The following is a 57347-nucleotide window of genomic DNA, read 5'->3' as shown; positions in this document are numbered from 1 at the left end:
AGCACATGGCCAGATAGGTGCGGTTGGACCGATCGAGGAGGACGGAGAAGTAGTACTCCTCAGCAATGTCGGCACCCTCGGCGATCATAACCTTTTCGGTGATGTGGCCCTTGATGTCGAGTCCCAGGATGTCCTTGGCGCGAGCCTCGGCCTCATCGGGGTTCTTGGCGACCTTGACGCCGCCGGCCTTTCCACGGCCGCCGATCTTGACCTGAGACTTGACGACGACAACACCGCCGCCAAGATCTTCGGCTGCCTTCTTCGCTGCTTCTGGCGTCGTCGCGACCTGGGCCTTGAGCACGGGCACTCCGTGCTTCTCGAACAGGTCACGTGCTTGATACTCGAAAAGATCCACGTGTTTTCCTTCGTTTCTGCTGCCGGGTGGTTGGCCCCTGCAGGTTCGTTGACGGATGCAACAACCAAGGACAACCATATTCCCAAACGCACCCGTCCATCCAAACCTGCACGTTAAACGGACCCTGAGAGTAAGGAATCTCTCGTCAAAAAGTATCTTTGCCTTCAAGATTCTTGATATGGACGTAAAATCGATTCATGGACGAAGTGGATCGAATAGTCGCAGCCTGGCGACGTGAGCGTCCGGATCTCGACGTCTCCCCGATGGAGATCCTCTCCCGAGTCTCGCGGCTGGCCAGGCAGTTGGACCTGGCACGGAAGTCGAGCTTCTCCGATTACGGAATCGAGGGATGGGCCTTCGACGTGCTCTCCGCCCTCCGCCGAGCCGGTGAGCCCTATCAGCTCTCCCCCTCGACCCTGCTGCAGGAGACACTCGTCACGAGCGGCACCATGACCAATCGCATCGACCGCCTCGTCGCCCGCGGGTGGGTCGAGCGTCGCCCCGATCCGGGTGACCGCCGCGGAGTGCTCGTCCACCTCACCGACAGCGGCCGCGCCACCGTCGACTCCGCATTGGCGGATCTGCTCGTGAAGGAGCGCGAGATCCTCAGCGGTCTCACCCCCGCCGGCAGCCGCAAACTCGCCGGACTGCTGCGCGAACTGTCCACTGGCTTCGACGGCAGCGAGGACTGAACCGGTCTCCTGTCACAACTGCCCCACCACGAACCCCGACGACGAGGACTCAGCCATGCACGACTACCTCACGAATTTCCGGGGCGCACAGCCGCCTCGGCGAGAGACGATCCATGGTCGGTATGTCGACCTCGAACCGCTCGATGCGGCCGATCACGGCGATAGCCTCTTCGCCGCGGTGTCGACCGCAGAGGGGATCGACGATCGGTTCCGATACCTGCCCCAGACGCCGCAGACCGAACGCGGGGATTTCGATTCCTGGATCGCCGAGGCGGCCGACTCCTCCGATCCCCTCTTCTTCGCCGTCGTGGACCGATCCACCGGTCGGGCCGAGGGCCGGCAGGCGCTGATGCGCATCGATGCGGCCAACGGCGTCATGGAGATCGGGCACATCCTCTGGGGCCCGGCACTGTCGCGGACTCGGGCGGCCACCGAGGCGCTGTACCTCTGCGCCGATCTCGCCTTCTCCTCCGGTTTCCGTCGGTTCGAGTGGAAATGCGATGACGCGAATGCTCCGTCGAAGAAGGCCGCCGAACGCTTCGGTTTCACCTTCGAAGGGGTCTTCCGTCAGCACCTCGTGTACAAGGGCCGCAACCGCGACACCGCATGGTTCTCGATCATCGACGGCGAATGGCCGGCGCTGCGCTCTGCCTACAAAGCGTGGCTTGACGAAGCGAACTTCGATGCCTCGGGAACTCAGCTCAAGGGACTGCGCGAACTCATCGCCGAGGTTCGTCAGCGTTGAGACCTTGGGCTGGGTCGCAAACTGAGCGCCCGCGCCCGCCGCTTTCGCCGCCCCGCCGCGCGTCCACCCGGGCTCGGACCATCCCGCACATTAGGCTGGACGCGATACCACCTGGACGCTGATGACACCACGAGGAACCATGCGACTTCGCCCCCTTGCCCTGCTGTCTGCCGCTGCGATTGCTGCCACGACGACGGCCTGCGTGTCGACCCCCGAAGAGACCCGCCCGCAGCCCCGCCCCTCGGTGAGCAAGGAAGAGGTCACCCCGATCGAGACCCCCGACGATGCGCCGAAGGTGTCCATCGTCGATTCCTCCCCCGGCGGCGCGAAGGACACCGACCCGCTGTGGCAGGGCCTCGCCGAGGCGGCCGAGAAGAAGACCGAGGCCTACCTCAAGGTCTACGTGCACACCGGCAATCCCGAGGTTCCCGAGTCCGGCGAGACGACCGTGACCGCCGACAGCCCGGACAGCGTCAGTGTCACCGTCGATGCGAAGAACGTCGATGACGGCGCCTCCCCGTTCCTGCTCATCCACGGCACCTTCGACGTCGAGGAGATAGGCAACTCGGCGTACACGCTCAAGACCGTCGACGACGAAGACATCCCCGAGCTCGACCCGAAGGGCCCGAACGACGAGAAGCGCTGCACCGCCGATGACGCTCAGGACCGCATCGCCCTGGCCGCCGACGACCTCGCCGAGGATCCCGGCCGCCGCGAAGAGTTCCGCCAGCAGTGGGGTGGTTCGCCGCGCGTGTGGTGGGGCATCCAGAAGACCGCCATCAGCCTCGGCGAGGAGGGCGGAGTCGCCGGCGACTTCCTCACCGAAGCCTGCGGAGAGTTCCTCCAGTAGTCACGCCGTTCCGCTTCGCGCCCGCAGCTACTCGCCAGCCGACGCCCTGCGTGCGACGATGAGCTCATGAAGATCGCTGTCATCGGAGCTGGAATCGGCGGACTCTCGGCGGCCGTGGGGCTGCAGAGGGCCGGAGCCGAGGTCACCGTGTTCGAACGTGCCCCCGAAGTAAGGGCCGGTGGTTCGGGACTGTCGATCTTCGCCAACGGTCTTGCCGCGCTGGAGACGCTGGGCCTGCGCGAGGCCTTCGACGCCGTGACTGACTCCAGTGTCGAAGGCTTCGCCGCAGGTCAGCGTCTTGCCGACGGCCGCTGGATCGCTCAGGTGCCCAATGATTCCGTCGGTGCCCTGCGCATCGTCGACCGGGCCGACCTCCACCGCATCCTGCTCGATGCTTTGGCTCCCGGGACAGTGCGCACCGGCACCGTGGCCACGGCGACCGGCACCGACGGGACGCTGACCATCAGGGCCGGGTCCGCCGACGATTCGAGCACGACGGAATCGAACGCAGAGCGTTTCGACCTCATCATCGGCGCCGACGGCCTGCACAGCCGGGTCCGCACCGTCGTCGACGGTGAACCGGTGGCGCCGCGGTACTCCGGGTATTCCGCGTGGCGGGGCATCACCTCGGTGCCGGTGGATCTGTCCGGCGAGGCCGGGGAGTCGGTCGGGCACGGACGCCGCTTCGGCATCGCTCCGCTGGCCGACGGCCGCGTCTACTGGTTCGCTGTGGCGAATATGCCGCAGAACGCGATCTTCGCCGACGAGAAAGCCACCGTCGGGAAGATGTTCACGGGCTGGCACTCCCCCATCGCCGAGCTCATCGCCGCCACCCCCGCCGAGGAGGTCCGCCGCACCGCGATCTCCGACCTCTCCCGCCGGTTGCGTCATTATCACCGCGGCCGAGTCGTCCTCCTCGGGGATGCCGCGCATGCGATGACGCCGAACCTCGGCCAAGGCGGAGGTCAGGCCCTCGAAGACGCGGCGACGCTCACCGTCCTGCTCGCCCCGCTGATCGGGAAGTCTCCGGGATCTGAGGCGGGCCCGATCGTCTCAGTACCGCCAGACCTCGCTGCGGCACTCGGCCGCTATGACTCCCTGCGCCGCCCGCGGACGCAGTCGATCGCCCAGAAGTCTCGGCTGATGGGGCAGGTGTTCCAACTCGAATCGCCGCTGCTGGCGCGGATACGCAACGCCGTCTTCTCAGCGATTCCGTCGCGACTCATCGCCGCTCAGGCCACGAGCGTCCAGAAATGGTTACCGCCGACGGTGTGATGCGGCCAGGTTCCGGCTGCGCTGCGAGCTCACCGCCGCTGACTGTGCGGCGGGCCCGATGCTGTTGGTCGCACCTCTGTGACGCGAGTTAAGTGTGCGCACATTGCCCATCAGACGCCGGTTTTTGGCAATCTGCCCACACTTAACTCGTGCTGACCGACACCCAGCGGCTCGAAGTCGAAAGAACTGAGGTCGCTATCGGATACTCTGCGCAGAATTCAGGTCGCAATCGGATACTTTTCTCGCTCGAAAGTATCCGATTGCGACCTATAGCCGGGCGAGTGACCGTCTCGACCACTCAAGCCCGTCAATCAGTCAGGGCGCGGTTGTAGGCGTCGACGACGGCGGGCAGGAAGAAGCCCAAGAGCACGGCGATGGCGGTGACCAGGCACGCCAGCCCCAGCCACAGGGAACCGCCGATGACGCTGAAGGCGAAGACGATGACGAGCAGCTCGAAGGCGATCGCCGCCGGACGCGCCCACCGGTGCAGACGCCAGGCGCCCCGGGCCGCGGCGCCGACACCGGCCGCGAAGATGAGGAACATGACAGCCAGACCGATGAGCGAAGTCGCCAAGGGTCCGGCGGTGATCGCGGTGATCACGAACGACACCGCCGCCCCGACCAGAGCCAGCGCCTGAATGCCGAGGACGCTCACGGGCAGCAGCATCGCCCGCGGGGTCGGAACGCCGTGCCCCTCAGGTTCCGGTGAGGCACCGGACTCTGCGGCCCGGTCATTGCGTGAGCTCAAATGGTCACCCGGGCGAATCCGGGGATGAGGATCTCGTCGAGCATGCGCTCGCGCACATCCAGGGGCAGGAAGGCAGCGGTGATGGCGTTGACCGTCGCCCATTCGAGGTCGGTCTGGTTCCAGCCGGCCTCATCGACGAGCAGACGCATCTCACGTGAGACGGATGTGCCGGACATGAGTCGGTTGTCCGGGTTGATGGTGACCGCGAAGCCGAGGTCTTTCAGTCCCGTGATCGGGTGGCTGGCGATGGTGCCGCCGATGTCGGTCTGCAGGTTGGAGCTCGGGCACAGCTCGAGCGGGATCTGCTGGTCGAGGACCCAGGCGGCGAGGCTGCCGAGCTGACCCTGGCCGTCGACGATGTCCATGTCCTCGACGATGCGCGCACCATGGCCCAGGCGCTGAGCGTGGCAGATGGTGACCGCCTCGTGGATGGATTCCTTGCCGGCGGCCTCACCGGCATGGATCGTCACCGGCACATAGGCCTGGTGCAGGGCGTTGAAGGCGGAGAGGTGCGCCGACGGCGGGAAGCCGTTCTCGGGTCCGGCGATGTCGAAGCCGACGACACCGGAATCCGCGCCCTTCTCACGATGGCGGATGGCCAGTTCGGCGATCGCCAGCGAATTGTCGGCCTGACGCATGGCCGTGATGAGCTGTCCGACGCGGATGTACTTGCCCTCGGCCGCGGCCTCGGAGACACCGGCTTCCAGACCGTCCTGGACGGCTTCGACGACGGCGTCGAGTTCGAGTCCGCCTTCGAGGTGCTGTTCGGGAGCCCACCTGGCCTCGGCATAGAAGACTCCGTCGGCCACTTGGTCGAGGACCCATTCCTTGGCCACGCGGCGCAGGTTGTCCTCACTCTGCATGACCGCCACGGTGTGCGAGAACGTCTCGAGGTAGCGGACCAGGTCACCGGAGTTCGCGGACTCGGAGAACCACCGGCGCAGCGATTCGGCATCGGAGGCGGGCAGGGTGTGACCGATCGAGTCGGCCAGTTCGAGCATCGTCGACGGGCGCAGACCGCCGTCGAGATGATCGTGGAGGGAGACTTTGGGCAGCTGCAGGATGGGGTCGTCCGATGCGACGCCGGCGGGTACATTCATCACCGTCTCAGCTTATCCGATGCGGCGCGCGCGCCCCTCATCCTTTCTCCGGGTCGATCTCCCCGCTCTTGATCCGCTCGCGCAGGTCCGTGATCCCGCGTCCGGCGTCGGAGACACGGGAGAGGAATCCGTCCTCGGCGACGATGCGCACTCCCCCGTTGTCGAGTGTGCCCCAGTAGTGGCGGTCGGCGACGCGGAAGCCGCCGATCTCCTCGGGCGCCTTCTTCGGAGCGGGGGCCACCTCGTCGGGGTTCTTGCTCTGCGGCCAATCGGGGAACATCGTGCGCAGTCCGCGGCGCACGTTCGGCTCCACGGTGGCCACGATCGCCTCGGAGAATCCGCCCGCGGTCCCGTACCAGACGATCTTCGGCCGCGGCGCCTTCTCGTCCTCGTCGACTTCGGTGACGGTGTTCATCTTCATCCGCTTCTCATCGGCTGCGGTGATCACGCCCATCGCGGCCGCCGAACCGAAGGGGACGAGCACGTCGACATCGGCATCGAAGGACCGTTCGAAGTAGTCCTTCCCTGCATCGCGGGTATCCTCGATCGCCCGAGGCGCACCGTTCGCCGAGGCGGTCTCGCCCGAGGAGGAACGGTAGGACTCAGCCTTCGGCAGATCCTCGTCCTTCTCCTTGTTGTACAGATCGACGCCGGCGTCGAAGGCACGCAGGAGGCGCTGCGACTGTGGGAAGCCGTGGGCGACGACGACGCCGACCTTCCCCGTCTCCGAGGCTGTAGCCGCGGTGTAGCCGGCGATGAATGCCGGCGGAACGAGGTCGAAGTCCATGCTCAGCACGTTCTTCGGCAGGTCATCGGTGCCGCTGGAGACCCCGAGGAACAGATCATCGGGATGATCGGCGGCGAAGTCCGCGAGCTCGTCCGCTCCCCCGGGTCCGATGACCGTGGTCAGTGCACAGTCGTTTTCGTGCATCCGATCCAATGCCGCCGAGGTGGCCGCCCCACCCGAGACACGCTGGCTCGAGGTGCCCGAGAAGACCCCGGCCCCGCGAGCCAGCTCCGTTTCCTCGAGAGTGAGGGCACCGGCGGAGTGATCGTCGAAGCCGGCGGGAGCTGAGACGAGGCAGCCCAAGGTCTCCTCTTCGAGGGCTTCGGGAGTCGTGACGGAGCACCCGGTCAGCACCAGAGAACCCGCCGCGGCGATGGCGGCGATGAAGGTGCTGCGGGTGCGGAGACTCATGACATCAAGATTATCGGCCCGGCATCCCGGCCGGGTAATCAGCGTGGCCGAGCCCGGCCGCAGTCAACGGTCGATCAGCTGTCACAGCCAGGTTGCCACCGACAGCTGCCGAGTCGTCACCGGTCGCGCTCGAGGACCTTGAGCGCGGTGGCGGTGAACACTCGGGCGGCAATGGCCACAGCGCGTTCGTCGATGAGCAGATCACCTTGGTGGATGTCGTAGGTGATGCCTCCGGGAGTGCGGGTGCCCAGACGGATGAGCGCACCCGGACAGTGGGTGAGGTACCACGCGAAGTCCTCCCCGCCCATGGACTGCGGGGTCAGCTGCACAGAGTTCTCGCCGAGCTCACCGCGAACAGCGGATTCGATGAGGGTGACCTGGTCTTCGGTGTTGACCACCGGTGGAACGCCTCGGCGGTGTTCGAGGTCGACCTCGACTCCGTACGGTCCGGCGATGCGGTCGACGAGCTCGGGCAGCACCTCGGCGACCTGGTTCCAGCCGTCGACGTCGAGGCAGCGCAGGGTTCCGCGCAGGATCCCCTCGCTGGGGACGACGTTGGCGGCATGGCCGGCGCTGATCTCGCCCCACACCAGAGAGATCGCGTGCCGCGGATCGATCAGCCGGCCCAGGGTCGAGGGCAGGTCGGTGGCGAGTTTGCCCAGCGCATAGACGAGGTCTTCGGTCAGATGGGGACGGGAGGTGTGCCCGCCATGTCCGGAGAGGCGGATGATGACTGTGTCGCCGGCGGCGGTGATGGCGCCGATGCGCGAACCGACCTTACCGATGTCGACGTTCGGGTCGCAATGGACGGCATAGACCTCGGGCACATCATCGAGCACGCCCTGGGAGATCACGCGCAGCGCACCACCCGGAGTGACTTCCTCACCGGGCTGGAAGATCAGTCGCACGCGACCGCCGAGGCCGCCGGGCCGTGATTCGTGGATCTTCTGCAGGGCGATGCCCGCACCGATGAGGGAGGTCAGGTGGACGTCGTGGCCGCAGGCATGGGCGACGCCGGGAACGGTGGAACGGAATTCCTCGTCGATGAGGTCATCGACCGGCAGGGCGTCGATATCGGCTCGCAGTCCCACGGCCACCGGCCCCTCGCCGACTTCGCAGACGACCCCGGTGCCTTCGAGGCGCTGGGGACCCAGACCTGCGGCTTCGAGGCGGGCAACGATCTTGTCGGTGGTCTCGAACTCCTGGAAGGACAGTTCCGGATGGGCATGGATGTCGCGGCGGAAATCGATGAGCTCTGCACCGATCTCAGCGATTGTCGAGCTGATCACGTCGGGTCCTTCAGTGCGGGGAGGTCGGGGATGGGCGATGTCGAACATTTCAAGCAATGCTAGGCACTCGATGTCATAAATGTGCCCATTGCGACCAATTTCGACATACTTCGCGTCCTGATTCCCGCCTTCGCCGAGGCGGTCGGCCGGGATCAGAGCAGTTCGTCGAGTCCGCGCTCACCGGCGACGGACACTGCCTTCTTCACATCCTGGGCGTGAGAGCGGGAGGTGATGAGGAGGACGTCGTCGGTGTCGACGACGACGAGGTCTTCGAGTCCGACGATCGCCACCGTCCTCGGCCCTTCGGAGATCACGACTCCCGAGGCATCGACTTCGAGCAGGTCGGTGTTCCCGCCGATCGAGATCACTCCGCGCGGCTCCCCGGGAACCGGCTGCCGCAGTCGGGCCACCGAGTCGAAGTCGCCGACGTCGTCCCAGCCGAAGTCACCGGGGATGACGATGACCCGACCGGCCGCAGCCGCGGGTTCGGCCACCACATAGTCGATGGCTCGCTTCTCCAGTCCGGGCCACACGGCGCGCAGCACCTCGTCGTGGTCGGGGGTGTCCCAGGCCTCGGCGATCCTTGCCAGCCCCGAATAGAGGGGCGGGTCCTCCTCGGCGAGGATGTCGAGCAGAGAGGAGGCCTTGGCGATGAACATGCCCGCGTTCCAGCGGTAGCGCCCGGAGTTCACATACTGACGGGCGGTGCTCGCCTCCGGCTTCTCCGCGAATGCCAGCGCCCGCCTGGCCGTCGGTGCTCCCTCGAGACCGAGCAGGTCACCGGTCTCGATATAGCCGTAGGCGGTGGCGGGATTGCGGGGCATGATGCCGATGGTGACGATGTCGCCGGTCTCCGCGGCGGCCACGGCCTGGTCGATGACGAGGCGGAACTCGTCGACGTTCGTGATCGAATGGTCGGCGGAGAACGAGCCGACGATGGCATCGGGGTCTTCGCGGGCGATGATCATGGCGGCCAGTCCGATGGCGGCGGCCGAGTCCTTCGGGGAGGGTTCGGTGATGATCTGGGCGCGGGCGATATGCGGCAGCTGTTCGGCGACCTGATCGAAGTGGCTCTCACCGGTGACGACCCAGACCCTGTCTTCGCCGACGATCGGCGCGACCCGGTCCCAGGTGGCCTGGATGAGGCTGCGGCCGAGGCCGAGGACATCGTGGAGGAACTTCGGCGTCGCCCGGCGAGACAGCGGCCACAGGCGCGTTCCGGATCCGCCGGCGGGGATGATGGCGTGGAAGTGCGTGTTCACGATTTCAGTGTCTCAGAGTTCGGGCACACGTTCCCCGAGGTTGCCCGCCGTGTCGGATGAGCCGATCCTCACGGCTCCGGTGGGGATCTCCCCACCTCAGGGCCGCCTCGGTGATGGTCTGCCTGAATACCTGGGCCGTCCAGGTCAGGACGGGAGCGAGACAATTTAGAACACACGACTGTGATGTAATTGAAATTTCGTGAGACGCGAAATCCCAGTTTTGAGGGAATTGCCAGGGTTGCGGTGTGATCCGGGACGCTCAGCCGTGTCTCGACTGGCACGGAAGCGGTCTTCGGCGTAGTTTCTAGACGTACACACCCGAATATTCAAGATGGAGGATGCTCCGTGGCCAAAGCGTCTACGGGCACTCTGTACCGAGGAAACGAAGGAATGTGGTCCTGGGTCGCGCATCGCGTCACAGGCGTCGGAATCTTCTTCTTCCTTCTGGTCCACGTGCTCGATACTGCACTCGTCCGCGTCTCGCCCGAGGCCTACAACGCAGTGATCGGAACCTATAAGACACCGGTCATGGCATTCGGTGAGATCGCGCTCGTCGCCGCAATCGCATTCCATGCGTTCAACGGTCTGCGCGTCATTCTCGTCGATTTCTCGAAGAGTGGCCCGAAAAATCAGAAGAAGCTGTTCTGGGGAGTCATGGTTGTGTGGCTCATCATCATGATCGCCTTCATTCCCCGCCAGCTGATGCACACCTTCGGAGGCTGACATGAGCACAACATCCATTCCGGCTCCGCGGACCGGCTACTCCCGGCACAAGTCGACGCGTTCGAAGTTCGAGATGTTCGCATGGCTGTTCATGCGCATCTCCGGCGTCGTGCTCGTCATCCTCATCTTCGGCCACCTGTTCGTGAATCTGTGGGCCGGCGACGGCGTCCAGGCCATCGACTTCGGCTTCGTCGCAGGCAAGTGGGCCAGCCCGTTCTGGCAGATCTGGGATCTGCTCATGCTGTGGCTGGCGATGCTGCACGGCACCAACGGTCTGCGCACCATCATCATGGACTACTCCGAGAAGCCCGGCACGCGCATGTCCCTGCAGGTGATCCTCTACATCGCCTCGGTCATCGTCATCGTGCTCGGCACGCTCGTCATCTTCACGTTCGATCCCTGCCCGGCCGGAGCGGACCCCTCGGTCCTGGCTGAGTTCTGCAAGGCCTAAAGGAGAAACATGCAGGTACATCATTACGACGTCGTCATCGTCGGTGCCGGCGGCGCCGGCATGCGTGCGGCGATCGAGTCGGGCCAGCGTGCCCGCACCGCCGTTCTCACCAAGCTCTACCCCACCCGTTCGCACACCGGTGCCGCCCAGGGCGGAATGTGCGCCGCGCTGGCGAACGTGGAAGAGGACAACTGGGAATGGCACACCTTCGACACCGTCAAGGGCGGTGACTACCTGGTCGACCAGGACGCCGCCGAGGTGATGGCCAAGGAAGCCATCGACGCCGTCCTCGATCTCGAGAAGATGGGGCTGCCGTTCAACCGCACCCCCGAAGGCAAGATCGACCAGCGCCGCTTCGGCGGTCACACCCGGGACCACGGCAAGTCCGCAGTGCGCCGCTCCTGCTACGCCGCCGACCGCACCGGTCACATGATCCTCCAGACCCTGTACCAACAGTGCGTCAAGCACGGCGTGGAGTTCTACAACGAGTTCTACGTCCTCGATCTCCTCATGACCGAGGTCGACGGGGTCCAGCGTCCGGCGGGCGTCGTGTCCTACGAACTGGCCACCGGTGAGATCCACGTCTTCCAGGCCAAGTCGGTCGTCTTCGCCACCGGCGGTGTCGGCAAGGTCTTCAAGACCACCTCGAACGCACACACCCTGACCGGTGACGGCATGGCCGTGACTTACAACCGCGGAATTCCGCTGGAGGACATGGAGTTCTTCCAGTTCCACCCGACGGGCCTCGCCGGCCTAGGCATCCTGCTCTCCGAGGCGGCTCGTGGTGAGGGCGGCATCCTCCGCAACTCCGAGGGTGAGCGCTTCATGGAGCGCTACGCCCCCACGATCAAGGACCTCGCTCCGCGTGACATCGTGGCCCGCTCGATGGCCAACGAAGTGCGTGAGGGCCGCGGCTGCGGACCGAACAAGGACTACGTCCTGCTCGACCTCACCCACCTCGAGCCCTCGCACATCGACGAGAAGCTGCCGGACATCACCGAGTTCGCCCGCACCTACCTCGGTGTGGAGCCCTACACGGAGCCGGTGCCGGTCTTCCCGACCGCGCACTACGCGATGGGCGGCATCCCGACGAACATCGAAGCCGAAGTCCTCGCGGACAACGACACCGTCATCCCCGGCCTCTACGCCGCCGGTGAATGCGCCTGCGTGTCGGTGCACGGTTCGAACCGTCTGGGCACGAACTCGCTGCTCGACATCAACGTCTTCGGAAAGCGCGCCGGCATCGCCGCCGCGGAATACGCGAAGACCGCCGAGTCCGTCGAACTGCCCGAGAACCCGGCGAACGACGTCGTCGAGATGCTCGAGAAGATGCGCACCTCGGACGGCACCGAACGCATCGCAGCGATCCGCAAGGATCTGCAGGACATCATGGACGCCAACGTGCAGGTGTTCCGCACCGACGAGACTCTGCGTGAAGCACTCGACGAGATCGCCAAGCTGCGCGAGCGCTACAACAACGTGGGCATCCAGGACCGCGGCAAGCGCTACAACCTCGATCTGCTCGAGGCCGTCGAGCTCGGCTTCCTGCTCGAGCTCGCCGAGGTCATCTCCGTCGCCGCGATCCACCGCAAGGAATCGCGTGGAGGACACTTCCGCGAGGACTTCCCGGATCGTGACGACGAGAAATTCATGCACCACACGATGACCTACCTCGATCCCGAAGCGGAGACCGACGGCATCAAGGGCATGCGTCTTGAGACGAAGCCCGTCATCGTCACCCGTTACCAGCCGATGGAGCGTAAGTACTGATGAGCACCGATACCACCCCAGAGCCAGCGTCGAAGATCGACCTGCCGACACATGTGTCAGGCGAAGGCGGGTCCATCCCGTCCTTCGACTGCACCTTCCGGATCGCTCGCTTCGACCCCGAGGTCGATTCGGAGCCGCACTGGGAGGAATACAGCATCACGATGTACGGCACCGACCGTGTGCTGGATGCTCTCCACAAGATCAAGTGGGAGATCGACGGTTCGCTGTCCTTCCGCCGGTCCTGCGCCCACGGCGTCTGCGGTTCCGATGCGATGCGCATCAACGGCCGCAACCGCCTGGCCTGCAAGACTCTGCTCAAGGACCTCGACACGTCCAAGCCGATCACTGTCGAGGCGATCAAGGGCCTTCCGCTCGAGAAGGACATGATCGTCGACATGGAGCCCTTCTTCCAGTCGTACCGCGAGGTCATGCCGTTCCTCGTCACCTCGGGACACGAGCCCACACGTGAGCGTCTGCAGTCGGCCGAACAGCGTGCGGCTTTCGACGACACCACGAAGTGCATCCTCTGCGCTGCGTGCACCTCGTCGTGCCCCGTGTTCTGGACCGACGGCCAGTACTTCGGTCCTGCCGCGATCGTCAACGCGCACCGTTTCATCTTCGATTCGCGTGACGAAGGCGGAGACATGCGCCTCGAGGTCCTCAACGACAAGGAAGGCGTGTGGCGCTGCCGCACCACCTTCAACTGCACCGAGGCCTGCCCTCGTGGCATCGAGATCACCAAGGCCATCGCCGAGGTGAAGCAGGCGATCCTGCAGCGCGCGTTCTGATCGCGCCAGTCCGATCCCGACTGCAGCGGCCCCGCACCACACGGTGCGGGGCCGCTTTCGTGTGTCCCGCCTCGGTGGGTGTGGGGGTCGTCGCTTCGACCGTGCTCCAGCCGGATTTCGGTACACAATTCTCTCTAATGCACAGTGAGGAACCTGAGCAGTCCAAAAGAATCTGTACCAAAAGCTCACTCGAGCCGATGGGAGGGCACCCCTGCCGGTGGGGACGCCTCGGCGAGGGGGGGGGTGCCGCCTCGGTGATTGCTCGTCCCAGTGAGGGAATCCTGAGGACGAGCTGCTTGCGGCGAAAGTAGAATGGTGCGCATGCGTTTCACCGGCTCGACTGCTTCCTCACTACGCGCCCTGCCCCTGAGCATCCTCGGCTTCGCCGCCGCACTGCTGATGGTCGCCGCGCAGCTCGTCCACTCCCCCGCCCCCGCACACGCGGTGCCGCAGCCGGCGGAGTCGACAGCACCGGCGTATGTCAGTCCAGAGGACCTCGGTGACGGTGCGAAGCCGCCGAAGCCGACGGGCACGTCCTGGCTTGTCGGCGACCTCGACTCCGGGGAGCTGCATGTGGCGAAGAATGTGGAGAAGCGGCACGCTCCGGCGTCGACGATCAAACTGCTCACGGCACTGGCGCTCGTCGACGAGTTCGACGACAAGAAGAAGAAAGTGACCGCCGAGTTCGAGGACATGGAAGTCGATGGGACGAAGGTCGGTCTCATGCAGACGAACAAGTACTCCATCGATCTGCTCTTCCACGCCATGCTCATGTCGAGCGCCAATGACGCTGCGAATGCTCTGGGCCGGGCAGCAGGCGGGCAGGACAAGGCCGTGAAGCTGATGAACGAGAAGGCCGCTGAGCTGGGCATGTCGAATACGCAGGCGAAGAACACCTCGGGACTCGATGCAAAGGGCCAGTACACGACCGCTGAGGATCTCATGAAGCTCGCGTGGGCGGTGTGCGAAGACGACTACCTGATGAAGGTCATCGGCACGGAGACGTTCAAATTCCCGGGCGGAAAGAACCCGCAGACGAAAGAGAAGTTCAAGGGCTACGAGATCCAGAACCATACGAAGATCGTCGGCCAGGTCGACGGCGGGCTGGGCCTGAAGAATGGGTTCACTCGGGCTGCGAAGGGCTCGTACGTGGCCGTGGCTGAGCGTGACGGGCACCGTGTGGTCGCGACGATGCTCGGCATCGACAACAACTCTCGCCAGGTGGCCGTGGACCTGCTCGATTGGGATTTCGCCCAGAAGGACCCGAAATCGCTGCAGACCGTGCCCGTCGGGGTTCAGGCCACCGCCGAGGCGGCCCCTACCGCCACTGGCAGCTCGAGTGATGCAGGGGGTGCCGAATCGGATTCGAGCGGAGCGACGGAATCCCGGAAGTCCGATGAGTCGGAGTCATCCATGGCGTCCCAGACCGTCGGTGCAGCACTGGACAATCCCCTGGCGCTCGTCGTCCTGGCCGGTGGGGTCGTGCTCTTCATCGCCACGGTGATCCTGTGGCTGCGGCTCCGGGCGCGGATGCAGGGCCGACGATAGGGGCATTCAGAGCCTCCTCGGCCAGAGGCCGGCAAAAACGATTTGCAGGTCCACCACGGCGAGAGGATCAACGGTAAGGTTCGGTGCCGCCTCGGCGAGATGGCCGGAGGTAAGGTCGGTCGACCTGAGCCTAGGGTTCTGACCTCAATTGGACAACGTCGACATAGACGCGTTACGCTTACAACTTGCGTTCGAAGTTGTCCGCATTCATCGAACTGATCGTTGCGTTGCTCCTGACGACAAGCTTTTGAAGTCGTAGGCCCCGATCATGGTTCGACTTTGCAGATGAATGTTCCGGACACTGTGTCTCTTCGAATCGCAGATCCCCATGGCGACCACCCAATCGCCGTATTGAGAACCTGAAGAATAGCGCGCGTCGTTGCCTGCTATTCACAACTGAAGAAAGGAGGGAACCATGTCTGAGTTCCCACAGTGGGTCCAACGCGGGCTCGCACACGCAGGAATGATCGATCCCCGGATCAGCCGTCAGGCTCCCGGTGAGATCACGATCGAAGATGCGACCGGCCGTGTTGTGCTGTTCACCGGCACCTCGCTGCGTGAGATCACGCCGATGGCCGCCGCCTGATACGAACCTCGGTCACCCTGATCTGCAGGGATCAGCACGGCCCAACCGGGTCGGCCTGGTCCTCACTGATTGAGTAGACGCCCACTTGCTGCCGGGTTTTACGCAGCAGGTGGGCGTCTGTCGTTCACCGCCATATCGAACCCGGCTTCAACTCACAAAGGCCGAAACCAACGACCCACCCGAGCGAGTGTGCTCGGATGGGCCGATTCCGCATCTGTGGCGCGAGGACTCAGAAGTCCCAGTCGTCGTCTTCGGTGTTCTCGGCCTTGCCGATAACGTAGGACGATCCCGAACCGGAGAAGAAGTCGTGGTTCTCATCGCTGCCGGGCGAGAGAGCCGCGAGGATGGCCGGGTTGACCTGCGTGACCTCCTTGGGGAACATCGCTTCGTAACCGAGGTTCATCAGCGCCTTGTTCGCGTTGTAGTGGAGGAACATCTTGCAGTCCTCGGACAGTCCCACCGAATCGTAGAGGTCGTGGGTGTAGGCGACCTCGTTCTCGTAGAGCTCGAACATGAGGTTCATCGTGTAGTCCTTGAGCTCCTGCTTGCGCTCCTCGGACTGCGACTCCAGACCCTTCTGGTACTTGTAGCCGATGTAGTAGCCGTGCACGGCCTCATCGCGGATGATCAGACGGATGAGGTCAGCGGTGTTCGTCAGTTTGGCGTGTGCCGACCAGTACATGGGCAGGTAGAAGCCGGAGTAGAAGAGGAAAGACTCGAGCAGCGTCGAGGCGACCTTGCGCTTGAGCGGATCGTCACCCCGGTAGTAGCTGAGGATGATATCCGCCTTGGACTGCAGGTACTTGTTCTCACGCGACCAGCGGAAGGCCTCGTCGATCTCCTTCGTCGAGCACAGGGTCGAGAAGATCGAAGAGTACGACTTCGCGTGCACGCTCTCCATGAACGCGATGTTCGTCAGCACCGCTTCTTCGTGCGGGGTGACCGCATCCGGGATGAGCGAGATCGCACCGACGGTGCCCTGGATCGTGTCGAGCAGGGTCAGACCGGTGAAGACGCGCATCGTCAGCGTCTTCTCATCGTCGGTCAGAGTCGCCCAGGACTGGATGTCGTTGCTCAGCGGGACCTTCTCCGGCAGCCAGAAGTTGCCGGTCAGCCGGTCCCAGACCTCGTCATCGATCGGATCGACGACGCGGTTCCAGTTGATGGCATCGACATGCGATGCCAGAGTCAGATTCTCCAACGCTTTCTCTCTTCCCAAAGTGCTGTTCGTCGTAAGTACGTGCTGTCTGCGCGGCAGACGAAAGTCATGTGTGCGGGCCCAGCCGGCGGCTTGAGGCCCGCACGAAGCCGGCGGACCGATTCACATCGGTCCGCCGATTCCATCATCAGAGCATGCAGGAGACGCAGCCATCGACTTCCGTGCCCTGCAGAGCGAGCTGCCGGAGCCGGATGTAGTAGATGGTCTTGATGCCCTTGCGCCAGGCGTAGATCTGCGCCTTGTTGATGTCACGAGTGGTGGCGGTGTCCATGAAGAACAGTGTCAGCGACAGCCCCTGGTCCACGTGCTTCGTGGCCTCGGCATACGTGTCGATGATCTTCTCGTAGCCGATCTCGTAGGCATCCTGGTAGTACTCGAGGTTGTCGTTGTCCATGAAGGGAGCCGGGTAGTACACGCGGCCGACCTTGCCCTCCTTGCGGATTTCGATCTTCGAGGCCACCGGGTGGATCGACGAGGTCGAGTTGTTGATGTACGAGATCGAACCGGTCGGCGGCACGGCCTGGAGGTTCTGGTTGTAGATGCCGTGCTCGGCCACTTGAGCCTTCAGCTCGCGCCAGTCGTCCTGGGTCGGGATGTGTACGCCTGCTTCGGAGAACAGCTCGGTCACACGAGCGGTGCGCGGTTGCCAGACCTCATCGGTGTACTTGTCGAAGTATTCGCCGGTGGCGTACTTCGACCGCTCGAAGCCGGCGAAGGTCTCTCCGCGCTCCTTGGCGATCTCCATCGACGCCCGCACACAGTGGTAGGCGACGGTGTAGAAGTACATGTTCGTGAAGTCCAGGCCCTCGTCGGAACCGTAGTAGATGTGCTCACGAGCGAGGTAGCCGTGGAGGTTCATCTGCCCCAGGCCGATGGCATGCGACATGTCGTTGCCGCGGGCGATTGAAGGCACGGACTGGATGTTCGAGGTCTCGGCGACCGCGGTGAGTCCGCGGATCGCGGTCTCGATGGTCTGCCCGAAGTTGCTCGAGTCCATCGTCAGAGCGATGTTGAGCGAACCGAGGTTGCAGGAGATGTCCTTGCCGACGACGTCATAGCCGAGATCGTCGTCGTACTTGCTGGGTTCGGAGACCTGGAGGATCTCCGAGCACAGGTTGGACATGATGATCTTGCCGTCGATCGGGTTCGCCTTGTTGACGGTGTCTTCGAACATCACGTACGGGTAGCCGGACTCGAACTGGATCTCGGCCAGAGTCTGGAAGAACTCGCGGGCGTTGATCTTCTTCTTCTTGATCGCCGCGTTGTCGACGAGCTCGGTGTACTTCTCGGTGACGTTGATGTCGGAGAAGGGCACACCGTAGACGCGCTCGACGTCATAGGGGCTGAAGAGGTACATGTCCTCGTTGCGCTTGGCCAGTTCGAAGGTGATGTCCGGAATCACGACGCCCAGAGACAGGGTCTTGATCCGGATCTTCTCGTCGGCGTTCTCGCGCTTGGTGTCGAGGAACTTGTAGATGTCGGGGTGGTGGGCGTGCAGGTACACGGCACCGGCACCCTGGCGGGCTCCGAGCTGGTTGGCGTAGGAGAACGAGTCCTCGAGCAGCTTCATGACGGGGATGACACCCGAAGACTGGTTCTCGATCTTCTTGATCGGTGCACCGGACTCGCGGACGTTCGTCAGAGCGAAGGCCACACCGCCGCCGCGCTTGGACAGCTGCAGAGCGGAGTTGATGGACCGGCCGATCGACTCCATATTGTCTTCGATGCGCAGCAGGAAGCAGGAGACGAGCTCGCCGCGCTGCTTCTTGCCGGCGTTGAGGAACGTCGGGGTGGCCGGCTGGAAACGACCGGCGATGATCTCGTCGACGAGCCGGGTGGCCAGGGTCTCGTCTCCGCGGGCCAGGAAGAGAGCGACCATGACGACGCGGTCCTCGAAGCGTTCGAGGTAGCGCTTTCCGTCGAAGGTCTTCAGCGTGTAGGAGGTGTAGAACTTGAACGCGCCGAGGAAGGTCTGGAAGCGGAACTTCTGATCGTAGGCGCGCGCCGAGAGCTGCTCGATGAAGTCGAACGAGTACTGCTCCAGGACCTCGGGCTCGTAGTAGTCCTTCTCGACGAGGTAGTCGAGCTTCTCCTTGAGGTTGTGGAAGAAGACGGTGTTGTTGTTCACGTGCTGCAGGAAGTACTGCCGGGCAGCCTGCTTGTCACGCTCGAACTGGATCCTGCCGTCCTCGTCGTACAGGTTCAGCATCGCGTTGAGCGCGTGGTAATCCAGATCCGTCTCTTCGCGGATGATGTCCTCTACATTGCGGTCTTCAGCGAGCTCGCGCACAGTTTGTCCAATCCTAGGTTGACAGCGTCGACATCTTCCTGAGTGCCCAGGAGTTCGACTCGATACATGAGGGGTACTTGACACTTTGCCGCGACCTTGAGGGCCGCGCGGCAGTAGTCCTTGCCGAAGTTCGTGTTTCCGGCGCCGATGACACCGACGAGATGGCGCCGGTTCTCTTCGACATTGAGGAACTTGATGACTTGTTTGGGAACAGCCCCGCGATTGCGACCGGCCCCATAGGTGGGGGTGACGAGAACGAATGGCTCATCCACTCGCAGCGTCGGCTCCTTGGTCAACGTCGGCAACCGCACTGCCGGGTGCTGCAGCTTCGCGACGAAGCGGTGCGTGTACTCGGAGTTGGCGGAGAAGTAGACCAGCAGCATTGTCAGGCCACGACGGACGCAGACTGTTCGCCGGTCAGGGTCGCGATCTTGTCCGGACGGAAGCCTGACCAGTGATCGTTGTCGGTGACGACGACGGGAGCCTGCATGTAGCCCATGGCCTTGACGACGTCGAGGGCGTTCTCGTCGACGCTGAGATCCACCGACTTGTACTTCAGGCCCTTAGCGTCGAGAGCACGGTAGGTGGCGTTGCACTGGACGCAAGCTGGCTTGGTGTACACGGTGATCATGACGACTCCTTCATTCTGCTGTGCAGTTCGGCATTCTGATGGCTGTGACCGTGTCCCGTCAACTGCTCGATCATGATGAATATCACGAGGCGCAGGCTCAGGGGTGACCACTAGATGTTGTGTTCGGGTTAGACCTTACCCCTATATCCAGTGTTACACCAGTGTCATTTGCAGGTTCCACACCCTGTGTCGTCACCGTCCACAATCGTCCACAGGCTGTGAACGACACTCGTGTAGTTCGATCACCTGCGCGGACGCTGGGATCGGCGGCTTCGGGACCGATTTCCGACCCTTTTTCCACCTCCGTTTTCCACCGCTTTCCACAGGAAAAAATTTTGCCTGTGGGCATGTCGCAGAGTCCGCGACCGACGATTCCGAACTCCTTCGTGCGGCACCGATCACGTCGGCGCGGAGGCGACCATCACAGCACCTCCTCACATCCGTCCGTCGGTTCCATCGACGCTACAGCCCGGTCCTGACACGAGGTGGCCGCGCCGTGAATGGCAGGTGGCGGACGGACGCCGCTCGGATATCGCTGCGAATTGTGTGTCAGCACTGCAACGTTCTCGGCTGTTGCGTGTCAGTGCCAGCCAATATGCTGGAGACCACAGAAACGCATCAGACGGCGTGGCTGAACGACCACAGCGGCATCGAGACACCAGTGACACCGAGAGACTGAGGGACCATGACGGCAACGGCACCGGCGAACACGCAGGAGATCGCGCACGCACAGACGATCCTCAAGGCTCTGGAGTCCTACCTCGACCATTTCGTCGTCGGGCAGCAGCGGCTGCGCGAATCCCTGCTCATCGGACTTCTCTCCAGTGGCCACCTGCTGTTGGAGAGCGTGCCGGGGCTGGCGAAGACCACGGCGGCCGCGGCTCTGGCCAATGCCGTGGACGGAAAGTTCTCCCGCATCCAGTGCACCCCCGATCTGCTGCCGGCCGACATCATCGGCTCGCAGATCTACAACGCACACGAGGGGTCGTTCAACACCGTGCTCGGTCCCGTGCATGCGAACATCGTCCTCCTCGATGAGATCAACCGGTCGTCGGCGAAGACCCAGTCGGCGATGCTCGAGGCCATGCAGGAGAAGCAGACGACGATCGGCGGCAAACGCTTCGAACTCCCCCGCCCCTTCCTCGTCATGGCCACGCAGAACCCGATCGAGCAGGAGGGCACCTACCAGCTGCCCGAAGCCCAGCTCGACCGGTTCATGATCAAGGACCTGCTCACCCACCCGAACCCCGGCGAAGAGGTCGAGATCCTCTCCCGCCTCGACTCCGGGGTCTTCGACAAGGACTCGGTGCCCGATCCGGCCTGCTCGCTCGACGATGTCGTGACCATGCAGAGCTACGCCCGCACCGTCTACATCGACCCGGCCATCACCCGCTATCTCGTCGAACTCGTCCACGCCACCCGCAATACGACGAAGTACCTCGGCCGATTCGCCCCGTTCATCGAATACGGAGCCAGCCCACGTGCCTCCATCGCGTTCACGAACGCCGGCCGGGCGCTGGCGATGATCCGCGGCCGCAACTACGTCATCCCCGAAGACATCAAAGACCTCGCTCACCGAGTGCTGGCCCACCGCATCCAACTCAACTTCGAAGCCGCCGCCGAGAACATCACGAGCGCCCAGATCGTCGATGCCCTCCTCATGGCAGTGCCCACTCCCTGATCGGCTGCCGCGATGACTGTCCTGCTCAACCGAATCAAGGCGCGGATGACCATCCACGCCCATCGGCGGACCCGGCGCCTCCTCGACGGCGACTACTCCTCGGTCTTCCACGGCCACAGCCTCGACTTCGACGATCTGCGCGACTACATCCCCGGTGACGAGATCCGCGACATCGACTGGAAAGCCACCGCCAGGCACACAGAACCCCTGGTCAAACGCTACGTCGCCCACCGGCGGCACATCCTCGGCCTCGTCGTCGACACCTCCCGGAACTTCGACGCCGTCACCTCCGCCGGAGCCGACAAACGCCACCTGGCCATCCTCATGGCCGGGATGGTCGGCTACCTCGCCGTCCGCCACGCCGACGACGTCATGCTCATCCACGGAAACGCCGGACACACCACCGCTTCCCCGCGGAAGGGCAGCGAGGCCCACCTCGAGCACCTCCTGCAGCAGATCCTCGCCGAGACCGGCACCGACTCCCCCGGGTCGATCAACACCCAGCTGCAGTGGATCACCAGCCATATCAACCATCGGATGCTGCTGGTCGTCATCTCCGATCAGGCCCCGCTCGGACCTGAGGCCGAAGCGACGATCCGTCGGCTGCGCGCCCAACATGAGGTCCTGTGGATCACGATCACCGACGCGGACCTCGCAGGACTGCCGTCCGCCTCGGCGCCGTTCGACGTCGCCCGACCCGACCATGGACTGCCGACCTCGGTGATGACGAAACCCGAGGTCCGACAGGAATTCGCCCTCGCCGAGGCGGCCCGCCGTCAGCAGCGCATCGACCTTCTCGCCAAGCTGGGCATCGCCCACATCGAAATCGACCATCCGAAGTCGGCCCTCGGCCGACTGCACACTCTTCTGCTGAGGCACCGCCGTGGGCCCCGCTGAGCTCATCGGGCCCCTGGAGGTCTCCCCGGCGTGGTACGTGGCGGCCTGCTTCGTGCTGCTGCTGGCATGCGGAAACCTCTTCGCCCCGCTCTTCCGTGCCGCCGCCGGAGTCACCGCGGCGGACGGACCGCGCATCCCGATTCCCGTGCGCAGCACCTATCTCTCCCGCATCAGCGCCGTGGAGACGGGTCTGACCGCAGAATCGGCGGACGTGCGCGAATCGGCACAGCAGCTGGCGACGATCGTGCGCGAATTCGCGCATGACGCGTGGGGCGTCAAAGCCGAGCACCTGACCTACCGCGATGCGGCAGTCGCCGGTCTCGACGACCTCGCGCAGTGCCTGCTCGGCCTCTACGAGGCGGAGTTCGCCGAAGCCGAACCGCCCGGTCTGCAGCCGCAGATCGCCGAGGCCCGGAAGTTGGTGGCGCGATGGTCCTGATGTTCTGGTGGCTGGCGCTCATCCTGCTGGCCCTCGCCGCAGCCGCAGTCTTCTGGTTCCGCCGTCCGAAGACGACGGAGTCCTCTTTGGCCGTCGCCCACAGCGGGCGGATGACGAGCCTGCCGAGTTTCCGCAGGGCCATGCGCAGACGGCTGGTGACGACGGTCGCCCTCCTCGGAGTCATCGTCCTCACCGGGCTGTCCGCATTGGCGGGAATCGCGCGTCCGGCCTGGGTGGAGACGGTCAACCCGGAGCGGAAGATGCGCGATGTCATGCTCTGCCTCGACGTGTCCGGGTCGATGCTCGGCTACGACGCCGATCTGCTCGAGTCCTACCAGGAGCTCGTCGACCGCTTCGACGGCGAACGCATCGGCCTGACCGTCTTCAATGCCACCGCGGTCTCCGCATTCCCGCTCACAGACGACTACGACATGGTCCAGAACTACCTCGCTGAAGCCGAGGAGGGATTCCGCACCTGGGGTGCAGAGGGCACCGACTACTCGTGGTCGACCTCTCCGCCGAACATCGGCGGCTCCTCACTCATCGGCGACGGGCTCGTCAGCTGCGTCGACAACTTCGACCGGCAGGACGAGGACCGGTCCCGGTCGATCATCTTCGCCACGGACAATATGCTCGCCGGTGAGCCGCTCTTCGAGCTCAACGAAGCCGCCGATATCGCCGTCGACGCAAAAGTCCGCGTGTACAGCCTCTCCCCTCCCTCGGTGCTGACGACCACTCAGACGAAGGAGCTGCGGTCCGTGTCCGACCGTACCGGCGGCGAACAGTTCGACATGGGTTCGGCCTCGACGATCGACCGCATCGTCGAGGAGATCCAGAGCCAGGAAGCGGCGAACACCCCCGGCCGTTCGTACACCATCGTCCACGACATGCCGGTGGTTCCGCTCGCACTCGCCGTCTTCGGCCTCGCCGGAGTGTTCGTGCTGGCGTGGAGGACGAAATCATGATCTTCGATCCCGTCTTCACCTGGTTCGGTTGGGGCTTCATCGTCCTCGCCCTGCTCACCGTGTGCATCATCCCCGCCATCCGCGGCGACGGAGCACGCTGGAAATGGTTTGCCCGCATGGGCGTCGTCGCCGTGCTCGCCGTCGCACTGGCGCGCCCCGGGATCCCCATCAAATCCTCGACCGAGGAGTACGAGGCACGTGCCGATGTGTACTTCGTCGTCGACGTCACGACGTCGATGGCCGCCGAGGACTTCGACGGGGACGACACCCGCCTCGAGGGGGTCAAGAAGGACATGCTCGAACTCGCCGACGCCTTCCCCGGCACCCGGCTGAGCATCATCACCTTCGCTTCGACCGCAGCCACTGTGATGCCGCTGACGACCGATCACGCCGCCTTCGCCTCCGCCGTCGACGTCCTCGCACCCGAATCTTCCATGAATTCCAGAGGCTCATCGATCACCGAGGCCGGTGAGGAGCTCGATAAGCGGATGACGTCGAACGATGGGGACCGCCCGGAGAACAAGAACGTCGTGTTCTACTTCGGCGACGGTGAGCAGACCGTATCGGAGTCCCCGGAGTCGTGGTCGCCCTTCGCCTCCCGCATCGACAGCGGCGCCGTCTTCGGATACGGCACCGATCAAGGCGGAAAGATGCGCGACAGCCAGCCTTTCGGCTACGGGTCCGGTGTCGGTGACCCCGGCAATGCGCCCGGCATCGGCGACCCCGATGACCCTGATGACGATCAGGCACCGCCCGAGTACATCCAGGACCGCAACGGCAATCCGGGGATCTCGAAGATCGACGAGGGCAACCTGCGCCAGATCGCCTCGGACCTCGGCGTCGACTACCACCACCGCGACGGAAACGGCGCGATCTCCAGCGTCTACACCGCCCCGAAATACGATCAGGCCCTGGTGAAGAAGGACGGCCGGGTCACCGTCGACGAATACTATTGGGTCCCGCTCATCCTCGTCTTCGCGTGGATCGCCGCGGAGCTCGTCTTCGGAGTCCGCGAATACCTTCGCCTCAAAGCGATCACCCCCAAGCGCCCTCGCCGAGGCGGCCCACCCGGTCCCGGAGGTCCGCTTGGTCCCGGAGGCCCACCCGGTCCCAGCAGATCGGTTCCCTATCAGCCGGTGCCCCACCGGGGAGGTCCGCGATGAACCGCGTGAAGAATCTGTGGTCACGGCTGCGTCGGATCACGAAGATCAACCTCATCCTCGGCACGATATTCGCCCTGATCTTCGGCTATATCGCCATGGCCACATATTTCGGAACAGCCTCGCAGGTCAGATACACCTCGAACGACTTCCCCGGTGCCAAGAAGGCGGCGACGGCGTTCCTTCGGGTCAGCCCGTTCCAACGCCATATCGGCTACTTCAACCGCGGCACCGCCGAGGCGGCCGTCGGCGACTACGACGCTGCCCAGACCGATCTCGAAGCTGCTCTGGAGATCGCTCCGACCTCGGCCGAATGTGCTGTGCGGATCAACCTGTCCTTTGTCTATGAGAAGCAGGCAGATCAGATCGCCTCCCAGGACCCCGACCAGTCGCAAGAACTCTACGACCGTTCGCTGAAGACCCTCGAAGATGCGCCCGAGGAATGCCAGCCGAAGAAGAGCGAAGAGAAGCAGAAGAGCAGCCAGGCGAAAGAACGCGTCGAGGACAAGAAGCAGGGTGAGAAAGCCAAGGACGAGGGAACCGACGACAGCGAGTCCGAGGACGAGGACTCGAGGGAAAAGGACTCCGGAGACGAGAAATCCTCCGGAGATGAGGGCCAGGACCCCGGGGAAGATGAGGAGAAACCGGAGGATTCCTCAGGCAAGTCCGAACGTGAGAAGAAGCGTGACGAGCTGGAGAAGCGCCGCGAGGACTCCGAACGACAGCAGCAACAGCAGGGTCCCGGCGGCGACGGAGGACGGTCGACCCCGGAGAAACCCTGGTGATCCTCGTCGACGAGGCCTGACCCCTCCGGGGCCTGGTGGCAGCGCTGATCCGCTGTGACATCATGAGTCCATGAACGCCTCCGACCCCGCTGCTTCAGATTCTGCGTCCACCACCGCGCCCGGGACTTCGTCCTCGAGCACATCCGGCTCCACCGCTTCGGCGCCCGCACCCGCTGCACCGTCACCGCGACTGCGGGCCGCTCTGGAGACCTTCCCGCCCTATATTCCGGGCAAACCTCCCCGCCGGGTCGAGGGCCTAGAGTCGTTCAAACTCTCCTCGAACGAGAACTTCCTGCCTCCCCTGCCGGCCGTCCTCGAGACCATGGTCGCTCACGCGACGAACCCCGCGCTCTACCCCGACGACGCGGCACTGGCGCTGCGTCAGGGACTGGCCGACCGCCTCGGTGTCGGACTGGATCAGCTCGTCGTCACCACCGGTGCCAGCGAACTGCTCGTCGCGCTGACCCAGATCACTTCGGACGCCACCACCGAGGCGATCTATCCGTGGCCATCGTTCGAGATGTATCCGCAGACCACCGGGCTCGTCGGGTCCACCCGCCGCGAAGTGCCGCTGACGGCCGAGGGTCGACACGACCTCGACGCGATGGCTGCGGCGATCACCGAAGACACGCGTCTCATCATCCTGTGCTCACCGAACAACCCGACCGGCCCGGTGCTGCGCGACGACGAGGTCCGCACCTTCCTCGATACGGTGCCTGACCACGTCCTCGTCGCCCTCGACGAAGCGTACTGGGAGTTCGCCACCGATCCCGGGCGAGCCGATGGACTCGGTCTTGTCCGCGACTATCCGAATCTCGTTCTGCTCCGCACCTTCTCCAAGGCACACGGACTCGCCGGGCTGCGTGTCGGCTACGCCGTCGCCCATCCGCCGGTCGTCGAGGGGCTGCTCAAGGCCGTCATCCCCTTCGGCGTCACCGACCTCAGCCAGGCAGCCGCCCTCGAATCCCTCAACCATTGGGACGAAGTGCTCGAGCGGGCCGGCGAGATCGCACAGACCCGCGATGCCTTCGCAGCTGCACTGCGCGAACAGGGCTGGGATGTGCCCGAAGCACAGGCGAACTATGTCTGGCTGCCACTGGGTGAGAAATCTGATGCCTTCGAAGAGGCCTGCGTCGAACAGGCCGTGGCCGTGCGCAACCTCGGTGCCGGTGTGCGCATCAGCATCGGCGAAGACGAAGCCCTCGCCCGGGTGCTGGAGATCTCCGAACGCTTCCACATCGAACACTTCGAGGACTGATCGGAGAGCACCGCCGCGGTGAATACCGCCGCGGTGAATACCGTGCCGAACGATCGGTGAGGGGTGCGCCTAGAGTTCAGCAAGCTCGAGTGCCAACGACACCGCCTGCAGCGTCTCGGCACGGGAGAGGTCGCGACCGAGCAGCTTCTCGATCTTCGCCAACCGCGCCCGCACCGTATGCCGGTGGACTCCCAACTCGGCTGCAATGCGCTCACGTGCCCCGGACGCGGCGATGAAGGCCCGGAGAGTCTCCAACAGCTCCTGACCGCCGCGTGCCCGAAAGAGTTCGCCGAGAACTCGGTCGACGAACCGGTCGGCTGCCTCCTCATCGACCGCCGACAGCAGCGCCCTGACCTCGGAAGCCTCGGACTCGTGCTGGGTCCGCCACAGCATCCACGTGTGATGGAGCTGACCCAACGGCAGCCTCTTCTCCGCAAGCACGTCCAAGCCGGTGACCTCGGCGGCCCTCGTCACCAGCTCATCGAGTCCGCGTTCCTGTGCTCCGACCACCCCGAGCAGCGAACCGGTGCGGGTGAGCAGGCTCCGACCGACGATATCGGCGATGAGTCGTTCGGCGGAGTCCCCGCGGACACCGCCGAAGATGCGCATCCCCACCGTCGCCACCGGGGCCAACCCCGTCACCCTGGTCCACTCCCCATGTGCTTCATCGTCGCTGAGATCGGCGTCGAAGAGCAGCGCACGGCCGGAGGGAACGGGCAGATCCGCCAACGACATCGCCAACAGCGCCGAGGCGGTCGACAGCAGCAGGGCACGCGTCTTCGGAGAGCCGACCGCCTCGGCGGGGGTGAGGATCCACCCGAGCGGATGATCACTCCCGATCGGAACGGCCTCGACGATCCGGGAACCGGTGCGGATCAGGCGAGGCCCTGCCGTCGGCTTCAATGACTCCTCGATGAGTGCCGAACGCACGTCCTCCTCGGCGTCGTCCCCGCTCAACGCCCTGCCGGTCGGCGAGACGAACCGGACCGGAGCCTCCAGCGTCTCTGCCAGGTCGGCCACCAGCGCCGCTGGCCCCTCCCCGGCCAATGCGGTTGCGAAACGGCGGGCGGCGCTGCTCGCCCGGGTCAGCTCCCGGTTGGTCTCGGCCTCACGCATCCGGGTGAAGGCATCGACGACGGCGACGAACGGAACCGGCTCGGGCACGCCGAACAGCGCCAGCCCCGCTTCCTGCGCGGCGGAGACGAGCTTCGGCGGAACCTGCTGCCACGGCAGGTCGGAGCCCAGCCCGATGCCGAGCGCATGCACGCCGACAGTCTTGAGGCGGCGCACATAGTCACCGACCGTGTCCCCGCCGAGATCCTGACCGACCCCGATCGTCAGCAGCACCTCACCACCGGCAAGCCATTCGTCGACCTCCGGCAGCTCCGAGGAGTGCACGATAGTGACATTCTGCTCTGCTGCGGTGGGTGAATCGACGATGATCTCGAGCGCGAGTTCTGCGCGTGTCCAGATCTGTTCCAAAGTGACCATGCACTCGATTCTATCCGCGATGTATAGCCATGGTTTCAAATGCTCCGTTTTGGATATCGGTGTTGTGTGACCCACGTCCTAGGCTGAGGGAATCACCTCCGGCCCATTCGGGTCGGGTCAGCCGCTACGACGAAGGAGAAAGCCAGTGACGTCTCAGCCGCTCGGCCCAGCCGACTACAGCAAGACACCCCGCTACGCAGGACCCCCGACGTTCGGACTGCTGCCGCGCATCGACGAGGTCGAAGCCGAGCGCCCCGGCGAGAAGATCGACGTCAAAGTCATCGGCATCCCCTTCGACGCCGGCGTCAGCTACCGTCCCGGCGCCCGTTTCGGACCGGCTCACATCCGCCAGTCCTCGAAGTTGCTGCGTCCCTACAACCAGGCCACGAACGTCCACCCGTTCACCTGGCAGCAGGTCGCCGACTGCGGTGACCTCGGCGTCAACCCCTTCGACATCGAAGAGGCCATCACCACCGTCGAAGCCAACGCCGACGCCATGCGCGCCGATGGGGCCAAGCTGCTCACCCTCGGCGGGGATCACACCCTGGCCCTGCCGAACCTGCGCTCCCTGCACAAGACGCACGGCAAGATCGCCGTCCTCCACTTCGATGCGCACCTGGACACGTGGGACACCTACTTCGGTGCGCCCTACACCCACGGCACTCCCTTCCGCCGCGCCAGCGAAGAGGGCCTCATCGACATGACTGCCTCGATGCACATCGGCATCCGCGGTCCCCTCTACGGGAAGAAGGACCTCGAGGACGATGAGGTGCTCGGCTTCCAGATCATCCGCAGCGACGAATACCAGTTCACCTCCGTCCAGGACGTCGTCGCCCGGATGCGCAAGCGACTGGGCGATGCTCCGGTCTATCTGTCCGTCGACATCGACGTCCTCGATCCGGCGGCCGCACCCGGCACCGGCACCCCCGAGGCCGGCGGAATGACCAGCCGTGAGCTGCTCAACTCGATCCGCGGACTCCAGGGACTCAATGTCGTCGGAGCCGAGATCGTCGAGGTCGCCCCCGCCTACGACCATGCCGAAGTCACCGGACTCGCCGCCGCCCATGTCGGCTACGAGGTCCTGTCCCTCTGGGCGGCGGAGAACAACGGAGTCACTGCTCCCTCCGGTCCGTCCGGCACCGCCCTCGGAGTCTGACCATGAGCACTGAGAACACCGTCCGCAACGGCGGTCGTGCCGTGGTGGCCACCCTGGCCGCCCACGGTGTCGACACGATCTTCGGCATCCCCGGCACCCATAATCTCGAGTTCTACCGGCATCTGCCGGAGTTCGGGATCCGCGCCGTGACTCCCCGCCACGAGCAGGGAGCAGGCTACGGTGCCGACGGGTACTTCCTCGTCTCCGGCAGACCCGGGGTCGTCATCACGACCTCGGGGCCGGGGCTGACGAACGTCATCACCGCCGCCGCGACCGCCTATGCCGAGTCCCGACCGATGCTCATCCTCTCCCCCGGTGTGCCCACCGGGTTCGAGCGCGCCGACGTCGGCATGCTGCACGAGACGAAGGACTCCTCCGGTGCGGTGGGCCACCTCCTCGTGTCCTCCCAGCGCACCCGCACTGCCGAAGGTGCTGCGCAGGCGGTCGCCGAGGCGTTCGCCATGTTCGACTCGGCCCGTCCCGGACCCGTGCACATCGAGGTTCCCCTCGACGTGCTTGAAGGCGCGTGGAACGGCAGCGTTCCGGTCCCGTTCGCGGGTCGCCGTCCCGGACTCGATGACCATGTGGTGTCTCGTGCCGCCGAGGCGATCCGTGCGGCGAAGCGTCCGCTGGTCATCGCCGGCGGCGGTGCCAGGGGCGCCCACGCCGAGGTGGCCCGTCTCATCGAGGCTCTCGACGCTCCCCTGGCGACGACGGCCAACGGCAAGGGCATCGTGTCCGAGACGCATCCGCTCTCACTCGGATCGAATGTGCGCTTCCCCAGCGTGCAGGCCGAATCCGCGGCGGTCGATGTGCTCATCGTGCTCGGCTCAGAATTGGCCGATTCCGACCTGTGGGGCGGAGTCATCGGTGCGCAGACGAGCATCGGTGTGCGTGATGAGTCTGCCGGGCAGACCGTCATCCGCTGCGATATCGACCCCGACCAGCTCAACAAGAACTTGCCCGGGGACATCCTCGCCTGCGCGGACACCGGCGAGTTCCTCACCGCGCTGATGAGCGCGCTCGGAATCGGAGACGACGGTGCCGCCTCGGCGAGTGATGACGGGACGGATTCGTCCGAACGACACGGATCGGCCGCCTCGGCGAAGGAGCCCGGGGCCGCTCGGGTCGCCCGGATCCGGGAGAGCTGGGCCACCGATTTCGACTTCGACGCGATCGGCGCCCGGGTCACCCGGCTCGTCGAAGAGGGAGCGGGATCGAACGTCGTCATCTCCGGTGACTCCTCGCAGGTCACCTACGACGGCACGGTGCACGCGCTGACGGCGAGCACACCCGATCAGCTGCTCTACATGCCGGGATTCGCCACCCTGGGCTACGGCATTCCCGCTGCCCTCGGAGCGAAGGTCGCCGATCCTGGCCGACCGGTCGTGTGCATCCTCGGCGATGGTGCGGCCATGTTCTCCATCCAGGAGCTCATGACCGCGGCCGAGCTGGGACTGGGCATCCCCTTCGTCGTCGTCGACAACGGCGGATATGCGGAGATCGAGGGTCAGATGGTCGACCGCGACATCGAACCGTTCGCTGTCAGGCTCGCCCGTCCGGACTTCGCGAAACTCGGCGAATCCATGGGCGGGGCCGGGGTGACGATCCCCGAGGCGGACATCGATTCCGCTCTGCCGCAGGCCATCGCCGAGGCACTCGATCGCACCGTGCCCACCGCCATCCACATCACCGTCGGTCACTGAGCCGATCCAACAGAAAGGGCCGCTGTGGACTCTTTGGTAGTCATCATCTATCTCGCCGCCATGGTGGGATTCGGAGTCTGGGGCCGCTTCAAGGCCCATAACCAGGAGGACTTCCTGGTCGCGGGGCGCCGGCTCGGCGGACTGCTGTACACCGGCACGATGTCGGCCGTCGTCCTCGGCGGCGCGTCGACGATCGGCGGAGTCGGCCTCGGCTACACGGCCGGGCTGTCGGGAATGTGGCTCGTGTTCGCGATCGGCTTGGGCATCATCGCACTCTCGCTGTTCTTCGCCCCGAAGATTCAGAAGCTCGAGATCTACACAGTCTCGCAGATGCTCGAACTCCGCTACGGCAAGGGTTCCCGCTTCGTCTCCGGAGCGATCATGACCGCCTACGGTCTGATGATCTCGACGACGTCGACGGTCGCCTATGCCACGGTCTTCCATACCCTGTTCGATCTCAACAAAGTGTGGTCGGTGCTCATCGGCGGCGGCATCGTCATCCTCTATTCGATGCTCGGAGGCATGTGGTCGATCACGCTGACGGACTTCGTGCAGTTCTTCATCCAGACGATCGGCATCTTCCTCATCATGCTGCCGCTCGTGCTCTCGAAGTCCGGAGGCATCGGCCAGCTGTTCTCCTCGCTGCCCGAATCGCACACCTCCCCGGTGGGCATCGGCTGGGAGGCGATCCTCGGCTACATCCTCATCTACACCCTCGGTCTGCTCATCGGCCAGGACATCTGGCAGCGCGTGTTCACCGCCCGCAGCCCGGGTGTGGCCAGGTGGGGCGGCTTCTCCGCCGGCGTCTACTGCCTGCTCTACGCGGTCGCCGGTGCGCTCATCGGCATGGCCGCGACGAAGATCGTGCCCGGCATCGAGGTCCAGGACGATGTGTTCGTCGCCGTCGTCGATGCCTCGATGTCTCCGGTCCTCGCCGGAATCGTGCTCGCTGCGGCTCTGGCCGCGATGATGTCGACGGCCTCGGGTTCGCTCATGGCCGCCTCGACCGTCTGCCGCCAGGACATCGTCGAACCGTTCCTCGCCCGCAAGGACATCGTGCCTGACGGAGGCGGGGCCGCCTCGGCGAGTGATTCCGACGTTTCCGGCTCGGACTCCAGATCGGGTTCGGGTGCGAAGTCGACGCTCGTGCGATCACTGGTCCGCGAGACCGGTGACGAGGTGCGCGACTCGCGCATCTACCTGATCGTGCTCGGCGTCGTGACTTTGGCGCTCGCGATGATCATGCCCAGTGTCGTCGAGGCTCTCACCGTGGCCTACAACCTGTTGGTGGCCGGTCTGTTCATTCCGATCCTCGGTGGTCTCGTGTTCAAGCGCGGAACGATCGTCGGTGTGATGGCCGGCATGATCCTCGGTGCCGTGACAACCGTGGTGGTCATGATCGTCGTGGACATCTACGCCAACGAGGCCATCTACTTGGGCCTCATCGCCTCACTGGTCGGCTACCTCGTCGGATCCTTCGCGTCGAAGCCGACCTCGCCCGAGGTCATGGCCGCATGGAAGGAACGCATCACCCGCTAATTGCTACCTGACGGCGGCCCAGCAACCTCGCGCGAGGTTGCTGGGCCGCCGTCAGGTAGTTCTGGTGGGTGAGGTCTGTGCGGGAGGACCCCGACTTGGTGCCTCAGACCACAGTCGCTTATATTCGAAGAGTCAGGCTGAGCCGCTCTCAAGTACGCCGGAAACCGGCGAGTGGGACGAGCACACATCAGCCGGTGCCCGAAAAAGGGGCACGAAGCCGCAAACCGCGCGTGTGAGACATATATGGATCCCTCATTTCCATATCTCACCAGCGAAAGGCCTGCCATGGCTCATGCCTCCGCGCACGTAGCGCACACCCTTGCCGCCCACATCGATGAGGTCTTCGGCCTCATGGGCAACGGCAATGCCTACTTCCTCGACGCCCTGCTGCGCGACACCTCGGCGACCTACACCGCCGTCCGCCACGAAGCCGGTGCCGTCGTCGCCGCCGACGCCCACTTCCGCACCTCCGGGAGGATCGCAGCCGCCACCACCACGTATGGTGCCGGATTCACGAATACGCTCACTGCCCTCGCCGAGGCGGCCCAGGCCAGAGTGCCCCTCGTCCTCGTCGTCGGGGATGAGCCCACATCCGGTCCCCGCCCCTGGGACGTCGACCAGATCGCCATGGCCTCCGCCGTGGGTGTGCGCACCTACACCGTCGGTCGCGTCGATGCCGCCGCAGCCACCGTGACCGCGATCGAGCATGCTCTGACCTACCGAGTGCCCGTCGTCCTGGCCATTCCCTATGACGTCGCGACTTTGGACCTCGGTGAGATTCCGGTTGTACCCGGCCCCAGTCGTCCCTCGCCGATGGCACCGACTGGCGAATTCGCTCATGCTGCTCTTGACCGCCTCGCGACCGATCTGGCGGGTGCGAAGCGTCCCCTGCTGCTCGCCGGCCGCGGAGCCTGGCTGGCCGGAGCCGGGACCGAACTCGGTGAACTCGTGGACATCACGGGTGCGCTCACCGTGACGACCGCACTGGGACGCAACATCTTCCCTGCGAGCGAACACGATCTGGGAGTCGCCGGCGGTTTCGGTGCCCCGGCCGCAATGGAACGGATCCGCGAAGCCGATGTGGCTGTGGTCTTCGGGGCCTCACTCAATCAGTTCACGATGCGTTTCGGGGACCTCTTCCATCCCTCGACGACGGTGTGGCAGGTCGACACCGACGACCGTGCCACGAATGCTCGAGTCGGCGGCTTCGTCCGAGCAGATGCCAAACTCGCTGCCGCCGAACTTGTGGCGCTGCTGACAGCGACCGGGATCGACGGTGCACGGAGTTCGGACAGTGCCTCCACGCGCTGGCACGATTCCGTCGACACCGCTGCTGACCGTGCCTACGTCGTCGGGTCAGAGCTCGCCGAGGATGGTCGGCTCGATCCTCGAGCGGCGGCGAACCGCCTCGGCGAGGTTCTGCCCGAGGATCGGGTCGTCGTCTCCGACGGCGGACATTTCATCGCTTGGGCGAACATGTTCTGGGAGCCCAGCGTCCCCGACCGACTGGCGATGGTCGGCACTGCCTTCCAGTCGATCGGGCTCGGCTGGCACAGTGTCGCCGGGGCAGCCCGCGCTAACCCGGACTCGACGATCGTGCTGACCACCGGTGACGGCGGCGGCGCCATGGCACTGTCCGACCTGGACACCGCGATCCGGGTCGCCGGCGGCCGCGGTATGGCTGTGGTCTTCAATGACGCGGCCTACGGTGCCGAGGTCAACCTGTATGGGCTCAAGGGGTTGGAGAAGTCGCCCATGCTCATCGACGAGATCGATTTCGCGGCCCTCGCCACAGCAGCTGGCGGGCACGGGGTCGCCGTCCGCACCTTGGCCGATCTCGCAGTCGTCGAGGAGTGGCAGTCCCGCCCCGTCGACGAACGGCCCTTCCTGCTCCTCGACCTGCGGATCTCCGGTGAGATCATCGCGCCGTACCAAGAAGAGGTCATTCGCGTGAACTCGTGAACGCGCCTAAGCAGTCACTGTGCTGGGCCGGGGTTTCGCGGCCGGCGCGTGGCTGCTGTCTGACACCCTCGATCCTTCCCGTTTCAGGCAAGCCGGGCCTCGGCCGAATGGCGGATCGTGATCGGCCGAGTGGTCGGAACTCTCGGATCTCGCGAGGGCGTCGCGAAGTGGGTGCCCAGACGACGGTATGGCGGTCGATGCCGTGGCAGGTCGTCGCCGTGGCAGGTCAGTTGTCTGCGGACCGCGCCGCGCGGTTGGCCGTCGTCCAGGCTCTGACAAAGAGGCCGAGGATGAGCAGCCATCCCGCGACCGCGAGAACGGCTCCGTCTGCCTTCGGCCAGGCGAATTTCTCAACGCTCAACAGTGCAATCGAGAAGCCGACGGCGATGATGCTGATGGTGATGAGCATGGGAATCGCCGCACGGTGGCCGGCCTGCCATGCGGCCTCGGACCGCATCGTCACGCCGACCGGATTCCGATCGCACGATTGCGGGGCAGACGATCGCCGCGGATGACCAATACGAGAACGATGCAGACAACGGCGAGGAGCAGGTAGCCGATCAGCGGTGGACAGAGCATCGGTGCCGGTCTCCTCTTTGAACTCGGATCCACCGTATCGTATGGGGGCTGGCCTCAGCGGATGTCGTGACCTCAACGATGAAATCGGCGGCGGACGGAAGGACCGGTGGGAACGGTCCTGTCCGGCCGCCTCGGCGAAGGTGTTCGCTGTCTTCGACGTTTCGCTGTTGCAACGTCTCGACGTTGTCAGTCCGGGGATATTCGGACAGCGAAAAGCCCCGGATCCTTGCGGAATCCGGGGCTATGACACGTGGAGATGGCGGGAATCGAACCCGCGTCCGTCGGCAGATTGTCAGGACTTCTCCGGGCGCAGTTCGTGAAGTAGTGTCTTAGGTTCTGGCTATCGCACGAACACGTAAGCCAACGAACGGAGTTGAGTGAAAGTCCCTCAGGCACCCCCAACATGTGCCTGAAGCAGTGGCCTCTTAAACGACGCCAGGATCTAGAGCAGAGGCAACTCTAGGCTGACGGATTCGCAGCTCGCGCTCTATCAGGCAGCGAGGGCGAAATCGGTGCGGTTGTTAGACTTAGCACCTATTGTTTTGCAGAGGACATTAACGAGATGACTCTGCATTCTCGGCCCGCTTCTCCCGACGCAGTGTCCAACGTCGAAACCGATCATCCCCATATTCTGTTACCAATCCTGATCAGCTGTTTCATCCGCCGAGGCGGCTGCTGGCGCCGATCAGATACTCCAGCATACTCGTACAACGCAGACCGAGCCAATTGCATTCCCTGAACTCCGCGAATATGTGACCGGGCGTGCGCGGATGCGCTCGGACCGCCTCGGCGAAGGAGACGGTGGAGATGGCGGGAATCGAACCCGCCGTCAACCAACCCTTACAGGTACTGCTTGGACTTCATGGCGCGTTCGGCTTCGCGCTTGTCCTGCGCTTCGCGCAGTGCCTGTCGCTTATCCCATTCGCGCTTGCCGCGGGCCAGGGCGATCTCGACCTTGACACGTGAGCCGTCGAAGTACAGCTCCAGCGGGACCAGGGTACGGCCGGATTCCTTGACTTTCTGCGAGATCTTGAGGATCTCCTCGCGGTGAAGCAGCAGCTTACGACGGCGGCGGGCCGAGTGATTCGTCCAGGTTCCCTGCAGGTATTCGGGAATGTAGACGTTCTCCAGCCAGGCCTCATTCTGGAAGATGAGGGCGAAGCCGTCGGTGAGCGAGGCTCGGCCTTCGCGCAGCGATTTCACCTCGGTGCCGGTGAGTACGAGTCCGGCCTCCCACGTGTCTTCGATGTGATAGTCGTGGCGCGCCTTGCGGTTCCTCGCAATGACTTTCTTGCCTGTGTCCTTCGGCATGACCGGCCTCCTCTCTGCTCCCGATCACCTGTGCACGCGTTCGCGGGCACAGCCACCAATTCTAGCCCATCGGCACCCTTCCGCACGCCCGTCCCCTCTTAGAACTACCTGACGGCGGCCCAGATACCTCGCGCGAGGTTGCTGGGCCGCCGTCAGGTAGCAATCAGAAGATGAAGGGTTTCGGGTCGACGTAGCCGCCGTTCTCCATGATCTCGAAGTGCAGGTGGCAGCCGGTCGAAGCTCCCGTCGTACCGGAGTACGAGATGACGTCGCCCTTCTTGATCCGCTGCCCGTCATGGACCTTGAGCTTCGTGTTGTGGTTGTACGTCGACGCGATCGACTTGCCCTTGATCTTGCCGTGGGAGATGACGACGCGGTTGCCGTAGCCGCCGGTCCAGCCGGAGGTGACGACGATGCCGTCGCCGGCCGCGCGGATCGGGGTGCCGCAGGGCACGCCGAAGTCCATTCCGGTATGCAGCTTCTTCGCCCCCGTGATCGGGTGGACGCGGTATCCGAACGGAGACGTCGTCGGGTATCCCTTGGCCGGATTGGCCAGGACTCCGTCACCGAAGACGAACTTGCCCTTCTTCTCCTGCTCCTTCTCCCATTCCCGGACCTTCTCGGCCAACCGGTCCTGCTCGGCCTTCTCATCGGCCAGCTGCTTCTCGGTCTTGTCCTTGTTGTCGGAGATCGTCTTCTCCGCGTCGTCCTTCGCGGAGATGAGGTCGTTGAGGCTGTCGGCCTTCTTCTTCGCATCGACCTGCGCGGCCTCTTTGGCCAGCACAGCCTCGGCGGCTTCGTCCTTGAGATCGGAGATCTTATCGGTCACGCCCGAGAGCCGCTCTTCGTTGTTCTTGTTCAGCGCCCGCTGTTCGGAGAGCTTGTCGATCGTGCGCTGTTGGGATCGCACCGCCGAGTCGACACGGCCGATACCGCCGTCGGCGCTCGTGCCCTCGGCCATCTGCAGCAGCATCGCCAGATCGGAGGTGATGCCCGAGTTCTGGTAGGCCTGTCGTCCGATGCGCGCCGCCGAGGTCTTGTGCTTGTCGATCTCCTCCGTGCCGGACTTGATCGTGTCCTTGAGATCCTTCTGCGCGTTCTCCGCCGAAGTCAGGCGTGCGGCCATGTCCTGGTCCTTCTCGATCGCCTCAGCCAGTGCATCGTCGGCGGCCTTCGATTCGGCTTCGGCGTCCGGCAGCTTCTCCTGCGCGGCATCGCGTTCGGCGATGACGCGGGCGAGATCCTCGTCGAGGCCTTCGAACTCCTGTTGGAGTTCCTTGACGCGTTCGTCGACCTCGCTCTTGTCGTCGCGAGGATCGGCCACCACCGAGGTGACCGGCATGACCACTGCCAGTGCGGCTGCTGTGAGGACGAGTCCGAGTCTGCGTCTCATCTCAGACCTTCGTGTACTTGTTCAGCGTGATCAGCGACGAGGCTCCGGCCATGAGCACGCCGATGATGATGAGTACGGGGGTGATGAGGAGAACGTCCCATCCGGAGATGAGGCTGAATCCCGTGGCCTGCGACTGCAGCCAACCGCTGACTCCGAAGTGGACGAGCAGTCCCAGGGCACCGGCGGACAGTGTCGCACCGATGGCCGAGGCGATGACGCCCTCGAGCAGGAACGGCATCTGGATGAAGGTGTTCGACGCGCCGACGAGCCTCATGATGCCGGTCTCCCGGCGCCGCGAGAACGCGGAGAGTCGAATGGTCGTGGCGATGAGCAGCATCGCGCACAACAGCATGATGCCGGCGATCGCGATCGCCACGATGGTCGCGATGTTGAGCACCCCGAACAGGCGATCGAGCAGCTGATTCTGGTCGACGACCTCTTCCACCCCGGGAGTCGACGAGAACGTCTCCTTGATGATGTCGTACTTCTCGGCGTCCTTGAGTTTGACCCGGAAGGACTCGTTCATCTCGTCCTTGGGCACGGTGCCCTCGAGGCTGGTGCCCTTGAACTGCTCCTGGAAGTGCTCGTAGGCCTCGGTCTTGTCTTCGAAGTAGACCTTGTCGACATACGGGGCCAGATCGGAGCTTTCGAGTTCGGACCGGATCTGATCCTTCTGGTCGCCAGTGACCTCACCGTCGACGCAGTTCGTCGCTTCCGAATCCGGCGGGCACAGGAACACGGAGACCTGCACGCGGTCATACCAGAAGTCCTTCATCTGCCCGACCTGCATCTGCAGCAGGATCGCGGCACCGACGAAGAGCAGGGACACGAAGGTCACGAGCACGACGGAGATGACCATGGAGAAGTTCCGGCGCAGGCCCGACCAGACTTCGGAGAGGATGAAACCGGCCCTCATGAGGCGACTCCGTAGGTGCCTTCTTCGACGTCGCGGACGATTTCGCCTTCGCGCAGTTCGATGACCCGCCGGCGCATCCGGTTGACGATCTCGCCGTCGTGGGTGGCCATGAGCACGGTGGTGCCGTTGCGGTTGATCTTCTCCAGCACGTTCATGATGTCGGCGCTTGTGGCCGGGTCGAGGTTGCCCGTCGGCTCGTCGGCGAGCAGGATTCCGGGTTTGTTGACCACGGCGCGGGCGATGGCCACACGCTGCTGCTCACCGCCGGAGAGCTCACTGGGGTAGCGCTTCTCCTTGCCGGCCAGGCCCACGGTCTCGAGGACGTCGGGGACGAGGGTCGACATGGCCGCGCGGGATTTTCCGATCACTTGGAGGGCGAAGGCGACATTGGCGAACACGGTTTTGTTCGGCAGCAGGCGGAAGTCCTGGAACACGGTTCCGATCCCCCGCCGCAGGTAGGGCACCTTCCAGCTGGGCATCTTCACCACGGATTTTCCGGCGATGTGGATGCGACCGGAGCTGGGCACCTCTTCACGCAGAATGAGTCGGATGACCGTGGACTTTCCCGAGCCGGACGCCCCGACGAGGAACACGAATTCCCCGCGGTCAGCCTCGAAGGAGATGTCATCGAGTGCTTTGCGGGAACGTGTGTCGTAGGACTTCGAAACGGAGTCGAATCTGATCAAGTCGGTCTTCAATCATGTTGCGGGTGGCTCGGCCGCTTCCACTGTACGTAACAGTTCCGTGATGTTCGCGGAGGCGGCCGGGCGTGTGTTGCGATCTGATGAAGTTCACAGTCGCCTCGGTGATGGTCGCTCCCTCGCCGAGGCAGCCGACCCTCAGTCGGCCATCGACCGAGTCAGGCGGCGCAGTGCCGTTGACCGAAAGATCAGGCCTGTTGCCCGAAGAGTCAGGCTCAGGCCTCGGCCTCTTCGGCCATCTCCTGCTCCTTGCGCCAGCGGATGCCGGCTTCGATGAGTCCGTCGAGGTCACCGTCGAAGACGGCCGAGGGGTTGTTGACCTCGTAGCCGGTGCGCAGGTCCTTGACCATCTGGTACGGATGGGTCACGTAGGAGCGCATCTGATCGCCCCAGCTGGCCTTGATATCGCCGGCCAGCTCCTTCTTCTGCGCGGCCTCTTCCTGGCGTTTGAGGTCGAGCAGTCGCGACTGCAGGACGCGCATCGCGGCCTCGCGGTTCTGGATCTGGGACTTCTCGTTCTGCATGCTCACAACCACACCGGTGGGGATGTGCGTGATGCGCACGGCCGAGTCCGTCGTGTTCACGGACTGCCCGCCGGGACCCGAGGACCGGTAGACGTCGATGCGCAGATCGTTCTCGTCGATCTCGACATGGTCGGTCGATTCGATGAGCGGGACCACCTCGACAGCGGCGAAGGAGGTCTGGCGGCGGCCCTGGTTGTCGAAGGGGCTGATGCGCACGAGACGGTGAGTGCCTGCCTCGACCGACAACGTGCCGTAGGCGTAGGGCGCGTCGATCTGGATCGTCGCGGACTTGATGCCCGCACCTTCGGCATAGGAGGTGTCGAGCTCCTGGACCTTGTAGCCGCGATTCTCCGCCCACCGGACGTACATGCGGGTGAGCATCTGCGCCCAGTCGGTCGCGTCGTCGCCGCCGGCGCCCGAGCGCACGGTCACGACGGCGGAGCGCTCGTCGTATTCATGGCTGAGCAAGGTCGAGATCTCGAGTTCGGCCAGCTGATCGCGCAACTTCTTGATGTCGCGGTCGGCCTCTTCGAGCGATTCCGAGTCGCCTTCGTCCTGGGACATCTCGACGAGCAGCTCGGCATCGTCGATGCGCTCGCCGAACTTCTCCAGCTTCTCCAGGGTGCCCTGCTTGTGCGAGAGCTTGGCCGAGGTCTTCTGTGCCGAATCGGGGTCGTCCCAGAACGTCGGCGACGACGCCTGCTCCGTGAGTTCGGCAACCTCGTCGCGCAGGTTGTCCAGATCGGACACGTCGAGAATTGCTTTGTACGTCTGGCGGAGGTTGGCGATTTCAGAAGAGTAATCAGTGGAGGCCATAATGATCCGATTCTAGTGCATGCCCTCCCCCGAGCATGAAACGGCGCCGAGGCGGTCGACCGTTGAGATTGCGAGGACTGATCGATCGAGGCCTGCCCCGATCAGTCGCCCTGGCCCCAAAAAGCGCCGCCGGCGGAAGATCTGATTCATCCCGCCAGCGGCGCGGCTCACATCGCTTCATACGAAGACTGGTGAGGAAAATATAGACCGAAACCCACCCTTGCGCAAGACGAAAACACCCCACAATGACATTCATGAAACTACACAGTGAGCATTTGCAGAGCCCATTCCCAGTTATCCACAGATTTCGGAATTCACTAGATTCTTCATTCGACTACAGGTAGGTTAAACAGCAAATCACGCTGTCAATTGAATGATCGGGCAAGGGTTCAGAGTGGAAGCCACCGAAGTCATCACCAGCGAGGTTCACAAGCGGATCAGAGATCTCGATGTGGATCCCCGCGCCGATATTCAGCGCTCTCGCGAGCTCATTCGCACCGTCATCGCCGAATACGATGAGCGCAGCCTCGTCGCCGATCTCCCGGTGCTCGAGGACAAGGAGGCGACGTTTCGGCATATCGATCATCAGCTCTCAGGTTTCGGTGCCCTGCAGGACTATTTCGATGATCCGCACGTCGAAGAGATCTGGGTGAACTCCCCAAGTGAGGTCTTCATCGCCGTCGATGGAATCCATCAGCTGACGACGACGAAGCTGAGTTCGGGCGAACTCGACGACCTCATCGAGCGGATGTTGCGCACCTCGGGCCGTCGCGTCGATCTTTCCCAACCTTTTGTCGACGCCATCCTGCCCGACGGTTCCCGGCTGCATGTCGTGCTGCCCGATATCACGCGCACTCATCCGGCCGTGAATATCCGCAAGTTCATCGCCCGGCCGCGCAACCTCGCCAATCTCGTCGCTTACGGCTCACTGACTCCCACAGCCGCCGAGTTCCTCGACGCAGCCGTGACGTGCGGTGCCAATATCCTCGTCTCCGGAGCAACTCAGGCCGGCAAAACAACCATGCTCAATGCCTTGGCCGGCTCGATACCGGCCCGCGAACGCACGATCTCCTGCGAAGAGGTCTTCGAACTCAACCTGCCCAGCCGCGACTGGGTTCCCATGCAATGCCGTCAGCCGTCGCTCGAAGGAACCGGCGAAGTCACCCTCCGCGCCCTCGTCAAAGAGGCTTTGCGGATGCGGCCGACGCGCATCATCGTCGGCGAGGTCCGAGAAGCCGAAAGTCTCGACCTCCTGGTCGCGCTGAATTCCGGGCTGCCGGGAATGGGGACCATCCACGCGAACTCCGCTCGGGCGGCGATCACGAAGATCTGCACTCTGCCTCTTTTGGCTGGGGCGAACAATCGATTGGGGATGTGCAAACACAACATCCGATATGGCTGGCCGACCGCAACTGACTATATGCGTTCCACCGAACCTACTCGTCACGGTCGACGACAACCTCGAGACTGTCTCGGAGCAAATAAATTTCGTCTGGATTCAGGATAATTTTGTCACCCACGTTGAACCGCGTCACCATCTTGCACTTGACGCCGTGATCTTTAGAAATGACCCCACCGCAATGGGCAATGTCGTGCCTCAAGTGCCGCAAATCACCCATGACATCTGACGAAATCTTTTTGAGCTCGACTCCCTCAAGTTTTGCAAACTCTGGCCGATAGTAATTCTCCCACCGAGCGAAGATGAGCGTGATCCATGCATGAGTGAGCCATTCGCGCAACCAGCCGTTCGTGTCAATTGCGCCATTCAGATCGCTGAGTCGCCATCGAGCATCTATGCGAGCACCCGGTGTGGTGGGCGCGTCTTCGCTGACCGTCATGAGTGGATCAGGATTGCTGGCGGTAGGTCGAATATTGGCCGAATCAGCAGACTTGGACAGACCAAGCTGAGTGAAAGCCATCGTACTGGAGGAAGTCAAGAATTCATGACTCAGCTCGTCGAATAGTTCCTGGCTCATCACAGTAGTATGGCACGACACCTGTCGCGAGGTTCCAGTGAGAAACTACCCATATGAACCGACCTGTCAACGATATGCAGCTCCGCGTACTTCGCTGGGTGGCCGATGGCGCGGACCTTGACAATCCACCGAACGATACGTTCAAGAAGAGCGCCGGTGCACTCAGAGATCGAAGACTCATCAAGGTCAGCAAGAGCAACGGGAAGTGGGACGCCACGATCACCGAGATAGGCACCTACTACCTCGAGCACGGCCGATATCCACAACCGAATCGAGCCCCTTCCAACCGCCGTCCGAGTACACCGCCCCAGTCTCGAACCGCACCCAGCAAGTCACCTAAGGACCCGACTGTCGTCACGTCGAAGCCAGAGCCGACACCGGCCGCGCCCCTCAAACCGCCCGGCTCTATCGACATCCCGACTCAACTGCGCCGTCCGCACAAAGCGGTGCGCGAGATCATCGATCACAAAGCGCGTCTCGACGTGCCGAAGGAACAGCAGCAGCGAGCTCTGCTCATTCTTCATGCCCTCGTTCAAGAAGCGATCCGCCGCAATTGGACAGTGACGGCGAATCCATCGACGTTCCGTAGCGACCCGTGGACGGACCGTCGTACGAGAGTCTCCCCCGGTGCCGATCTGTTCACGATTGACGCCGGCGACAAACCAGTCGCGATTCGGCTCCGGATGCGACAGAAGCGCGTCGACCACGAGCTCACCGAGAAGGAGATCGCCGACCAGAAGCGATACAGGTGGTCATTCGCCCCTAAATACGACTTCGTACAGACGGAGAGGATGAGGCTCGAGATCAGGGAGAGCTCCTCGAACGCATACGTCGTTGAAGACACCGCGGCGACACGAATCGAGGACAAGTTGATCCGAGCGGTCGAACGTATCGCCGAAGCCTCGGTCAAGGAACGCGAACTGGTCGAGCGGCGGCGACAGCGCGACATCGAGATCGCCGAAGAACGACGTCAAGCAGAGATTCTCCGACAGCGCGCAGAACGGTACAGCTCGTGGTTCGAGACTCTCGATCAGCTGAGATCCAACGTCATCCGTCACCGCGAACTTGCCGACACCGTGGCCAGGCTGAGACAGGCTGTCGAGCTCAGAGATCCTGACGGCGAGAACTTCGATGCGCTGGGTGAGTACTTGGCCTGGTCAGAACAGCACCTTGAAGAGTCCGACCCGCTTCGAAAAATCGCACTCCCAAGCGGAGAGCGTCCTGATCTCAGCTACGAAGAATGGCGGGAATGGAGCCGGCGAAACCCGAGCAACTTGCACAGGCCGTTCGTAAACTACCGCCAGACGGGCAACGCCTGGTAGTCGACGAAAGGTATTGCGTAGGTCAAGAGCAATCGACTGCGCACTATTGCGATCTCAACAGGACGCCGCAGAGTGGCTGACTAAAGCCCTTATTCGTACTCGGTCATCACAGCGTGAAGAGCTCCTCCGAAGGCCTCTTCAATAGTCCCTTCAGAGCACCGAATAGCCGCCGTGACGGCCTCCTTGCGCCACTCTTCGATGGGAGTGCTGGCGTCGTCGGGCCACCACGCCCCGTGTTCATATTCCCATCTTCCTTGGTTGCGGGTCCACGCCACCAGCCCGAGGAGGCGAGCGTCGGGGTGGTCACCGAGGGACAAGAGCACCTCAATGGCATGTTCCCCGCACCAGAAATATCGGCCGAATACTAAGCCCCATTCTTCGTCCCACCGTAGGACGCTGGACCCGTCCCCACCCGTAGCGAACGCAGCGCGGACGACGGTCCGCCAGAGACTACCCATGGCCCGCGCAAGCGCCGCCAAGTCAGGTTCGAAATCATCTCGTTCTTCGTCTGGCTCCCAGAAAGGCTCACCATACTGCCGGACCCACCACCAAATATCCTCTTTCAGATCGAGTGCTCGCTGGTCGCCACTATCTCTGAGCGTGCACGTGAACCAGTCAACTGGGTCCCATGTGATAGGCGGACGGTGATCCGTCGAGCGAAGTTCGCGAAATAGCGAGCGAGCAGTCGCGCGCAGCTTCACGAGCTTGTCGAGATCCAGATCAGCCGGCCATTCTACAAGGTGCGTCCCGTATGCCATCCCATCGTAGAACGCGCTCAAACGCTCGAGCTCAGGATCACGAGGTGACGACGGAACGGCGAGACGGTCGAACAGGGCCTCCCACCCGATAACAACACCTTCGACATCACGTCGGACGCTCGAAACACGCCCCTGGGGAACAATGAAGACGTCTGCATAAGCAGGGCCCCGCTGAGCTGGAGTGAGTCCAGCCCACAGCTTCAGCTCCACTCGGAACGACTCATCGCGAAAATGGAAAGTCAAGTCGGACCTGCCTTCCGCTGGCACTTCTCTACCCAACTGCGTCGTCACCGAGATCTCCCCAGCGTCGAGCACGTCAACATCGAATGCGGCGAGAAATCTCTCTTGGTTGCGCCGCGTCTCCAGCCACGCCAGCAGCGCATTCTCCATGAACTGCTCGTCGCGCCGACGATCGCCTTCGCGGTAGGTGTCTTGATTCAGTTGAGCCGCCCACAAACCTGCGCTTTTGCCCTCGCTCATCTATCACTCTTTGGCCGTTGGTGCAGGTCAACTCTGTCTTGAGATCTAGCCTAACGCTCGCGATGCGCCGTAGAGACGGATCTCACCAACCGGCGCTTCCAGTTTCCGTCATAGACAAGCCGCGGCAAACGGCCAGCTCACCTACAGAGAATCGTCCGTTCAGCTTTCACCGAGAAGGCTCAGGTCGGGTCGCCGCTCAGCTGATAGACCTGAACGCTCGGGTTCGGGCCAATCCGGCAGGTCGTCAACGCTACCGCCGTATGCAAGCACCGTTTGCGCTGCAAGGTCGCAGCACACTTGGATGAAGCCCTCAGCGCCCATCAAACGCATCGAGTGTTTACCGTCGGCAAGAGGCCACAAAGCCCCAGAAGCGTTAGACACCAGCCGAGGATCACCTCCATGGCTCAGGATGTCCCGCAGGTTCTTCATGTCGGCGAGGTAGGTCCGGATCTCCTGGGTTCCGCGGTAGAGCTTCCACCGCGAGCGATTGCCCGCTGCGAGTCCGACGACCCTCGTCCGGACTCCCCAGTCCCGAGTGAAGAGCTCAACACCAGCTTTCCGACCCGCGTCCCGCAGCTTGTCCGGGTGCAAAGGTAGGTGGCGTGTCTGTGACTCATCATCCAGGAGGACGTCGTTGAAAAAAGCCTCTACTGCCGCGTAGGACATGGTGAAAATGGCCCATCTCAAGGCGTACTGTTTCGGCGAGCGGCCCAACGAAGAACCGTCTTTAGCTACCAGGCCCTCGAGGTCTCGATGCAGCGTGACTAGCAGCGAAGGGTTCACTAGGCCTGCTGCGAGTGAGCCCGCAGCGGCGACTGCCTTCGGAAGGTCGGCGTGCTCGATGGTAGATCTACTGTTCATATTTCTCCCTCACAGAACGGAAGCGCCCGCGGCTCGGCTGACCGACGTGAAGGTCGTCGTACCCCGCCACAATCAATTGTAGTAACGAGAAAGTACGCACAAGCACATCTCCGTAGGGGGCCGGCCGTTCGCACAGTCCCACCTCGCCGATCAGCGCAGAGCGGCAGCAGCCCTGATGGCGACCAGGAACGGACTGTCTTCTCTGCGCGTCTCGGCACCCAGATCACTGAAGGGGCGGATCGATTCGTGGTCGGGGTTGACGCGGAGCATCCATGCCGACCACGCGTCGTGGACGTCCGACGCCTGCGTATCTACGCCCTTGGCACGGAGGAGCACGGCGTACATCAAGAAGAGATCGTCGGAGTCCTCCGGGACAGCGATGCCCTCCGGTAGACACTGACGTATCAGCTCCGCGTCGCGCTCGAGGTACGTTGTCATGACACCAGTCTCCCGACGAGGAGCACCAAGTACAACAGGCCGAAGACCACGGGTACGATTCGCTCGACCCCGCCCAACTGTTCGAGGCCGGCTCTGATCCTCCCTGCGCGGCCGGGTGGCGGGTCGTCTCCCCCAAGCATTGCCCACTCGTCCTTGAAGACCTTGACCGGCAGGTGCTCGTCCTCGATGCGGTTAATAACGATGAACTTCACTTCGTTGAGTCGACGGTAGTTCCGCAGCAGGAACCACCAGCAGGCGGCCACCACGACGCCAGCGCCGCATACGGCGACGGAGAGCCAGGCGGCCTGCTCCCCCGCCGGGCGCAGGCCGAGCACCGCAACCAGCGTCGTGTTCACCGTCAGGAAGTAGGCATTGGCGATCCCACGGCGGGCGGACACCCTGTCAGCCATCTCGACGGCGAGCTTGTACTGCTCCATCACGCTTGGGTTCGGCGACCTCTGGGTCACCGGGCACCGCCGACGAGTGCCTTTAGGTTGGGCCAGGTCCACGTGTAAAGCTTGTCGCCAGGCAGTGCGGTCGTGGGCCTGGTCGAGCCCGAGGTGTATGCCGCCAGCAGGAAGTAGGGAATGCCCTCCTCCTGAGCGATTTTGAGCTCGACGGCGACTCCGACCGCCGTCCTCATGTTCCTGCCGCACAGCACGATAACGAGGCCGCTCGCCCGGATCTGCCGCCGTGCCCTTGCCTTCCAGTCGGACGACGGCTCCTTGAGCGACCAATCGTGGATCACGAACGGCGAGTCAGGGTTCTTCGACTGCCCGATGAGCAGGTCCTTCTGCCTGGCGTCGTTGTCGTAGTCGAAGCTGATGAATGCGCGCTGCGCCATGGGTGCCTCCAGTCTCGATCACCGGGACTCCCCCGGTCAAGGCCATGCTGGCACGAGGCACTGACACGGAACACGGGAATCGTGGCCACCCGTGTCGGCGTCTTCGATATGTCTGGCCAACGACGAGCTCCGATGCGCGAGCAATCGGAAAACAACGGTGGAAGGGCTCGAAGCTCTCAACTCTCCGGAGTAACGAGCTCCGCCTTCGCCCACTCCGCGATCGATCGGAGCCGGGGGTGCTCGCGCACGATCTTCTGCTGCCGGTCGGCAGGCAGCCCGATCTCGTGAAGCAGGTTGAGGATGACGATGCCCGTCGTGGCCTCGACCACGGCAACGAGCTCCTCCATGGAGTGGTCCGGCGTTCTCCCTTCGTGGGCGAGGTCGTTGCGGGCCTTCACCGTCCTCCGCGACCACCTGTCGAGATCGGGCACGAGCTCGGACACCGCCTGCTGGTCGGGTCTCTCAGCGAGGGCGTTGAGCCGCTCGCGGAGGTTCACGTCGTTGCGGATCGCGCTCTTGAGCCGCTCGCGCTGGTCCTCCGGTGCCAGCGCGAGCATCGCCGCGCGCATCTTCTTGAACTCCGCCGTCGGCATCGGTCGCTCTTCGATGCCGAGCGCCCGATGCAGCGCCTCAGCGGCCCCGGCGGCCATCAGCAGGCGGCTCTCGAGGTACTGCGCAGGCGCGTAGCGCAGCGCGAGGATGAGGTCCGTCGCAGCGTGGAGACGATCACGCACCTCGAACCAACGAAGGATGATCTCCTCGAACGGGATGTCGTCGCAGGTGAAGAATACTCTGTGATGGTCGATGGCCTTCGCGTCTCGCTCGCCCACGGCGGCGGGTGAGTAGAGGACCTCGACGTAGCGCTCAGCGGGATGGCGCTCCGCCCCCGGGCCCTCCCCCGTCAGCTTCAGGCGCAGCCAGATCACCCCGGCGGCGCGGTGGGTCGCGAGCGAGATCAGGTCCTGGATCGACTTCGCCGAACGGATTGCACTGCTCAGCGAGCATCCCCCCGGTGGGGCGATCCGCACAAACGCCGCGTCGCGGATCCGGCCGGTTGTCTCGCCGCGGCGCGCGTCAAATGACGGAGCCGTGCGCCGGTGATCGAGGGTGAACTCGGTGCCGTCGACGGTGACCGACGTCGACTCCAGCGGCTTCGCGGAGATCGACCCGCTGCCGTCGAACCGCGCCCCCTCAGGAGCACCGATGAAGCCGGAGAACACCTTCTCCGCGCCCCAGTGCCCCAGGTTCTCGACGGACACCTGCAACGCTTCGAACAGTGAATCGTCCTCGTCGGCCGTGTGGACCCCGACGAGCACCGTCTGCGCGCGCACGGCCTGCCTGTCTGGGCTGTCGACTCTCGCTCCCATGGTCCGCTTTGTGCTCGTTGGGACGCAGTCGAGAAGGGTGATCTCGCGACTCTCTGCCACGCCGTGCATGACCTCCCAGGTGCGGCTTCCTTCGTGGACCGCCGTCAACCACGGAGAATCTTCCGTCATGATCCGGTTCTCGAAGGTTCCGATCAGCGACAAGGTAGCGCCACCGTCGCGGTCGTAGCGCAGCACGCCAGGGACGCGCTCGTCCGGCGCGCCGGGCAGCCACCACAGCCCCGACCACTCGTGGGACTCGGACAGAAGCAATGGATCACTCGACACGCGACGCTCCTACTCGAAGGCGTTCGAGCCGGCGCTCGGCCAGCGCGAGCCCCAGCTCGGCCTGGGTGAGATCGTGTTCGCCCTCTCTGATGCGGTTGTGGAGGTCGATGACCTGCGGGGCGTCGGCCTCACGGCCGGCGAGCTCGCCGAGCTCGTGCAGGTCCTCTCTGGCGGCTCTGAGCTGGTCCTCGAAGTGCTTGTTGCGGATCTGCAGGCGCGAGACCGGGTCGATCGCCCAGCGCATGCGCGCGTGGTGGTCGAGTGTGGTCTTCCCCTCGAGCCACGCACGCAGCTCCGGCTGTTCGACGTCGGCGGGCAGCCCCGTTGCCAGTGGCGTGTCCGGGACGGGCATGTCGTTCGGGTTGTAACTGAGCAGGATCTCCGGCCGCGCACCGAGAGCGGCCGCGATGGCAACGAGGTCGTCGACGGTGGCGGCCCGCTCGCCGTGCTCGATGCGGCGGAGGTCCTCGGTCGTCAGCCCGTGGCCGAGCTGGGAGAGGACGTAGGCGAGCTCGTCGAGGCTGAGGTCGCGCAGCTGGCGGTAGTGGTGGACGGCGTCGGCGAACGCGCGGGACGTGGGCGGGAGGTCGGGCATGGCATCCAGCGTAGGGCCGAGCACGGACACGGGATGGGATGGAGGATGTGGACGGCGGGAGTCGGAAAGGCGGGTGCGGAGCGCACGGACGGGGAGGGACAATGTTGCGGGAGGGGCCACCGAGTCCGCGATTCGCCATTGAGGCCCGCGGAACCTGCTACGGAAGTCCCTGCGAAAACTCTCGCGGAAGAGTTCCGCACATAGTTCCGCACGGACTTCCGCAGCGGCATCACCCCAGGTCAGGCAGGAAAATCAGGGCCCGGTCTGCGGAAGTGCGGACGGAGACCCCCTACTTCTCTCCTTGTAGGTCGGAAGAAGATGAGCTGTGTGGTCATAGGAGAGAAGTACAGGGGTGAGTTCCGCAGTTCCGCAATAGAGCGCTCGCTCGCCCACCTGACAGGCACTGCGCAGCCCACAGACCGGGGGCTCACCCCTCCATGGATCCCTCAAGCTCAGCGATCTCCTTCTTGAGATGCGCGATCGTCGACTGAGCCTGCTCTATTTGCCATTCGGCACCACTGGCTCGTTCTTCCTGACGGGCGACATCTCGCCGGAGTTCATCGAGGCGGGCTTCACGCGGATCCTCCTCGCTGACGAGCGCTGTCAGCGGGACCCCGAGCACCTGGGCCGCGTAGACGGCCTCGTCGAGTCGCACGGTACGGGCTCCGCTCTCGATCTTGGTGATCGCCGTCGCCACCACACGAGCATCCATCAGCTCGGACAGGCGTCGCGCCAGCTCGGCCTGCGACATCTTGGCAGTAAGACGACACTCGCGCATGCGCGCAGCGAACTGGCTTTCGGGCGTCGGGTGCATCGGATTCTCCTCAGACATGAGCGGATACATCTGCCATAGGAGAAGTTTATGCACAGATGCTGCCTAAAAGGAAGCAAACCTGGTAGGCTGGGCGCAAGGCAGCACCCGCTAGCCGTCCAGTGGCATCACCGCAGTGAGTAAGCCCCAGAGCGATCAGCGACCGAGATACGGGCTCGGATTTCCCTCGGCCACATGACGTGGCAGATCGAGGATCCGACGACTCCCGGAAGGTCCGCCCAATGTCTGCCGCCGCCATCGCATTTCCCGAGCGCCCAGAGCGCCTCTACTCTCTCCGTGAACTCTCCGAGATGGGCTACGGGTCGAGAAGGACCCTCCAGACTCGCATCCACGAGGGCAAGGTCCCGGCCGTGCTGGTCAACCACGCCTATAAGATCCGCGCTTCGGATCTTCATCTCCTCGCCGAGCAGGTCGGCTGTTTGGCCACGCCGGTCATGACCGTCGATGACCTTGCCGAGCTCACCGCGAAGGTCATCTCGACCTGGCCGCGGCTCTCCGACGACCGCAAGGCAGAGCTGAGCCGCCTCCTCGCCGCCTGACGGCACGAAAAAGGCCCCGGCGCTAGCCGAGGCCTTTCCCAAACTCCAGTTTCCGGATCGCGAGTTCCAGCTCGCTATCTGACCCGAAAGGACGCCTCCATTATGTCAACTGATGGCACACGCGACAAGGCAGCGCGGGACAATCAGGAGTTCGCCGAGGCGAGCCAGACGCGCGAGAAAAAGTCGACCGCTCTGCAGCTCGTCGATTTGGCCTTCCAGGTCTACGACCTCGGCATCGATACCGACGACAAGCCATACGGCGTTCGCAAGGGCGGGCACGTCGTCCGCCCACTCAAGGGCGGCAAGCGCTCCGTCCGCAAGGAGCTGGGCGGCCTGTTCTACCGCATGACTGGGAAGACGGCATCGCAAAATGCTCTCGCCGAAGCGATGGAGGTGCTCGAGTACGAGGCGGAGGAGGCTGACCCGGTCGACCTCGCCCTTCGCGTGGCACGGCCGCACGACGGCACACTCTATGTTGACCTCGGTGACCAGACCGAACGGGTCGTGCGCATCACCGCCGCCGGTTGGGACATCCTCGACGGCGACGCCGACGTACCGGTGCTTTTTCGTCGCTCCGCGCTCACGCTTCCGCTACCGACCCCCGAGCCCCGCGGCGACTTCGACCAGCTGTGGGAGTTCGTCAACGCCTCGCGCGACTACGACCGGCAGGTGATCCGGGGGTGGCTTGTCGGAGCAGTGATGCTGGTCGGGCTACCGTGCCCGGTCCTGGCACTGCTCGGCGAGCAAGGCACTGCGAAGTCCAGCGCGATGCGCAGGGCATTCCAGCTGATCGACCCGACAAAGGCAGAGGTCCGGATGCCGCCGAAAGACGACAAGAAGCTCCTCCACTCCCTTCACGGGTCGCGGAACACCGGCTTCGATAACCTCTCCTCGATCCCGAAGTGGATGTCGGACATCCTCTGCCAGGCCGTCACTGGCGGCTCGGACGTCGACCGTGCGCTGTACACCGACGACGATCAGCGGATCATCAAGTTCCAGGGTGTCGTCGGTTTCACTGGCATCGACGTCGGAGCCCTAGCCGGAGACTTCGCGGAGCGGTGCGTCTGGGCCGAGCTCTCCGTTATTCCCAAGACCGAGCGCCGCTCCGAACGCGAACTCAACGCAATGTGGGACGAGGCCTATCCCTCGATGGTCGGCGGTCTGTTCGACCTCGTCGCGAAGACGCTTGCGAAGCTTCCCGAGGTCGACCTCTCCGAGAAGCCCCGCATGGCGGACTTCGCCGAGGTACTGGCCGCCCTCGACCTCGCGATCGGCGCGGACGGACTCGCGCACTACATCCGCTCTCAGGAAGCGGTCTCGGAGGAGATCGTGGCCACTGATAAGTTCCTTTCCGCGCTCTCGGATAAGGTCACCCAACGCTGGGAGGGCACAGGCAAGGATCTGTACGCGCTCCTGCCGCGGCCCGTCAACGACAGATTCTGGCCCGAGCAGCGAGGCGTCAGTGGGAAGCTCAAGAAGGTCGCCCCGGACCTGCGCAAGGCCGGCTGGGCAGTCGAGCAGGTCGTGCCCGAGCCGACGAGCAAGCGCGCCAAGACGTGGGTGCTCGTCCCGCCCGGGGCCGAGAGGATCACGGACGCCGACATCGCCGCCGTTCAGGTCGCGCGCGAGATGCACACTCGTGACATCGACCGGTGGACCCAGAGGCTCGTCGCCCGCGGCATGTCCCCCGACACGGCCGTGAAACAGGCTCCCGTGCTCCGCGAAAGCCCCAGATTCAACGCTGAGCTCGATCTCCAGTCCATGTCGGTAACCTCGCAAGCCATCGACCAGCGCCTGTTCGCAGATCTGGAGCGCCTCGGACTCACCCTCGTCGAATTCGACCAGCTGGTCGCTGACCGGGAGGCTGCGTGATGAACGTGGTCACCACTCCCCACGAGATGTTCCCCAACTTCTACGACAGCTTCGTCGTCAAGGTGCTCGCCGACGCGGAGCGCTGGACGATCTCGGGGCGTATCGGCGACGAGGACCGCAAGGGCAAGGCACCCGTGGATGCCAGGCATCTGATCGATGTCGGGAGGGTCCGCGGTGCTTTCGAAATCTCCCCCACGTGCCTCGTCGACCTCGACGAACTCACCCGGGCGATCCCAGACGCAGCGAACCACGCCTTCTACCTGCAGTCCAGCACCGACGGCTTCATGGTCGTCGACATCGAGCCCGACTGCCCCGAGGAGGTCGCCCTGGACCTGTTCCGCCTGCCGGGCACCCTCTACTCCGAGGTCTCGATGTCGGGGCGCGGCTACCACCTCGTCATCCCTGTGCCAACGAACCTCCACGACTTCCCGGTGGCTGTCGGGAAGCGCGTGCTGCGCGAGGAGCACGGCTGGTACGAGCTCCTGTTCGAGCACTGGGTGACCTTCACACGCCGCCCGGTGCCAGCCGACGTCCTAGCCCGTGCCGAGTCCACTCCGGACACTCCGCGTTTCGCCGCGGTCGAGGACGTCTACGCCGCGCTGGCGGCGAAGGCGAAGTCCACCGCTCAAGTCTGCTCGACGACGGTGCGCACCGGGGACGATGCCCCGGCCATCGAGGGCGGCAAGCAGATCGTCGAACGGACGCTCGACGGTGCTCGGTCCCGGTTGAAGAGCCTCGACGACTTCGGCGGCGACCACTCGCGATGGGAGTTCTCGACTCTCGGAGTCCTGAACCGCGAGATGCGCCGACACATGTTCGTCGTCGGGTTTTTGCGGCGCACGGCTTACTCAGCGACCGATGAGACCTGGCTGCTCTACCAGGCCGTCCAGGAGGTCTTGCCGCCCCGACCGAAGCACAGCGAGAGGCGGAACGGGAGACCGTTCCTCCTCGACCGCGCGGCCGCGATGGTCGCGCTCAACCACGCTGACGGCACGGGGTGGGCGGCATGAGTGCCAAGAACAACGCGCAATTGGTCCGCTGCTCGGGCGGGGTGGATCTCGAAGCCCTGTACGCGGTCATCGCTACGGGCCCGATGCTCCCGGTGACCGGGCTCCGGACGGGCGCACAGATCGTCCTCGAACTCGTCCGCGTCGGAGTCGTCGAGTGCTGGCGGCGTACCCCCACCGAGTCCAAGTGCCTCGTCGCGGCGAACGACTTCGGGGGCATATGCAACATCCCGCTGCCACCCGCTCCTGGCGCGCAGGCAGCGTACCGGCCGGATCGAGACCACCGAGGGCTTGGTCCTTCGGCTGCCTCCGGTGCTGCTGGATTGGGTGGATGAGGCGATCTGGCAGCTCGAAGGGTCGCACATGGCAGTTCAGGAGGGCCAGTGCGACCGTGCACAGGCCGACCGACAAGGAGAAAGAGAGCTGAGATGACCAAGGACCGCACGCACAAGCAGCAGGAGCGCCTCAACACGATCATGCGTCGCCAGGACGTCAAGGAGTACTTAGCCTCCCAGGCGCTGACAGGCAGAGTCAGGGCATCGGCGGAGCATACGCGGCGATTCCTCGAGCTCGCCCCGCTGGAGGTCCACGTGCTGCTCGACGAGATCCTGCCCGCGACTTCGGCGGCCACTCCCGTGCTCCCGAGGCACGAGGAAGCCATCGCGCAGTGCCTCGTCGGCATGATCGCCGAGAAGAATCTCGATCGGATTCTGCTGGATCTGAGTCGAGCATGATCCGCGCACGGATCGGGCACCTACCTGCCCTCCGCATGATCCATTCGGTCACCGATCGGGCACGCACCTGCGCGGTCACCGCAGTGGCTCCGTTGGAGCATCGCGTGGCCTCGAATGGTGCCCGATCCGGGCATCGAAGTGCTCGTCTCGGGGCACGCCACTGCAAGGACATTGTGATGCCCTTCAGGTGCCCCATCGATGCTGTGCTGATGCCTGCGCCGGACACCAGCGAGACCGAGGAGGTGACGTTGTGAGCCCTGACGGTGACCGTTTCGAGGCACTCCGAGCGTGGGTACAAGGCGACCTCGCTCTCGCGGCGTCCGTTAAGTTGCTCGCCACCGCGCTCGTCGGACGGCTGCTGAGCGGGCCGTGGGTCCGACAGTACGAGGCGGGCCATCTCTGGTTCGACGCCGACGTCGCCGCAACGGAGTCCGGTGAGCTCAGCGGCGGAGAGCGCCGCGTGCTCGAGATAGCCACGAGCCTCGCCAGCAGCGAGCATCCGGTCGACCTGTCCGACGCGATCAACGGCCTGGACCCCGACGCGCTCGAGGCCGTGCTCGCAGAGCTGGCCCTTGCGGGAGGGCAGGGCCGATGACGCACCATCACCTCGGAGCCCGCTCTCCTCCCCCTGACCAGGAGAGCGGCCGACAGGCCGCGAACGACAAGGGCCAAGACCGAGCGGGCGAAGCCCGCGAGCACGACGACAATGAGAGGGAAGTGATCTCGATGAGCAGCGACAAGAGGTTCAGCGCCCTGCGCAGCCGCGCCGAAGAGATCGCCGCGCAGAAGAAGGCACTCGACGACGCCGAGAAGGCGTACAACAAGTCGATCGACGAGGCTGTGAAGCACGCGGGCCGCGCCCGCGCCGAGTTCGTCGAGAAGCTCTACAAATACTTCGGGATCGAGGCCGAGACGACGCTGCGCCGCGACAAGCACGGCGAGGTCGTGCGCGACAAGGACGGCCGCCCCGTCGAGGTAAAGACCGACAGGAACGAAGCGGTGCGCATCCAGAAGCTGGCCGAGGCGTTCGCCCAGCTCGTCGACGGACAGGACGATGCGCAAGACGCGGAGCCGATCACGGACCGGCCCGACTCCGACGACGAAGACAACGCTCCGGTCTCGACCGTGTCGACGCCTGATCCGCAGGCGTCGTGCGGGCACCGGTTCGACGAGAACGTCGCCTGATGTGAGACCCGTCGCCGCACGAAGCCCCGCCGTGATCGCCACTGATCACCGCGGGGCTTCGTCGTGTCCACACCCGTTCGCCCCATGGCGGAGCCGGACCGTTGGGGCCCCTCCGAGCGGAGCGAGGTGGGGAGGTCCGGCGGAGCCGAGTTCCACGCTCGAGCGCGGAGCGCGCTGGACCAGGTTTTGTCATCCGGCCGCAGGCCGGGGCCGGGCGGAGTCCGGTATATGTATGACAAAACAAACTGGTCCTCGCTGGTTATTGCCGGGGGTACGGGTGGGAAATAGACTGGAGTCAGCAAGCAGGTCGCAATCACGTTGCCGTCCGCACTCGACGAAATCTAGGGCCGCGGCGACCTCCTTATCCCGGACGTTGGGCACAAGGGATCCGTCGAAGGATTCCGTGATGCCCGCTCCACGCCGCACCTCCAAGCCGCGCCGACCGAAGCCGGTCAACTACGGCACGCAGCACGCCGTGCGCCTCGGTGTGCGCCATGAGGAAGCCGTCGCCGCCATGCAACGGGCCTTGGCGAAAAGCCGCGGCGTCGACGCCTCAAAGATCTCCTTCTCAGAGAGCCTGCGTCTCCTCCTCGACGAGAACGAGAAGACCGCCCGGATCATGTCCGGCGAGCCCGAGTCATGGTCACCCTCTCAGACCGTCGCTGTTCCTCTCGAGGTGTGGAACGGACTCACCGAGTGCAGGAACCGGCTGTCGCATTCGCAGGGATCGCTCTACACGATCATGCGCCGGATCAACTTCGGTGAAGGCATCGGCCGCGACGAGGTCCGCGCCGCGTTCGGGGCGGTGCAGGAGTCGAAGGCCGCGGTCGCGCGGATGGAGGCCGCACTCGTCTCGTTCCTCGACGGGAAGTCGGCCGGAGCGGCAGCGAAGGCCGACGACGAGGCCGCGTGATCGACCATGGCGATCATCAGCTGCCAGACGACGCGGACCAGCGGCCGCGCGCAGAACTACGCGAAGAAGGATGCCGTCGCCATCTCAGCGGTTGGTGCCTCGGTCCAGCGGTTCGAACAGCGCCTCGCCGAGATCCGTCGTGCCCATGGGAAGGACGGCCTGCGCCCGAGGGCCGAGGTCAACGAGGAGGGCAAGCCTCTGCGCGATGACAAGGGTGACTACGTCGTCGCGAAGGACGGCAAGGGCAACACGGTCTACGAAGCGAAATACGTCGAGGCGTATAGCCTCGTTCAGAGCTTCGGTCACGACGAGCTGGACCCCGACGATCCCGAGTCGTGGACGCGAGCGAATGAACTCGGCCGAGCGATCGCCGAGGACCGCTTCCCCGGCCGCCCCGTGCTCGTCGCCACCGAGATCAATGGCCGCTCTGGTTGCGTGCACAACCACATCATCGTCGGAGCAGTCCATGCGGAGACTGGCAAGAGCATCGACTCCAACCTGGTCACGCACGCGCGCCTAGCGATAGAGCACGACCGCGTC

General features: G+C 64.2%; 58 protein-coding genes and 1 other RNA gene (2 of these 59 cut by a window edge). 32 read left to right on the top strand and 27 right to left on the bottom strand.

From position 1 onward, the window contains the following. Positions 1-355, bottom strand: the 5' portion of a protein-coding gene (gene sucC / locus SB749_RS15370; RefSeq protein WP_410711079.1) for an ADP-forming succinate--CoA ligase subunit beta. The gene continues 815 nt to the left of window position 1, outside the view; only the first 355 of its 1170 coding nucleotides appear in the window; it begins with the start codon at positions 353-355; its stop codon lies beyond the left edge, outside the window. A gap of 197 nt (positions 356-552) precedes the next feature. Here sucC and SB749_RS15365 point away from each other — a divergent pair, with 197 nt between their 5' ends. The 4 genes from SB749_RS15365 to SB749_RS15350 all read left to right on the top strand — a co-directional run bounded on the left by SB749_RS15365 (position 553) and on the right by SB749_RS15350 (position 3917). Next, positions 553-1047, top strand: coding sequence for a MarR family winged helix-turn-helix transcriptional regulator (locus tag SB749_RS15365; protein WP_101594132.1), 495 nt, complete (start codon positions 553-555; stop codon positions 1045-1047). A 55-nt stretch (positions 1048-1102) separates the two neighbouring features. Continuing rightward, positions 1103-1792 carry a GNAT family N-acetyltransferase gene (locus SB749_RS15360; RefSeq protein ID WP_410711078.1) on the top strand — a complete coding sequence of 230 codons (690 nt, stop codon included), beginning with the start codon at positions 1103-1105 and terminating at the stop codon, positions 1790-1792. Between the two features lie 139 nt (positions 1793-1931). Then, positions 1932-2642 carry a hypothetical protein gene (locus tag SB749_RS15355; RefSeq protein ID WP_410711077.1) on the top strand — a complete coding sequence of 237 codons (711 nt, stop codon included), beginning with the start codon at positions 1932-1934 and terminating at the stop codon, positions 2640-2642. Between the two features lie 66 nt (positions 2643-2708). Beyond that, positions 2709-3917, top strand: coding sequence for an FAD-dependent monooxygenase (locus SB749_RS15350; protein ID WP_410711076.1), 1209 nt, complete (start codon positions 2709-2711; stop codon positions 3915-3917). Between the two features lie 307 nt (positions 3918-4224). On the opposite strand, the gene SB749_RS15345 is transcribed toward SB749_RS15350, so the two are convergent. The 5 genes from SB749_RS15345 to SB749_RS15325 all read right to left on the bottom strand — a co-directional run bounded on the left by SB749_RS15345 (position 4225) and on the right by SB749_RS15325 (position 9514). Continuing rightward, on the bottom strand, positions 4225-4665 hold the full coding sequence (locus SB749_RS15345; RefSeq protein WP_410711075.1) for a hypothetical protein: 441 nt from the start codon (positions 4663-4665) through the stop codon (positions 4225-4227). Next, positions 4662-5765, bottom strand: a complete 1104-nt coding sequence (locus tag SB749_RS15340) for an adenosine deaminase (RefSeq protein ID WP_139470381.1) — start codon at positions 5763-5765, stop codon at positions 4662-4664. Before SB749_RS15340 ends, SB749_RS15345 begins: the two co-directional genes overlap by 4 nt. Before the next feature lie 37 nt (positions 5766-5802). Continuing rightward, positions 5803-6963 carry a BMP family lipoprotein gene (locus tag SB749_RS15335; RefSeq protein WP_410711074.1) on the bottom strand — a complete coding sequence of 387 codons (1161 nt, stop codon included), beginning with the start codon at positions 6961-6963 and terminating at the stop codon, positions 5803-5805. 116 nt (positions 6964-7079) lie between these two features. Next, the gene (locus SB749_RS15330; protein ID WP_410711073.1) at positions 7080-8252 is read right to left on the bottom strand and encodes an amidohydrolase; all 1173 of its coding nucleotides are present in this window, start codon (positions 8250-8252) and stop codon (positions 7080-7082) included. Between the two features lie 152 nt (positions 8253-8404). Beyond that, positions 8405-9514: a mannose-1-phosphate guanylyltransferase gene (locus tag SB749_RS15325; protein WP_410711072.1), complete on the bottom strand. Its 1110-nt coding sequence runs from the start codon at positions 9512-9514 to the stop codon at positions 8405-8407. A 345-nt stretch (positions 9515-9859) separates the two neighbouring features. Between SB749_RS15325 and sdhC the strand changes: the two genes are divergently transcribed. From sdhC to SB749_RS15295, 6 genes are all read left to right on the top strand, one after another. Then, entirely contained in the window at positions 9860-10237 is a 378-nt protein-coding gene (sdhC, locus tag SB749_RS15320; RefSeq protein ID WP_081770431.1) for a succinate dehydrogenase, cytochrome b556 subunit, read from the top strand. 1 nt (position 10238) lies between these two features. Then, the gene (locus SB749_RS15315; protein WP_025778711.1) at positions 10239-10688 is read left to right on the top strand and encodes a succinate dehydrogenase hydrophobic membrane anchor subunit; all 450 of its coding nucleotides are present in this window, start codon (positions 10239-10241) and stop codon (positions 10686-10688) included. 9 nt (positions 10689-10697) lie between these two features. Further along, positions 10698-12458 (top strand): succinate dehydrogenase flavoprotein subunit, encoded by a 1761-nt coding sequence (gene sdhA, locus SB749_RS15310; RefSeq protein ID WP_410711071.1) that lies wholly within the window; start codon positions 10698-10700, stop codon positions 12456-12458. Further along, a complete protein-coding gene (locus SB749_RS15305) occupies positions 12458-13246 on the top strand; it encodes a succinate dehydrogenase iron-sulfur subunit (RefSeq protein ID WP_101546859.1) in 789 nt (262 codons plus the stop codon). Before sdhA ends, SB749_RS15305 begins: the two co-directional genes overlap by 1 nt. Before the next feature lie 321 nt (positions 13247-13567). Further along, a complete protein-coding gene (locus SB749_RS15300; protein ID WP_410711070.1) occupies positions 13568-14794 on the top strand; it encodes a D-alanyl-D-alanine carboxypeptidase family protein in 1227 nt (408 codons plus the stop codon). Between the two features lie 415 nt (positions 14795-15209). Next, positions 15210-15380 (top strand): hypothetical protein, encoded by a 171-nt coding sequence (locus SB749_RS15295; protein ID WP_155807412.1) that lies wholly within the window; start codon positions 15210-15212, stop codon positions 15378-15380. A 229-nt stretch (positions 15381-15609) separates the two neighbouring features. Here SB749_RS15295 and nrdF read toward each other — a convergent pair whose 3' ends face one another. The 4 genes from nrdF to nrdH all read right to left on the bottom strand — a co-directional run bounded on the left by nrdF (position 15610) and on the right by nrdH (position 19520). Further along, positions 15610-16581: a class 1b ribonucleoside-diphosphate reductase subunit beta gene (nrdF, locus tag SB749_RS15290; protein ID WP_098731519.1), complete on the bottom strand. Its 972-nt coding sequence runs from the start codon at positions 16579-16581 to the stop codon at positions 15610-15612. A 145-nt stretch (positions 16582-16726) separates the two neighbouring features. Next, positions 16727-18853, bottom strand: a complete 2127-nt coding sequence (gene nrdE / locus SB749_RS15285) for a class 1b ribonucleoside-diphosphate reductase subunit alpha (RefSeq protein WP_410711347.1) — start codon at positions 18851-18853, stop codon at positions 16727-16729. 5 nt (positions 18854-18858) lie between these two features. Next, positions 18859-19272, bottom strand: coding sequence for a class Ib ribonucleoside-diphosphate reductase assembly flavoprotein NrdI (gene nrdI, locus SB749_RS15280; protein ID WP_410711069.1), 414 nt, complete (start codon positions 19270-19272; stop codon positions 18859-18861). A 2-nt stretch (positions 19273-19274) separates the two neighbouring features. Next, complete coding sequence (gene nrdH / locus SB749_RS15275; protein WP_025778731.1) at positions 19275-19520, bottom strand: glutaredoxin-like protein NrdH; 246 nt, start codon at positions 19518-19520, stop codon at positions 19275-19277. A 685-nt stretch (positions 19521-20205) separates the two neighbouring features. Between nrdH and SB749_RS15270 the strand changes: the two genes are divergently transcribed. The 7 genes from SB749_RS15270 (at position 20206) to SB749_RS15240 (ending at position 26705) form a co-directional block, all read left to right on the top strand. Continuing rightward, on the top strand, positions 20206-21201 hold the full coding sequence (locus SB749_RS15270; RefSeq protein ID WP_139908556.1) for an AAA family ATPase: 996 nt from the start codon (positions 20206-20208) through the stop codon (positions 21199-21201). 12 nt (positions 21202-21213) lie between these two features. Beyond that, positions 21214-22098, top strand: a complete 885-nt coding sequence (locus tag SB749_RS15265) for a DUF58 domain-containing protein (RefSeq protein WP_410711068.1) — start codon at positions 21214-21216, stop codon at positions 22096-22098. Next, positions 22085-22537, top strand: a complete 453-nt coding sequence (locus SB749_RS15260) for a hypothetical protein (RefSeq protein WP_410711067.1) — start codon at positions 22085-22087, stop codon at positions 22535-22537. The genes SB749_RS15265 and SB749_RS15260 overlap by 14 nt, the downstream gene beginning before the upstream one ends. Next, positions 22528-23502, top strand: a complete 975-nt coding sequence (locus SB749_RS15255) for a vWA domain-containing protein (protein ID WP_410711066.1) — start codon at positions 22528-22530, stop codon at positions 23500-23502. Before SB749_RS15260 ends, SB749_RS15255 begins: the two co-directional genes overlap by 10 nt. Next, positions 23499-24665, top strand: a complete 1167-nt coding sequence (locus SB749_RS15250) for a vWA domain-containing protein (protein WP_410711065.1) — start codon at positions 23499-23501, stop codon at positions 24663-24665. Before SB749_RS15255 ends, SB749_RS15250 begins: the two co-directional genes overlap by 4 nt. Beyond that, the gene (locus SB749_RS15245; protein WP_410711064.1) at positions 24662-25447 is read left to right on the top strand and encodes a hypothetical protein; all 786 of its coding nucleotides are present in this window, start codon (positions 24662-24664) and stop codon (positions 25445-25447) included. Before SB749_RS15250 ends, SB749_RS15245 begins: the two co-directional genes overlap by 4 nt. Before the next feature lie 70 nt (positions 25448-25517). After that, on the top strand, positions 25518-26705 hold the full coding sequence (locus tag SB749_RS15240; protein ID WP_410711063.1) for a histidinol-phosphate transaminase: 1188 nt from the start codon (positions 25518-25520) through the stop codon (positions 26703-26705). A 69-nt stretch (positions 26706-26774) separates the two neighbouring features. On the opposite strand, the gene SB749_RS15235 is transcribed toward SB749_RS15240, so the two are convergent. Continuing rightward, positions 26775-28196: a PucR family transcriptional regulator gene (locus tag SB749_RS15235; protein ID WP_410711062.1), complete on the bottom strand. Its 1422-nt coding sequence runs from the start codon at positions 28194-28196 to the stop codon at positions 26775-26777. A gap of 145 nt (positions 28197-28341) precedes the next feature. Between SB749_RS15235 and speB the strand changes: the two genes are divergently transcribed. The 4 genes from speB (at position 28342) to SB749_RS15215 (ending at position 34559) form a co-directional block, all read left to right on the top strand. Then, on the top strand, positions 28342-29352 hold the full coding sequence (gene speB, locus SB749_RS15230) for an agmatinase (protein WP_410711061.1): 1011 nt from the start codon (positions 28342-28344) through the stop codon (positions 29350-29352). Positions 29353-29354: 2 nt separating this feature from the next. Beyond that, positions 29355-31058 carry a thiamine pyrophosphate-binding protein gene (locus tag SB749_RS15225; protein ID WP_410711060.1) on the top strand — a complete coding sequence of 568 codons (1704 nt, stop codon included), beginning with the start codon at positions 29355-29357 and terminating at the stop codon, positions 31056-31058. A gap of 24 nt (positions 31059-31082) precedes the next feature. After that, a complete protein-coding gene (locus SB749_RS15220) occupies positions 31083-32597 on the top strand; it encodes a sodium:solute symporter (RefSeq protein WP_410711059.1) in 1515 nt (504 codons plus the stop codon). A 285-nt stretch (positions 32598-32882) separates the two neighbouring features. Beyond that, complete coding sequence (locus tag SB749_RS15215) at positions 32883-34559, top strand: thiamine pyrophosphate-binding protein (RefSeq protein WP_410711058.1); 1677 nt, start codon at positions 32883-32885, stop codon at positions 34557-34559. 226 nt (positions 34560-34785) lie between these two features. Here SB749_RS15215 and SB749_RS15210 read toward each other — a convergent pair whose 3' ends face one another. The 7 genes from SB749_RS15210 to prfB form a co-directional block, all read right to left on the bottom strand. After that, positions 34786-35022 (bottom strand): hypothetical protein, encoded by a 237-nt coding sequence (locus tag SB749_RS15210; protein WP_410711057.1) that lies wholly within the window; start codon positions 35020-35022, stop codon positions 34786-34788. 364 nt (positions 35023-35386) lie between these two features. Further along, positions 35387-35764: a transfer-messenger RNA gene (gene ssrA / locus SB749_RS15205) on the bottom strand. 214 nt (positions 35765-35978) lie between these two features. Next, entirely contained in the window at positions 35979-36449 is a 471-nt protein-coding gene (gene smpB, locus SB749_RS15200) for an SsrA-binding protein SmpB (protein WP_101547462.1), read from the bottom strand. A 163-nt stretch (positions 36450-36612) separates the two neighbouring features. After that, positions 36613-37842: a peptidoglycan DD-metalloendopeptidase family protein gene (locus SB749_RS15195; protein WP_410711056.1), complete on the bottom strand. Its 1230-nt coding sequence runs from the start codon at positions 37840-37842 to the stop codon at positions 36613-36615. A gap of 1 nt (position 37843) precedes the next feature. Continuing rightward, entirely contained in the window at positions 37844-38758 is a 915-nt protein-coding gene (gene ftsX, locus SB749_RS15190) for a permease-like cell division protein FtsX (RefSeq protein ID WP_173151924.1), read from the bottom strand. Then, positions 38755-39444 (bottom strand): cell division ATP-binding protein FtsE, encoded by a 690-nt coding sequence (gene ftsE, locus SB749_RS15185; protein ID WP_139908579.1) that lies wholly within the window; start codon positions 39442-39444, stop codon positions 38755-38757. The genes ftsX and ftsE overlap by 4 nt, the downstream gene beginning before the upstream one ends. Positions 39445-39674: 230 nt before the next feature. Then, positions 39675-40799: a peptide chain release factor 2 gene (prfB, locus tag SB749_RS15180; RefSeq protein ID WP_410711055.1), complete on the bottom strand. Its 1125-nt coding sequence runs from the start codon at positions 40797-40799 to the stop codon at positions 39675-39677. 394 nt (positions 40800-41193) lie between these two features. On the opposite strand from prfB, the gene SB749_RS15175 reads away from it, so the two are divergent. Continuing rightward, positions 41194-42306 (top strand): CpaF family protein, encoded by a 1113-nt coding sequence (locus SB749_RS15175; protein ID WP_410711054.1) that lies wholly within the window; start codon positions 41194-41196, stop codon positions 42304-42306. Here the strand turns inward: SB749_RS15175 and SB749_RS15170 are convergent. Continuing rightward, a complete protein-coding gene (locus SB749_RS15170) occupies positions 42236-42775 on the bottom strand; it encodes a hypothetical protein (protein ID WP_410711053.1) in 540 nt (179 codons plus the stop codon). The genes SB749_RS15175 and SB749_RS15170 overlap by 71 nt on opposite strands. Positions 42776-43221: 446 nt before the next feature. On the opposite strand from SB749_RS15170, the gene SB749_RS15165 reads away from it, so the two are divergent. Continuing rightward, on the top strand, positions 43222-44097 hold the full coding sequence (locus SB749_RS15165; RefSeq protein ID WP_410711052.1) for a hypothetical protein: 876 nt from the start codon (positions 43222-43224) through the stop codon (positions 44095-44097). 89 nt (positions 44098-44186) lie between these two features. Here SB749_RS15165 and SB749_RS15160 read toward each other — a convergent pair whose 3' ends face one another. The 8 genes from SB749_RS15160 to SB749_RS15125 all read right to left on the bottom strand — a co-directional run bounded on the left by SB749_RS15160 (position 44187) and on the right by SB749_RS15125 (position 50539). Beyond that, entirely contained in the window at positions 44187-45335 is a 1149-nt protein-coding gene (locus tag SB749_RS15160) for a hypothetical protein (RefSeq protein ID WP_410711051.1), read from the bottom strand. A gap of 159 nt (positions 45336-45494) precedes the next feature. Further along, the gene (locus SB749_RS15155) at positions 45495-46196 is read right to left on the bottom strand and encodes a hypothetical protein (RefSeq protein ID WP_410711050.1); all 702 of its coding nucleotides are present in this window, start codon (positions 46194-46196) and stop codon (positions 45495-45497) included. A 150-nt stretch (positions 46197-46346) separates the two neighbouring features. Further along, positions 46347-46634, bottom strand: coding sequence for a hypothetical protein (locus SB749_RS15150; RefSeq protein ID WP_410711049.1), 288 nt, complete (start codon positions 46632-46634; stop codon positions 46347-46349). Further along, the gene (locus SB749_RS15145) at positions 46631-47071 is read right to left on the bottom strand and encodes a hypothetical protein (protein ID WP_410711048.1); all 441 of its coding nucleotides are present in this window, start codon (positions 47069-47071) and stop codon (positions 46631-46633) included. Before SB749_RS15145 ends, SB749_RS15150 begins: the two co-directional genes overlap by 4 nt. Positions 47072-47097: 26 nt before the next feature. Beyond that, complete coding sequence (locus SB749_RS15140; RefSeq protein WP_410711047.1) at positions 47098-47478, bottom strand: TIR domain-containing protein; 381 nt, start codon at positions 47476-47478, stop codon at positions 47098-47100. A gap of 176 nt (positions 47479-47654) precedes the next feature. Next, positions 47655-49130, bottom strand: coding sequence for a HEPN domain-containing protein (locus SB749_RS15135; protein WP_410711046.1), 1476 nt, complete (start codon positions 49128-49130; stop codon positions 47655-47657). Beyond that, positions 49120-49725 (bottom strand): hypothetical protein, encoded by a 606-nt coding sequence (locus SB749_RS15130; RefSeq protein WP_410711045.1) that lies wholly within the window; start codon positions 49723-49725, stop codon positions 49120-49122. The genes SB749_RS15135 and SB749_RS15130 overlap by 11 nt, the downstream gene beginning before the upstream one ends. A 427-nt stretch (positions 49726-50152) precedes the next feature. After that, entirely contained in the window at positions 50153-50539 is a 387-nt protein-coding gene (locus tag SB749_RS15125; protein ID WP_410711044.1) for a helix-turn-helix domain-containing protein, read from the bottom strand. A gap of 239 nt (positions 50540-50778) precedes the next feature. Between SB749_RS15125 and SB749_RS15120 the strand changes: the two genes are divergently transcribed. The 9 genes from SB749_RS15120 to SB749_RS15080 form a co-directional block, all read left to right on the top strand. Continuing rightward, positions 50779-51096 carry a hypothetical protein gene (locus tag SB749_RS15120; protein WP_410711043.1) on the top strand — a complete coding sequence of 106 codons (318 nt, stop codon included), beginning with the start codon at positions 50779-50781 and terminating at the stop codon, positions 51094-51096. Between the two features lie 102 nt (positions 51097-51198). Then, positions 51199-52968 (top strand): hypothetical protein, encoded by a 1770-nt coding sequence (locus SB749_RS15115; protein ID WP_410711042.1) that lies wholly within the window; start codon positions 51199-51201, stop codon positions 52966-52968. Then, a complete protein-coding gene (locus SB749_RS15110) occupies positions 52968-53978 on the top strand; it encodes a hypothetical protein (protein WP_410711041.1) in 1011 nt (336 codons plus the stop codon). Before SB749_RS15115 ends, SB749_RS15110 begins: the two co-directional genes overlap by 1 nt. Then, positions 53975-54310 carry a hypothetical protein gene (locus SB749_RS15105; protein ID WP_410711040.1) on the top strand — a complete coding sequence of 112 codons (336 nt, stop codon included), beginning with the start codon at positions 53975-53977 and terminating at the stop codon, positions 54308-54310. Before SB749_RS15110 ends, SB749_RS15105 begins: the two co-directional genes overlap by 4 nt. Positions 54311-54403: 93 nt before the next feature. Continuing rightward, positions 54404-54709 carry a hypothetical protein gene (locus SB749_RS15100; protein WP_410711039.1) on the top strand — a complete coding sequence of 102 codons (306 nt, stop codon included), beginning with the start codon at positions 54404-54406 and terminating at the stop codon, positions 54707-54709. A gap of 250 nt (positions 54710-54959) precedes the next feature. After that, positions 54960-55304, top strand: coding sequence for a hypothetical protein (locus SB749_RS15095; protein ID WP_410711038.1), 345 nt, complete (start codon positions 54960-54962; stop codon positions 55302-55304). Then, positions 55301-55894, top strand: coding sequence for a hypothetical protein (locus SB749_RS15090; RefSeq protein ID WP_410711037.1), 594 nt, complete (start codon positions 55301-55303; stop codon positions 55892-55894). The genes SB749_RS15095 and SB749_RS15090 overlap by 4 nt, the downstream gene beginning before the upstream one ends. A gap of 406 nt (positions 55895-56300) precedes the next feature. Continuing rightward, positions 56301-56807 (top strand): hypothetical protein, encoded by a 507-nt coding sequence (locus SB749_RS15085; protein WP_410711036.1) that lies wholly within the window; start codon positions 56301-56303, stop codon positions 56805-56807. A gap of 6 nt (positions 56808-56813) precedes the next feature. Next, positions 56814-57347 carry the start of a relaxase/mobilization nuclease domain-containing protein gene (locus tag SB749_RS15080; RefSeq protein ID WP_410711035.1) on the top strand. 1485 nt of this gene lie beyond the right edge of the window, so only the first 534 of its 2019 coding nucleotides appear in the window; its start codon is at positions 56814-56816; its stop codon lies beyond the right edge, outside the window.

The organism is Brevibacterium sp. SIMBA_078 (genome assembly GCF_046534565.1).
In the GTDB taxonomy this organism is placed as follows: Bacteria; Actinomycetota; Actinomycetes; order Actinomycetales; family Brevibacteriaceae; genus Brevibacterium.
Note: the sequence above shows the minus strand (reverse complement) of the source record. Positions and strands in the feature narration are given on the sequence as shown.

Coding starts and splice junctions, on each gene's coding strand:
- SB749_RS15365 (WP_101594132.1), top strand. CDS start 553: ATGGACGAAGTGGATCGAATAGTCGCAGCCTGGCGACGTGAGCGTCCG.
- SB749_RS15360 (WP_410711078.1), top strand. CDS start 1,103: ATGCACGACTACCTCACGAATTTCCGGGGCGCACAGCCGCCTCGGCGA.
- SB749_RS15355 (WP_410711077.1), top strand. CDS start 1,932: ATGCGACTTCGCCCCCTTGCCCTGCTGTCTGCCGCTGCGATTGCTGCC.
- SB749_RS15350 (WP_410711076.1), top strand. CDS start 2,709: ATGAAGATCGCTGTCATCGGAGCTGGAATCGGCGGACTCTCGGCGGCC.
- SB749_RS15340 (WP_139470381.1), bottom strand. CDS start 5,765: ATGAATGTACCCGCCGGCGTCGCATCGGACGACCCCATCCTGCAGCTG.
- SB749_RS15335 (WP_410711074.1), bottom strand. CDS start 6,963: ATGAGTCTCCGCACCCGCAGCACCTTCATCGCCGCCATCGCCGCGGCG.
- SB749_RS15315 (WP_025778711.1), top strand. CDS start 10,239: ATGAGCACAACATCCATTCCGGCTCCGCGGACCGGCTACTCCCGGCAC.
- sdhA (WP_410711071.1), top strand. CDS start 10,698: ATGCAGGTACATCATTACGACGTCGTCATCGTCGGTGCCGGCGGCGCC.
- SB749_RS15305 (WP_101546859.1), top strand. CDS start 12,458: ATGAGCACCGATACCACCCCAGAGCCAGCGTCGAAGATCGACCTGCCG.
- SB749_RS15300 (WP_410711070.1), top strand. CDS start 13,568: ATGCGTTTCACCGGCTCGACTGCTTCCTCACTACGCGCCCTGCCCCTG.
- SB749_RS15295 (WP_155807412.1), top strand. CDS start 15,210: ATGTCTGAGTTCCCACAGTGGGTCCAACGCGGGCTCGCACACGCAGGA.
- nrdI (WP_410711069.1), bottom strand. CDS start 19,272: ATGCTGCTGGTCTACTTCTCCGCCAACTCCGAGTACACGCACCGCTTC.
- nrdH (WP_025778731.1), bottom strand. CDS start 19,520: ATGATCACCGTGTACACCAAGCCAGCTTGCGTCCAGTGCAACGCCACC.
- SB749_RS15270 (WP_139908556.1), top strand. CDS start 20,206: ATGACGGCAACGGCACCGGCGAACACGCAGGAGATCGCGCACGCACAG.
- SB749_RS15265 (WP_410711068.1), top strand. CDS start 21,214: ATGACTGTCCTGCTCAACCGAATCAAGGCGCGGATGACCATCCACGCC.
- SB749_RS15255 (WP_410711066.1), top strand. CDS start 22,528: ATGGTCCTGATGTTCTGGTGGCTGGCGCTCATCCTGCTGGCCCTCGCC.
- SB749_RS15250 (WP_410711065.1), top strand. CDS start 23,499: ATGATCTTCGATCCCGTCTTCACCTGGTTCGGTTGGGGCTTCATCGTC.
- SB749_RS15245 (WP_410711064.1), top strand. CDS start 24,662: ATGAACCGCGTGAAGAATCTGTGGTCACGGCTGCGTCGGATCACGAAG.
- SB749_RS15240 (WP_410711063.1), top strand. CDS start 25,518: ATGAACGCCTCCGACCCCGCTGCTTCAGATTCTGCGTCCACCACCGCG.
- SB749_RS15235 (WP_410711062.1), bottom strand. CDS start 28,196: ATGGTCACTTTGGAACAGATCTGGACACGCGCAGAACTCGCGCTCGAG.
- SB749_RS15225 (WP_410711060.1), top strand. CDS start 29,355: ATGAGCACTGAGAACACCGTCCGCAACGGCGGTCGTGCCGTGGTGGCC.
- SB749_RS15215 (WP_410711058.1), top strand. CDS start 32,883: ATGGCTCATGCCTCCGCGCACGTAGCGCACACCCTTGCCGCCCACATC.
- smpB (WP_101547462.1), bottom strand. CDS start 36,449: ATGCCGAAGGACACAGGCAAGAAAGTCATTGCGAGGAACCGCAAGGCG.
- SB749_RS15195 (WP_410711056.1), bottom strand. CDS start 37,842: ATGAGACGCAGACTCGGACTCGTCCTCACAGCAGCCGCACTGGCAGTG.
- ftsX (WP_173151924.1), bottom strand. CDS start 38,758: ATGAGGGCCGGTTTCATCCTCTCCGAAGTCTGGTCGGGCCTGCGCCGG.
- prfB (WP_410711055.1), bottom strand. CDS start 40,799: ATGGCCTCCACTGATTACTCTTCTGAAATCGCCAACCTCCGCCAGACG.
- SB749_RS15170 (WP_410711053.1), bottom strand. CDS start 42,775: ATGAGCCAGGAACTATTCGACGAGCTGAGTCATGAATTCTTGACTTCC.
- SB749_RS15160 (WP_410711051.1), bottom strand. CDS start 45,335: ATGAGCGAGGGCAAAAGCGCAGGTTTGTGGGCGGCTCAACTGAATCAA.
- SB749_RS15155 (WP_410711050.1), bottom strand. CDS start 46,196: ATGAACAGTAGATCTACCATCGAGCACGCCGACCTTCCGAAGGCAGTC.
- SB749_RS15150 (WP_410711049.1), bottom strand. CDS start 46,634: ATGACAACGTACCTCGAGCGCGACGCGGAGCTGATACGTCAGTGTCTA.
- SB749_RS15145 (WP_410711048.1), bottom strand. CDS start 47,071: ATGGAGCAGTACAAGCTCGCCGTCGAGATGGCTGACAGGGTGTCCGCC.
- SB749_RS15140 (WP_410711047.1), bottom strand. CDS start 47,478: ATGGCGCAGCGCGCATTCATCAGCTTCGACTACGACAACGACGCCAGG.
- SB749_RS15130 (WP_410711045.1), bottom strand. CDS start 49,725: ATGCCCGACCTCCCGCCCACGTCCCGCGCGTTCGCCGACGCCGTCCAC.
- SB749_RS15125 (WP_410711044.1), bottom strand. CDS start 50,539: ATGCACCCGACGCCCGAAAGCCAGTTCGCTGCGCGCATGCGCGAGTGT.
- SB749_RS15120 (WP_410711043.1), top strand. CDS start 50,779: ATGTCTGCCGCCGCCATCGCATTTCCCGAGCGCCCAGAGCGCCTCTAC.
- SB749_RS15115 (WP_410711042.1), top strand. CDS start 51,199: ATGTCAACTGATGGCACACGCGACAAGGCAGCGCGGGACAATCAGGAG.
- SB749_RS15110 (WP_410711041.1), top strand. CDS start 52,968: ATGAACGTGGTCACCACTCCCCACGAGATGTTCCCCAACTTCTACGAC.
- SB749_RS15105 (WP_410711040.1), top strand. CDS start 53,975: ATGAGTGCCAAGAACAACGCGCAATTGGTCCGCTGCTCGGGCGGGGTG.
- SB749_RS15100 (WP_410711039.1), top strand. CDS start 54,404: ATGACCAAGGACCGCACGCACAAGCAGCAGGAGCGCCTCAACACGATC.
- SB749_RS15090 (WP_410711037.1), top strand. CDS start 55,301: ATGACGCACCATCACCTCGGAGCCCGCTCTCCTCCCCCTGACCAGGAG.
- SB749_RS15085 (WP_410711036.1), top strand. CDS start 56,301: ATGCCCGCTCCACGCCGCACCTCCAAGCCGCGCCGACCGAAGCCGGTC.